A 54,705-nucleotide genomic window follows, 5' to 3' on the forward strand; every position below is an offset into this window, starting at 1 on the left:
GCGCCGCCAATGCGCTGCAGGCGCTCAAGCGCGAGCACCAGCAGCTGCAGCAGGCGTTGCGCACCATCGAGCGCATGGCGCATGTCGACGAACTGACCCAGCTGCCCAACCGCCGTGCGGCGATGGCGGAGTTGAAGCGGCTGGTGGAGGGCGATCTGGCGGCGACGCTGGTGTTACTGGATGTCGATCACTTCAAGCAGGTCAACGACACTTACGGCCATCATGCCGGCGACGTGGTACTGCGCGGCGTGGCCGAGCGCCTGCTGTCCTGTCTGCGCCAGGAAGACCTGCTGGCGCGTTTTGGTGGCGAGGAGTTCGTGCTGATCCTGCCGGATACCGGGCCGGCCGATGCGCAGGCGCTGGCGCAGCGGCTGTGTGACACGTTGGCCGCACAGGCCTTGCCGGTAGAGGGCGCCAGCCTGATGGTGACCGCCTCGTTCGGCGTCACGCCGCATCATGCCGGCGAGGCGCTGCACAGCTGGCTGGCGCGCGCCGACGAGGCGATGTACCAGTCCAAGCATGCCGGCCGCAACCGGGTGACGCTATTGCCGTGACAGCCAGGCCGCAGGCCGCCAGCGCGTGGCCGATTTGCCACGCGATTAAAATAATTAACGTTTTTGTTCTGCATGGCGGAATGCGGTGCCTTTCTGCGAAACGACTGGCGCATAATCATGGCATAGGGCGCCAGCCGTGCGCCGTGAACCCGACCAGGAGAACAGTCTGATGCAGCATCCCGTTCCCAGCGCCGAGCAGGCGCAGTGGCTGAGCGCCAACGACGTGCGCGATGTCGAGCTGGCGTTTGCCGACGTCACCGGCTTTGCCCGCGGCAAAACCCTGCCGGCCAAGGCTTTCGTCAAGGGACAGCAGCTGCGCATCGCGCGCGCCGTGGCCATCCAGTCCTGTGTCGGCGAGTTTCCGGATTACCGCTTCTACGGCGAGAACGATCCGGACGTGACCCTGCTGCCGGACATGGCCACGCTGCGCCCGGTGCCGTGGGCCGACACCCCGCGCGCGCTGGTGCTGTGCGACAACATCGATCACGACGGCAGCCTCAGCCCACTGGCGCCGCGCAGCGCGCTGAAGGCAGTGCTGGCGCGCTATGCCGCGCGCGGCTGGACGCCGGTGGTGGCACCGGAACTGGAGTTCTACCTGTTTGCGCCGGATGCCGATGCCGACGCGCCATTCCAGAGCCCTGCGCTGCGTGGCGCGCGGCGCGAGCGCGGCTTCGATTCCTTCAGCTTTAGTACGCTCAACGATCACGAAGCCTTCTTCGACGACATCTACCGCGGCTGCGAGCAGCTGGGCATCCACACCGATACCTGGGTGCACGAGATGGGCCCCAGCCAGTTCGAGATCAACCTGATGCACGGCGATGCGCTGGCGCTGGCCGATCAGACCTTCCTGTTCAAGACCCTGCTGAAGGAAACCGCGCTGCGCCACGGCCTGCGCGCGGTATGCATGGCCAAGCCGCTGGCCGGCGAGCCCGGTAGCTCGATGCACATCCACCAGAGCCTGGTGGATGCCGCCGGCCGCAACGTGTTCAGCCTGCCGGGCGGCGAGGCCAGTCCGGCGTTCCATCACTACATCGCCGGCCTGCAGCGCTATCTGGCCGAGCTGATGCCGCTGTATTGCCCCAGCCCCAACTCCTACCGCCGCTTCGTCAAGAACCTGGCGGCGCCGGTGAACCTGAGCTGGGGTATCGACAACCGCTCGGTCGGGCTGCGGGTGCCGGTGTCCGGCCCCGAGGCGCGACGGGTGGAAAACCGCCTGCCCGGCTGTGATGCCAACCCCTATCTGGCGTTGGCCGCCAGCCTGGGCGCCGGCCTGCTGGGGCTGGAGCAGGAACTGCAGCCGTCGGCGCCGGCGGTCGGCAATGTGTTCACCAGCGGCGATGACAGCAGCGAACTTTCTACCACTCACTCACTGTACCCTTCCTTATCTTGCTCTGCTTTCCCTTTGCTAATCTTATCTTTGTTTCTTTTTTGTCTCCCTCTTCTTCCTTCCTCTTCTTTTGTTTTTTTTTTTTTTTTTTTTTAATGACCGGCCCCCCCCCGACTTCTCCACCCTGCATATCGTCGGCGGCGTCAGTTGTTTATAAGAGCCGGGTCATGAAGCCATCAGCTCGCTGATGGCTTCATGACCGCCGGCAACCGCTTCCTGACAGTCCTGGATAAAACGATCCTTGTTGAACATGCTGCCATACCCTCCCGCGCCGGTTCATCCCGCCAAGGAAGACAGCTCGCAACAGGCTGCTTCTTTGGCCTCTGACCAAGGTATAGCCCAATCCTGTCCTTCGGGTTATGGCATCTATCTCGTTGATTATTAGCTAGAAGCTGCGCAAGTTGTCTTGTTGCGCACCGCTGCATGCCGGGGGTGAGCCAAATCGAGTCCTTGCCCAGCAACCGGCACCGTTGCGCGGCGTGGCAGGGTTATTTCAGGTACGAGCGCAGGATGACGGTGATCTGCTCCAGCTCCTCGCCACGCTGCTGCGGATCGGTAACTGCCGGCCCCAGATGTTCGCGCATATGTCCTTCCAGCACCTCCACCATCAGGCCGTTCACGGCGCCGCGGATGGCGGCAATCTGCTGCAGGATTGCGCTGCAATCGGCCTCGCTTTCCAGCGCTTTTTCCAGACCTTCGGCCTGGCCCTTGATGCGGCGAATCCGCGTCAACAGTTGCTTCTTGCCTTTGACGGTATGTGCCATGGTTCTCTCCCCAGTTTTGTCTATTTAGTATAGTGGGGTATAGTATATTGAAAGACGCCGGCGGTCATGCCGGCCGCTACGATTTTCTGTCCAAATTACCGAAGGGCTGCCATGCCGCCGATTGCCGACCTGATCCAGCAGGGCTCCACCAACCTGTGGCTGTTCATTCCCAGCGCCATCCTGCTGGGCGCGCTGCATGGCCTGGAGCCGGGTCACTCCAAGACGATGATGGCATCGTTCATCATCGCCATCCGCGGCACCATCGCGCAGGCGGTCCTGCTCGGGCTGTGTGCCGCGCTGTCCCACTCCCTGGTGGTCTGGGTGCTGGCGGCGGCCGCGCTGAAGTTTGGCAACCAGTTCATCGCCGAGCAGGCCGAGCCCTATTTCATGCTGTTGTCCGGCGTCATCGTGATCGGCGTCGCCATCTGGATGTTCATCCGGGTGCGTTACGACGATCTGGCAGCGCGGGCGCAGCGTCATGCGCCGCATGGCGGCCGCGTGATCAATACCGGTCACGGCGTGGTCGAGCTGCAGGTATTCGAAGACGGCGTGCCGCCGCGCTTCCGTCTCTATGCGTACAACCACCACATGCAGCCGCAGGCGTTCGACACCGGCGACAGCATCACGCTGGAAACGCTGCGCCCGGACGGCGAGCGGCAGTGTTTCCAGCTGGAAGCCTGTGGCGATTATCTGCAGTCGCGCGAGGAGATTCCGGAGCCGCATCAGTTCGAGGCCGTGCTCAGCATCGGCCATGGCGATCACGCCCACCGTTTCGAGGTGTCGTTCCGCGAACATGACCATGCGGAAGGTTGGCCGCAGGCCACTGGCCACCATCACGGCCACCACCATCACGGCCATGATCATGCGCATCACCACGATCACGATCATCACCACGATCACGCGCACGCTCCGGCGGCAGGCGGCGAGTATCAGGATGCCCACGAGCGCGCGCATGCCGAGGATATCCAGCGCCGCTTTGCCGGGCGTCAGGTCACTACCGCGCAAATCGCCATGTTCGGCCTCAGCGGCGGCCTGATGCCGTGTCCGGCCTCGGTCACCATCCTGATGATCTGCCTGCATCTGAAGCGCTTTACGCTTGGCGCGGCGATGGTGGCATCGTTCAGCCTCGGGCTGGCGATTGCGCTGGTCAGCGTCGGGGTGATTGCGGCGTGGGGCACGCGCCAGGTCGGCAAGCGCTTTGGCAATCTGGGCGATCTCGCGCGCAAGATGCCGTATCTGTCCAGCTTGCTGATGATGGTGGTCGGTGCGGTAATGGGCATCCAGGGGCTGCTGCACATCGCCGCCTGACCACGCGAGGCAGCAAACAGAAACCGGCCGTCACGGCCGGTTTTTTCATGCCGTCGCCGCTGACGATGGCGGGGTCAGTCCAGCGTCTTGCGGAAGGTTTTCACCCCCACCGCCAGCACCGCCAGCATGAACAGCACAATCGGCCAGACGTGGGGCCACAGCAGGGTGATAGCGTTGCCCTTCAGCAGAATGCCGCGTACCAGAATCAGGAAGTGGGTCAGCGGCAGCAGGCTGCCGACATCCTGCGCCCACGCCGGCATGCCGCGGAACGGGAACATGAAGCCGGATAGCAGCATCGATGGCAGAAAGAAAAAGAAGGTCATCTGCATGGCCTGCAGTTGGTTGCGCGCCAGCGAACTGAAGGTGATGCCCAGCACCAGGTTGGCACAGATGAACAGCAGCACCACGCCATACAGCAGCACCAGGCTGCCCAGCATCGGCACCCCGAATACCCAGCGTGCGGCCAACAGGATCAGCGTGACCTGCAGCAGGCCGATCAGGATGTAGGGCACGATCTTGCCGGTCATCACCTCGAAGGCGGTGGCGGGGGTGGCCAGCAGGTTTTCGAAAGTGCCGCGCTCGCGCTCGCGCGTCATCGCCAGCCCGGTCATCAGCACCATGGTCATGGTCAGGATCACCCCCAGCAGGCCCGGCACCACGTTATAGGCGGTTATGCCTTCCGGGTTATAGCGCTTCTGGATGCGCAGCTCGACTGCCGGTGTCGCCGGCACGCTCCGCCCCGGCAAATCCGCGGCGAATACTTCCCGCCCCAGATGGTTGAGTACCGAGATGGCGCCGCCCAGCGCCATCGGGTCGGTGGCGTCGGCCTGCACCAGCAGCACCGGCGGCGGGCCGCGCAGCAGATCGCGCTGGAAGCCCGGCGGGAAGGTCACCACAAACTGCACCTCGCCCATGTCCAGCAGGCGCTCGGCCTGCCGCTCATCGACACTGCCGGCGATGTCGAAATAGCCGCTGTTCTGCATCGCTGCCAGGTAGTCGCGGGCAAACGGGCCCGGCTCGGCCATCACCACCGCGGTGGGCATGTGCTTGGGGTCGGAGTTGATGGCAAAGCCGAACAGCATCAGCTGCACGACGGGAATGCCGACGATCATGCCGAAGGTCAGGCGGTCGCGCCGCAGCTGGGTGAACTCCTTGATCATGATGCCCAGCCAGCGTTGCCAGGAAAAACGCGTCATGGCGTGGCTCCCGGCTGCCGGCGGCGGTAGTGCATCAGGTGGATGAAGGCGTCTTCCAGCGACGGCTCCAGCTGTTGCATGGCCAGCTCACTGCCGGCCAGCGCCTGGCTCAGGCTGTGTTGCAGCAGCGTGCTGTCCTGGCCGCTGACATGCAGCGCGGTGCCGAAGCTGGCCACCAGCTCCACGCCCGGCAGCTGGCCGAGACGTTCGGCCAACCCCTGTAGCAACGGGCCGGTAATGCGCCAGGTGAACAGCTGTTGCGCCGCCACTACCTCGCTGGCGGTGCCGGACGCCAGCAGCTCGCCGTCGGCGATATAGGCCAGCCGGTGGCAGCGCTCGGCCTCGTCCATGTAGTGGGTGGAAACCAGCACCGTGATGCCGGCGGCGGACAGGCGGTGGATTTCTTCCCAGAAGTCGCGACGCGCCTTGGGGTCGACGCCGGCGGTCGGCTCGTCCAGCAGCAGCAGGCGCGGGCGGTGCAGCAGGCAGGAGGCCAGCGCCAGCCGCTGCTTCCAGCCGCCGGACAGCGTGCCGGCCAGCTGCTGCTGGCGCTCGAGCAGCCCCAGCTCGCGCAAGGTATTGTCCACCGCCTGGCGGCGGTCGGCCATGCCGAACATGCGGCCAACGAAGTCCAGATTCTCGCGGATGGTCAGGTCTTCCCACAGCGAAAAACGCTGCGTCATATAGCCGACCTGGCGCTTGATGGCGCTGCTGTCTTGCAGCACATCCAGTCCCAGGCATTGCCCCGCGCCGCTGTCCGGGGTCAGCAGCCCGCACAGCATGCGGATGGAGGTGGTCTTGCCGCTGCCGTTGGGGCCGAGAAAGCCGAAGATTTCGCCGCGGCGTACCTGCAGCGCCAGATCGCGCACCACGTGCTTGTCGCCGAAATGCTTGTTCAGGCCGCGCACGTCGATCACCAGATCTTCTTCGCTCATGGCTGCACCAGACGGATATCCAGCGGCAGCCCCGGCCGCAGCCGGCCGGCATCGGCGGCATCCGGCACCGCCTCGACGCGGAACAGCAGTTTTTCGCGGCTGCCCTGGCTGTAGATCACCGGCGGGGTGTATTCCGCCTGCGCGGCGATGAAGTCGACCGTGCCGTGCAGCGTCGTGCGGCAACCGTCACAGCGTGCCTCGATGCGTTGCCGCGGCTTGATGGCGGCCAACATGCCTTCCGGCACAAAGAAGCGGATGCGGCGGCGCGCATCCGGCAGCAGGCTGGCTACCGGCGCGCCGGCCGGCACCCATTCGCCCGGCTGGTAGTAGGTGTCGGTGATTTCGCCGCTGTCCGGCGCCAGCACCTGCTTGTGCTGCAGCAGCCAGCGCTTCTGCGCGGTGAGGGCGTTGGCCGCGGCGTGGTCGGCGGCGGCCGCCTGCAGTTCGCCATTGCGACCGAGCGCCGCCTGATAAGTGTCGATCTGCTGTCGTAGCGCGTCCACTTGCGCCGCCGCCTGGTCGCGCGCGGCGCGGGCGGCATCCACCGCCGCCTGCGACACAAACTGCTGGCGATACAGCGCCTGCTGTTGCTGCAACTGGGTGGCGGCCAATTGCAGGCTGGCCTGCGCCGCGCGCAGATTGGCCTGCAGGGTGGCGATCTCGCTGTCGCGGCGCGGCTGCTGCAGGTTGTGCAGCCGTGCCGCCGCGGCATCGGCCTGGGCCTGGGCTTGCGCCAGGGCCTGGCCGTCCGGGTCGGCGGCAATGGCAAACACCGGCTGGCGGGCGTTGACCCGCTTGCCGCGGGCGATGTCCAGCGATTGCAGGTAGCCGGCCTGCGGAGACGCCAGGTACAGGTACTCGCCCTCGGCATAACCGTGGATTTCGGCACCGCCCTGGAGGGTACAGGCGCTAAACAGCAGTGCCAGCAGCGGCAGCAGGCGTTTCATGGCAGTTCCCCCAATGACAATGCCGTCAAGCATACCGCGACTGCCGGCACGGCTGAACCGCCAATTTGCCGCCGGTTTGATCCGCCGCAGCCTCCGCGCCCGCCGCGGCCGCGCGCTGTGACAGCAACGTTGGCCGCAGGTATGCTAGTTCTCCCTGATGCGCAGTGTGGTCCACCATGGCTTTCAACCCCATTCTCAATACCGACTCCTACAAGCTCAGCCACTGGAAGCAGTATCCGCCGGGCACCGACGGCATGTACTCCTATGTGGCGGCCCGTGGCGGTACCGCTTCGCACGTGCTGTTCTTCGGCTTGCAGGCACTGCTCAAGGACTACCTGAGCCAGCCGCTGAGCGCGGCGCACATCGACGAGGCCGAGACGCTGGCCGGCCTGCACGGCCTGCCGTTCAACCGCGCCGGCTTCGAGCGCATCCTGACGCTGCATGGCGGCTACTGGCCGGTGCGCATCCGCGCGGTGGCCGAAGGCGAGCTGGTGCCGACCGGCATCCCGATGATCACCATCGAATCCACCGACCCGGAACTGTTCTGGGTGGTGTCGTTCCTGGAAACCGCGCTGCTGCGCGCCTGGTACCCGATCAGCGTCGCCACGCGCAGCTTCCGCGCCAAGGAAATCATCCGCCGTTACCTGGCGCAGACTGCCGACAGCCTGGACGGCCTGCCGTTCAAGCTGCACGACTTCGGCGCGCGCGGGGTCTCCAGTTACGAAAGCGCCGAGATCGGCGGCATGGCGCATCTGGTCAACTTCATGGGTAGCGACACGTTGGCCGCGGTGGCCGCGGCGCGGCGCTACTACCACGAGCCGTGCGCCGGCTATTCGATTCCGGCGGCCGAGCATTCCACCATCACCGCCTGGGGCCGCCAGCACGAGGGCGATGCCTTCGCCAATATGCTGACGCAGTTCGCCAAGCCGGGCGCCATCCTGGCGGTGGTCAGCGACAGCTACGACGTGTTCCATGCGGTCAGCGAGCTGTGGGGCGAGCGCCTGCGCCAGCAGGTGATCGACAGCGGCGCCACGGTGGTGATCCGCCCGGATTCCGGCGAACCGGTACAGGTGGTGGCCGAGGTGATCGACAGGTTGGCCGCGGCCTTCGGCACCACGCTCAACAGCAAGGGCTACCGCGTGCTCAACCACGTGCGGGTGATCCAGGGCGACGGCGTCAATCTCGCTAGCATCGAGGCCATCCTGTCGCGCCTGGCCAAGCTCGGTTACAGCGCCGACAACGTCGCCTTCGGCATGGGCGCCGAGCTGCTGCAGAAACTGGACCGCGACACCCACAAGATGGCGCTGAAATGCTCGGCGGTGCGCATCGCCGGCGAGTGGCGCGACGTGTTCAAGGACCCGGTCACCGACCCGGGCAAGCGTTCGCTGGGCGGGCGGGTGGTGGCGGCGCGCGACAGCCGCTCGGCCTGGGGGGTGAACACGCTGGAACGGGTCAGCGACGCCGATCTGCAGATGCGCGTGGTGTGGGAGAACGGCCGGCTGCTGCTGGACGAGGACTTCGCCACCATCCGCGCCCGCGCCGCATCCCATCTGGAGCACTGACATGACGCCGGAACAAGTGATCCAGGCGCAGCTGGACGCCTACAACCGCAAGGACCTCGACGCGCTGCTGGCCTGCTACGCCGACGATGCCTGCATGTATCTGTATCCGGCCACGCTGGTGGCGCAAGGCCATGCCGCCATCCGCGAGCGCATGGCGCTGCGCTTTGCCGAGCCGGACCTGCATGCCCGGCTGTTGCAGCGCGTGGTGCTGGGGTCGGTGGTGATCGATGACGAAATCGTGACCCGCACCTTCCCGGAGGGGCGCGGCACGGTGACGATGACCATGATCTACCGCGTGGAGCATGGCCGCATCAAGGACGCCTCCACCATTCTGGGCGCGCCGGTACTGGATTAAGCCGTCGCCGGCAGGCGTGGCAGGACAAAAGGTTGGCCGCGGCCAACCTTTGCTGTTTGCTAGCCGGCAACGCCGCCCGGTGCCAGCAATTGCCGCCGCAAGCGCCGGCGCCACAGCCAGGTGGTCGCCGCCAGCAGCGCCATGATGCCGTAGCTGAGCCACGGGGCGATGGCGACCACGCGCGCCACCGGCCAGTGAAACGCCAGCCAGATGCGGCTGGCGCATTCTGCCAGCAGGCCGCCGCCCCACAGCACGGTCATGCCGCGCAGCACGCCTTGCAGTGCCGGCAGCGCCAGTCGCGCCTGCAGCTCGGCCCGTTGTTGCGGCGACTGCCGCGCCGCCGCCGCCAGTGCCAGGCGGGCGAGCAGCGGCTGGCGCCACAGCAGGCTGAGCACAAAGACCAGCCCCACCGCACCGGTGACCAGCGATTCGCGCACCAGCAGCCAGCGGCTGTCGCCATCGCCCAGCATCGCCAGCAGCGACAGCGCGATGCCGGCCAGCACCAGTACGCTCATCGCATCCAGCCGACGATAGCGGTACAGCTCCCACAGGCTCCACAGCGTCGGCGGCAGCGCAGACCACAGCAGCGCGCCACGCTCGCCCCAGCCGGCCACGGTCTGGTCGTAGACCAGCCACGGCAGCAGCAGGTTGACGATCAGATCCGCCACTAGCGGCAGGTGGCGGCGCCAGTCAGTCTGCATCGGCGCCGCTTTGCAATGCGGCCAGCGGCCGCACGCGGATCGGGTTGCCCGGCACGTCCATATTGGCCCACAGCCAGTTGAGGTGCGCCACCAGCGTTTCGCCGCTGGCATGCGGGCGGTCCTTGCAGGTATGGGCATCGGCCACCACGGTGACGGCATAGCCCAGCGAGGCGGCGCGGCGCACGGTGGTGTCGACGCAGAAGTCGCTGGCGTAGCCGCCCACCCACAGCTGTTCGATTTCCTCGCTGTCCAGGTACTGGCGCAGGCTGGTGTCGAGGAAGCTGTCGCAGGCGGTTTTCTCGATCACCGGGTCATCCGGCTGGCGGTGCAGGCCGGGGTGCAGCTGCCATGCCTCGCTGCCGCGTGGCAGATCGTCGGCGTGATGCTGGATGAACACCACGCGGTGGCCGCAGTCGCGGGCGTGGTCGATCAGCCGGTTGAGGCTGGCGAGGGTTTCAGCACCGCGCGTGGCGCGCGGTTCCATGTCGATCAGGCCGTACTGGAAATCGATGACAAGCAGGGCGGTATGGCTCATGGCAGTCTCCGGTAGTACCGGCCGGCGGTAACCGGCCAGCAGCAGCGCATGCTAACAGCAAAGCCGCCGGCGGCAACAGCGCCGATCCGGTCAGGCACCGGACGCTGGCGGCCAACCGTTGGCGGCAGCTTGGTCGGCTTTGTCGTGCCAGGCCAGGATCAGGCTGCGCCACTCGGCCAGCATGGCGTCGTAGCCGGCGGCAAACTCGCGGATGGCGGCATTGCCGGCCGCGCTGAGCCCGGTCAGGGTGTAGCTGACCTGCACACGGGTGTTGGCCGCATCCAGCGGCTGGCAAACCACCGCCACCTGCACGCAGCGTGAGCCCGGCGTGACGCGGAGGTAACGGTAGCGATAGTTGGCCGGATCGTAATCCGCCAGCGTCCACAGCGTGGTCTCGCCGCCGTGGTCGGTACTGAACACCATGCCCTGCGCGGTGTGGCCATCGGCCGGATGGAAATACTGCGGTTGCCAGTCTGGCACCCACAGCGTTTCACCAAGCGGGGTGAACAGCGGGTAGGCGCTGTCGATGGCCAGCGGCAGGGTGAACTCGCCGCTGAGGTGTTGGTGTGATGCCTGGAACATGGTTGCCTCTCCTGAAAATGAAAAACCGCGCAGCCTCCTGGCGCGCGGCATGGCATGTCACCGGCAAACAACGGGTTCACTCTCCCTTGCGGTCTTGCAGGCGGTGGCTGGCGTCGGCATCCAGATCGAGACCGTAAATGGCCTTGAGCTGGGCGATGGTGGCCAGGGTTTCCGGCGAGAACGGCTGCTTGCCGTCGAAGGCGTGCAGCACGATGCCTTCCAGCAGGTCACCCAGTGTCATGTCCTTGTGCTCGGCCAGGGCTTTGAGCACCTTGACCAGCCGTTTCTCCAGCCGCACCCCAGTCTGGATGCGTTCCACTGCAATCGGTGCTTGTTCGGGCATGGTGAACCCCGTCATTTCATGTGGTACATATGTACCAAGATAACTTGGTTGCACTGGCGGCGCAAGCAAAAAAATGGGCCGCAAGTCTGCGGCCAACAGGCAGGTGACGGTTGCGGCTCAGGCGTCGTCGTCGGTGGCGTCCATGTTCACCGGGATGTACAGCTCGACCACGCTGTCCGGGTGCTCCGGCCCAAGGAAGCGGGCGTCCACCAGCTCGAATTCGATGCCGGGCACCGCCACCAGCCCGGCCTCCGGCAGCCACTCGGTATAGGCGGCGCTGAAGGTATCCGGTAGCCCCTGTACCGGGCCGTGGTGTTCCACTACCGCGTAGTGCTGTGCCGGGATGTCGATGGCCACCATGCCGGCCGGTACCGGCGCATCGGCGCTGACTTCCAGCCCGGCGATGTAACGCCAGCTGCCATCCGGATGCGCATCGCACACGCCATAGCTGTTGGCCGACTGCACGCCCTGGATTTCCGGGATGCGCGGTACGAAGCGGGTCCACAGCTGGGCGATGGTGCCACCGTCGCTCTGCTGCCATTGCATGCCGATGACGCGGAAGGCGGGGCGGGTAACCAGGGAAGGGGTTTGCATGGCGGGGCTCCGTTTGAAGTTGGTGCAGCAGGGTAGGCTGCTATGAGGGTAGTGTCGAGCCTGCCGTTCCGGCAAGCTGCCGGCTGGTTTGGCTTTTCGTGAAAGTATATGTCTGTGTCATCATTCGGGTGGCGGTAGCGACACACGGGGGGCGAACATGCTCAAGCTTTATCAGTTCCGGTTTTCTCATTTTTGCGAAAAAGCGCGCTGGGCACTGGATTACAAAACACTGCCTTATCAGGTGGTAAATCTGTTGCCCGGTTTTCACGTGCGGGTGACCAGCAAGCTTGCGCCGGCATCTTCGGTGCCCATCGTGGTGGCAGCAGGCAGAGTAATACAGGGCTCGAACGCTATCATCGACTGGCTGGATGACACTTGGGCTCCACAGCCATTGACGCCTGGCGACCAGGTTGTGGCGACCCAGGCGAGGGAGTGGGAGCACTGGCTGGTGGAGGAGGTTGGCGTGACCTTGCGGCAATGGTTTTACCACCATGCCTTGCAGGAGCGGGACAAGGCACTGGCTTTTTTGTTGCCTGGCACCAGTTGGCTGCAGCAGCTGCAGTTCCGGCTCGCGTTTCCGGTCATTCGCGATAGGATGCGGCAGTTCATGCATATCAATGCGCCGAATGCACGACAGGCAGAGCGTCGGCTGTTGCAGGCACTGGATCGGCTGGATGCAGAGTTGGCGACGCGAGCTTTTCTGGCAGGCGACGGTTTCAGCAGGGCAGACCTGAGCATGGCGGCGTTGCTGGCACCACTGTGGGCACAGGAGCTGACCGCTGAGGAAATGAGCCAGCGTTTGCCCGAGCCTGTGCTCCGTCTGCGCGAGAGCTTGCTTGCACGGCCGGTATTGCGACGTGTGGCGGCGCTGTATCGTGATTATCGCTAGGGGCATTGCCGGGTAGGCATAAAAATGGCCGCAAGCCCGTTGCCAGGCGTGCGGCCAACCTTGTTCACATGGCGTGACGATTTACAGCAGCACGCGTTCGATGCCGCCGTTGCGCGCCTTCTCCACGTAGTCCTTCATCCAGTTGTCGCCCAGGATGTGTTTGGCCATTTCCACCACGATGTAGTCGGCCTGGGTGCCGGTGTCGTCGCTGTAGCGGGAGAGACCCTGCAGGCAGGACGGGCAGGAGGTGAGGATCTTCACCGGCTGCTCGGACTCGCCGAGCTTGGCCAGATCCTTGTTGATCTCCTCTTCCTTGCGGAAGCGTACCTGGGTGGCGATGTCCGGACGGCTGGCGGCAAAGGTGCCGGATTCGCCGCAGCAGCGGTCGTTCTGCACCACGCCGCCGCCCATCAGCTCGTTGACCACCTTGATCGGCTGGTAAGCCTTCATCGGGGTGTGGCACGGGTCGTGGTACATGTACTTCTGCCCGCCGATACCGTCCAGCTTCAGGCCCTTCTCCATCAGGTACTCGTGGATGTCGATGATGCGGCAGCCCGGGAAGATGTCCTCGAAGCGGTAGTTGGCCAGCTGGTCGTAGCAGGTGCCACAGCTCACCACCACGGTCTTGATGTCGAGGTAGTTCAGCGTGTTGGCCATGCGGTGGAACAGCACGCGGTTCTCGGTGGTGATGGCGTCGCCCTTGTCCTGGTAGCCGGCGCTGGTCTGCGGGTAGCCGCAGCACAGGTAGCCCGGCGGCAGCACGGTCTGGGTGCCGACATGCCACAGCATCGCCTGGGTGGCGAGGCCAACCTGGCTGAACAGCCGCTCCGAGCCGCAGCCCGGGAAGTAGAACACTGCCTCGGCTTCCTCGCTCAGTTGCGGGTTGCGGATCACCGGGATCACGTTGCCGTCTTCCACGTCCAGCAGCGCGCGCGCGGTTTTCTTCGGCAGCCCGCCCGGCATCGGCTTGTTGATGAAGTGGATCACCTGCGCCTTGATCGGCGGCTTGCCCAGCGTGGCCGGCGGTTGCGCGGTTTGCGCGGCCGTCACGCCCAGCTTCTTGCCGATGCTGTTGCCCAGCCGCTGCGCCTTGTAGGCGAGGCCGACCAGGCCGCCGCGGATGGGTTTGATGGTGGCCGGGTCCTTGGCGGTGAGGAAGGCCATGCCCAGCGCGGTGCCCGGGTTGAACTTCTTGTTGCCGGTCTTGCGCAGGAAGTTGCGCATCGCCACCGACACATCGCCGAAGTCGATCTTCACCGGGCACGGCTTCACGCAGCGGTGGCACACCGTGCAGTGATCGGCCACGTCCGACAGCTCCTCGAAGTGCTTCAGGCTGACGCCGCGGCGGGTCTGCTCTTCGTACAGGAACGCTTCGGTCAGCAGGCCGACGCCGAGGATCTTGTTGCGCGGGCTGTACAACAGGTTGGCGCGCGGCACGTGGGTAGAACACACCGGCTTGCACTTGCCGCAGCGCAGGCAGTCTTTCACCGAGTCGGAAATCTGGCCGATGTCGGACTGTTCCAGAATCAGCGATTCGGCGCCCAAGAGCTCGAACGACGGGGTGTAGGCCATGCTGAGGTCGGCGCCCGGCAGCAGCTTGCCCTTGTTGAAGTGGCCGTTGGGGTCGACACGCGCCTTGTAGTCGCGGAACGGCTGGATCTCGTCCTCGGTGAGGAACTCCAGCTTGGTGATGCCGATGCCGTGTTCGCCGGAGATCACGCCGTTCAGGCCGCGCGCCAGCGCCATGATGCGTTCCACCGCGCGGTGCGCGGTCTGCAGCATCTCGTAGTCGTCGGAGTTCACCGGCAGGTTGGTGTGCACGTTACCGTCGCCGGCGTGCATGTGCAGTGCCACGAAGGCGCGGCCGCGCAGCACTTTCTGCTGGATGACGCGGATGGCGTCCATCACCGGCGCGTCGGCCTTGCCGGCGAACAGGCTTTCCAGCTCGGCCAGCAGTTCGCGCTTCCAGCTGACGCGCAGCTTGAAGTCGCGCATGGCGATGAACACGCTGCTTTCCAGGTTGGCCGCGGCGTCTTCCAGCGGCGCTTGCGGCCAACGTCCGGTATAGCTGCCCAGCGGCAGGTCCAGGTTGTCCAGCAGCCACTGCCAGCGCTCGCGCACCTTGCCGATCAGCTCCAGCGCGGTTTCGCGGCGGTCGCCGATCAGCTCGTCGGCGGACAGGGGTTCCTCGCTGTCCACCGGCAGGCGGCCGTGGGAGTAGTCGGTGAGACGGGCCAAGAGCTTGATCTTGCTGGCGATGGACAGCTCGATGTTGATGCGCTCGATGCCGTCGCTGTAGTCGCCGAGGCGATCCAGCGGAATCACCACGTCTTCGTTGATCTTGAAGGCGTTGGTGTGGCGGGCGATGGCGGCAGTGCGCGAACGGTCGAGCCAGAATTTCTTGCGCGCGTCCGGGGTCACGGCGATGAAACCTTCGCCGTGGCGGGCGTTGGCGTAGCGCACCACCTGGCTGGCGGCCTCGGCCACCGCGTTTTCATCGTCGGAGACGATGTCGGCGATCAGCACCATCTTCGGGCGGCCCTTGGACTTGGCCTTGGTGGCATAGCCAACGGCGCGCACATAGCGCCAGTCCAGGTGTTCCAGACCGGCCAGCTGCACGCCGGCTTTCAGCCCGGCGCCGTTCGGCTTGAAGTAGTCGGTAATCTCGACGATGGCCGGGGTGGCCTCGGCCACGGTGCCGAAGAATTCCAGGCACACGGTGCGGATGTGGCTGGGCATGCGGTGCAGCACGAAGCGCGCGCTGGTGATGATGCCGTCGGTGCCTTCCTTCTGCACGCCGGGCAGGCCGGCCAAAAACTTGTCGGTCACGTCCTTGCCGAGGCCAACCTTGCGGAAGGTGCGGCCCGGAATGTCCAGCTGCTCGCTGGAAATCACCGTCTTGCCATCGTCCTGCAGGCGGCTGACGCGGAAGCTGGCCACGTCCACATCGTGGATCTTGCCGTAGTTGTGGCCCAGGCGTTCCACGAACAGCCAGTTGCCGTTCGGGTCCACCATCTTCCAGCTGGCGAGGTTGTCCAGCGCGGTGCCCCACAGCACGGCCTTCTTGCCGCCGGCGTTCATCGCCACGTTACCGCCGATACAGGAGGCTTCGGCCGAGGTCGGGTCCACGGCGAACACCAGGCCGGCAGCGCTGGCGGCTTCCGATACGCGGGCGGTGACTACGCCGGCGCCGCACTGGATGGTGGCATGCTTGCCTTCCAGCCCCGGCAGTTCGATGTATTCCACGCCGATGTGGCGGTCGAGTTTTTCGGTGTTGATCACCGCGCTGCGGCGATCCAGCGGCACGGCGCCGCCAGTGTAGCCGGTACCACCGCCACGCGGGATGATGGTCAGCTCCAGCTCGATACAGGCCTTCACCAGCGGCGCGATCTCGGCCTCGGTATCCGGGCACAGCACCACGAACGGGTATTCCACGCGCCAGTCGGTGGCATCGGTGACGTGCGACACGCGGGCCAGACCATCGAACAGGATGTTGTCGCGGCGGGTGATCTTGGCCAGGCGCTTGAGGATGGCGGCGCGCAGCTCGCGGGTTTCGCCGAACTGCTGCTCGAAAGTGTCTACCGCCACATGGGCGGCGGCAATCATGCGGCCAACCTTGTCATTGCCTTCGCGCCGTTTTTCCACCTCGGTCAGGCGGTGACGCATGGCGCCCACCAGCGCGGTGAGACGCTGCGGGTTGTCCAGCAGGTCATCGACCAGATAGGGGTTGCGATCGACTACCCAGATGTCGCCCAGGACTTCGAAAAGCATACGGGCAGAGCGGCCTGTTTTCCGCTCTGCCCGTAGTTCTTCCAGTAAAAGCCACATCGGCTCGCCCAATAACCGGATGATGATTTCCCGATCCGAATACGAGGTGTAGTTGTACGGAATTTCCCGTACCCGCTGCTGGGTGGTGGTGCTCATATGCCCCTGAACTTCGTCAAGTTTTCAAAAAATTGGGGTCAATAGTAGCTGAAATGCTGCGTCGCGAAAATTGACGCTCACGGAAGGGTTATATGTAGATTGTTGATTGCATGCAATGTTCGACTGCTGCCATGCCGGAAATGTCGTCGGCACACTACAAAAACCGGTCGCAAAGGCAGTAGCTGCCAAGTTGTGACCCTGCTAGTGCCGCGCTGCCGGCGGCAGTGGCCGCCGCCATGCGGTGCCGGCAATGCGGTTGTTTTCCATCGCTGTTGGTGCACTGCAGTAGCGGCGGTCAGCGCTCAAGTGCGGCGGCTTACCGCCAGCGTCAATGCCAGCTGCGTGGCCTCGAACAGGCTGCCGGGGTCGGCGCGGCCGCTGCCGGCCAGATCCAGCGCGGTGCCGTGATCCACCGAGGTGCGGATGATGGGCAGGCCGAGGGTGATGTTGATGCCGGCGCCAAAACTGGCGTGCTTGAGTACCGGCAGGCCCTGGTCGTGATACATCGCCAGTACCGCGTCGGCGGTGGCGAGCTTATCCGGGTTGAACAGCGTGTCGGCCGGCAGCGGGCCGATCAGCTGCATGCCTTCCGCGCGCAATGAGGCCAACACCGGTTCGATGACGTCGATTTCCTCGCGCCCCATGTGGCCACTCTCGCCGGCATGCGGGTTGAGGCCGGCCACCAGCACACGCGGCTTGGCGATGCCGAACTTGTGTACCAGATCGGCGTGCAGGATGCGGAGCACCGCGCTCAGACTCTCTTGTGTGATGGCATCCGGTACCGCGCGCAGCGGCAGGTGGGTGGTGGCCAGCGCCACGCGCATGCCGCCGCCGGCCAGCATCATCACCACCAGCGGGGTGCCGGTGCGTTCGGCCAGGTATTCGGTATGACCGGAAAACGGTACGCCGGCTTCGTTGATCACGCCCTTGTGTACCGGCGCGGTGACCATGGCGGCAAACTCGCCGCGCACGCAGCCGTCGATGGCGGCATCCAGCGTCGCCAGCACGTAGCGACCGTTGGCCGCATCCAGCTGCCCGGCTACGGCCGGTACGGCCAACGGTACGTGCAGCACTTCCAGCGCGCCGGCAGCCGGCGTCGCGTCCGGGTGGTAGTCCTGCAGGTTGACCTCGAGTTGCAGTTGCGCGGCGCGCTGCTGCAGCAAGCTCTTGTCGGCGATCAGCACCAGCCGTGCCGGCAGGGCCAGTTCGGCCAGGCGCAATACGATGTCGGGACCGATGCCGGCAGGCTCGCCGGCGGTGATGGCCAGTACGGGGAGGGACGGGGTCATGGGTGGGCACCGGGAACAAACAGCGCCGGTCCGGGCCGGCAAAATCAAGAGGACGGAACCAGCAAACGTTGGCCGCATCAGCAAAACAATCAGGGCCGGCCTCGGCCGGCCCTGCAGGGGCTTACTGCTCGATCAGGCGATCGTCGATAAAGGCGGCGGAGCGTAACTGCTCTAGCCAGTCGGTGTAGCTCTGCTCCATCTTGCGCTGGCGCAGCTGCTGTTTCAGCGCCAGACGCTCGCGCTCGCCGCTGACGTTCTGGCTGCGGATCTCGTCGACACGGATCAGATGCCAGCCGAACGGGGATTTCACCGGTTCGCTGACCTGCCCCGCGGACAGGGCGAGGTAGGCGCGCTGGAAGTCCGGCACCATGTCGCCTTCCGATACCCAGCCCAGATCGCCACCCAGTGCGGCGCTGCCGTCCTCGGAGAATTGCTTGGCGAGGTCCTCGAACTTGGCGCCGCGCTTCAGGCGGTCCTGCACTTGCAGGATGCGGGTGTAGGCTTCCGCCTCGGAGGTGGCTTCGTTGGTCTTGATCAGGATATGGCGCACCCGGTATTGCTGGATGAACTGCGGGGCGCTGTCATTGCGTTTTTCCACCAGCTTGAACAGGTACAGGCTGCCGCTGGCACGCACGATGTCGGTGACTTCGCCCACCGGCAGCTTGTCCAGCATCTGGGTGAAGTCGGCCGGCAGCGCGGTGGCGTTACGCCAGCCCAGGTCGCCGCCTTGCAGTGCGTTGGGGGCTTCGGAGTAGCTGGCAGCGACCTGGGCAAACGGCTTGCCGGCCTTCAGTTCGGCGGCGGCCTTGAGCAGTTTCTGGCGGCGCTGTTCGATCTGGGCAACATCGGCACGCTCCGGCACGTTTACCTGGATTACCGCCAGATGGTATTCGGTGTGCTTGCTGCCGATCGCGCTTTTCAGTACCTGCTCGACTTCCTGGTCACTGACATTGACGCGGCTGGCAATCTCGCGCTCGCGCACGCGTTGCAGCAGCATGTCCTTGCGGACCTGTTCGCGCAACTGCTCCAGCGTGAGGCCATCCTTGGCCAGCTGCGCGCGCAGCCCCGCCAGGTCGGTCTTGTTCTGGGTTGCGACATTCTGCATGGCGCTGTCCAGCTCCAGTTCGCCGACGCGGATGCCGTTATTGCTGGCGAACTGCAGTTGCAGTTGTTCGTTGATCATCTGGTCCAGCACCTGGCGCGACAGCAGCTCGGCCGGCGGCAGGCCGATATTCTGGTGCTGCAGGTTGGCCGTTACTTCCTGCTGGCGTTTTTCCAGATCGGAACGGGTAATCACGCTATTGTTGACCACCGCCACGATGCGGTCGGCGGTACTGATGGCAAACGCCGGCGTGGCCAGGCCGGCCATCAGGCCGGCAGCGAGAAGAAGCTTTTTCATTCGGTATCCGCGATGTTGTTGATATTGCTGTAGCCCGGAATGGCCAGGCGCAGCGTTTCCATTGGGTTGCTGCCGAGACTGCTGAGGTCCTTCAGTTCCAGTTGCAGGTACACCGCATTCTTGTACTGGTTGACGTTGGTCAGGTAGCGTTCGCCGACTACCCGCACGATCCAGCAGCCCTGGTTGTATTCCACGCCGGCCAGCCGCTGCAAGACCTTGTTGTCCTGCAGCGAGTAGTTCTGGCGTGCTACGGCGTACCAGTTGCGGGCGATCGGCCACTGGCCGGCCAGGTCGATGGTGCGCAGCGGGCCGTAGTTGCCGTCGTTGTCCAGCAGCTCGTTGCGGCCAAAACGGTAACGTACGCTGAGCGCCTTGCCGGCCGCCGGGCTGTAGCGCAGCTGGCTGCTGAAACGTTCGGTCTTGTTCTGCGACTGGTTGTACTGGTAGGTGGCATCCAGACGCAATGCCTGGGTCAGATCGCCGCCAATGGTGGACAGCAGATCGGAGCTGTTCTCGGTACGGGTCGATTCCTCGCCACTGAGGGTGATGTCGTCGTCGCTCAGATAGAAGCGTTGACCGATGCCGACGCGCAGACGTTCCAGGCCGTTGCTGTTATCCAGCAGGCGGGTGGTCAGCGCGGTGGTGATGTTCTTGGCGGCGTTGATGCGGTCGTAACCGGAGAAGCGGTTCTCGCTGAACAGCTGGGCAAAGCTCAGGTCGTTTTCCGAGGTATCGAAGTTGGGCAGATTGCTCTGGTCCACCCGCGGGATCTGCACAAAATAGACCCGCGGCTCCAGCGTCTGGGTGAAGTCCTTGCCTTGCAGGCTGGTGTTGCGTTCGAACGTCAAGCCGCTGTCCACGGTGGTGATCGGCAGGGTGCGATCCAGCGAATTGGCAGCATTGCCGTTATACGCATCCAGCTGGTAGCGGGTGTGATGGATACCGAACTTGGCCTGGAAGAAGCCCCACGGCTTGTCTACGCCCCAGGTTACGCTGGGGTAAGCCACGGTACGCCAGCCGTCCTGCAGCGTACGGTGTTCGAAACGGGTGATCTCGCTTTCCAGGTTGGCGGTAAAGCCCCACAGCTCCTTGCTGCTGCTGATGGTCAACTTGGGAAGGCGGGCGTATTGCTCGGTGCCGCCGGCCAGGGTCTGGTAGCGCGAGGCGCTGAGATTGACGTTGGCCCAGCCCGGGTTGTAATTGATCCACGCTTCGCGCAGCAGGTTGCTGCTGGTGGCCGAGGTGCTGCTGTTGCCGAAGTCGTCGTAATAATCTTCGTCGGATACATGGCGACCATCGAGGCCGATGGTCACGCTCTCGCTAAGGGTCTGTTTGTGCTCAATGTCCCACAGCGAACGATTGCGGTTGGCTTTCTGGTCATCCGGCAACTGTTCGGTGTAGATCTTGCCGCTGTAGTCCGGCTGCAGGTAACGCCCTTCCAGTCCCAGCATGGTACCGCGCTGCTCGATATAGCGCGGGGTGATGGTGGCATCGTAATTGGGGGCGATATTCCAGTAGTAGGGCAGCGCGATTTCCAGACCATCGCTGCCGGTAGAGATGGTCGGGAACAGCAACCCGCTCTTGCGGTTGCCATCCAGCGGGAAGTCCATCCACGGGGTGTACAGGATCGGCACCCCTTCGAATTCCAGTCGCGCATTCTTGGCGACGCCGACGTTGCGGCCATAGTCCAGATCGATGGTGCCGGCTTTCAGGTACCAGGAGTCATCACCCGGCGCGCAGGTATTGGCGCGGGTGCTTTGTAGCTGGTAGGTGCCCTTGCCCTGCATCTCCAGGGCGGCGGCATGGCCGCGCAGCACGCGCTTGCCCTGCCCGAAGGAGAAATCGGCATTCTTGGCGCTACCGGTATCGGTGGCGAGATAGGCTTCCAGCGCATCCGCGTCTATGGTGCCATCCGGCTGGCGCATGCGGGCGCGATCGCCGGCGCGCACCAGTTGCTTGACGACATAGTATTCCAGCCAGTCGGCTTCGAACTGCTGCTGGTCACGGGTAGCCTTGACTGCACCGGTAGCACGCAAGCGGCTGTCCATCTGGCCGGAGATGGCCTCGGCTTCCACCTGCAAGGCGCCCGCCTTGATGGTCTCGGCCGGTGCGGCGGGAGTGAGGAACAGTGGCAGCAGGGCTGCAGTCAGCGGGGCGAGACGGAAGCGGGGGAGCATGGATGGCATCAGCCTGTCGGTTGAGTGTGGGGGCTGGTGAAAGCGGGTTACAATCGCGTCATTGTACCCAATTTGCCGATATACGCGACTATGCAGCGACTCGAAGCCCTCAAGGCGTGGCTGGCCACGCAATTTCCAGGTCAGGACATCGCGGTGGAGTTTGCCGCCGCCGATGCCGATTTCCGCCGTTACTTCCGTGCCATCTTCCCGGATGGCAGCAGCCGCATCGTGATGGATGCGCCGCCGGAGCAGATGAATACCGACCCCTACGTGGCGGTGCGCGACGTGCTGGCGCCGGCGGCCAACGTGCCGGCTATTCTGCTGCGCGACCGCGAGCAGGGCTTCATGCTGCTGCAGGATCTGGGCAAGGTCACCTTCCTCGCCGCCCTGCAGCACGACGAGCGCCCGCTGGTGCACAAGCACCTGCTGCTGGAAGCCATCGACACCCTGATCGCGATCCAGAAAATCAGCCAGCCGGCAGTGTTGCCGGAATACGACCATGCGCTGCTGTCGCGTGAAGTCAGCCTGTTCCCGGAGTGGTTTGCCGCCAAGGAGCTGGGCAAGCCGTTCACCTACGCCCAGCGCCAGCGCTGGGATGCCGCGCTGAAAGTGTTGCTGCCGCGCATCGAGGCGCAGGCCAAGGTGTATGTGCACCGCGATTTCATCGTGCGCAACCTGATGCTGACGCCGGAGCGCCCGGGCGTGCTGGACTTTCAGGACGCGGTATACGGCCCGATCAGCTATGACCTGGTGTCGCTATTGCGCGACGCTTTCATCGGCTGGGACGAGGAATTCGTGCTCGATCTGGTGGTGCGTTACTGGGAAAAGGCGCGTGCCGCCGGCCTGCCGGTGCCGGAGCAGATCGACGATTTCTACCGCGATTTCGAGTGGATGGGCGTGCAGCGTCACCTCAAGGTGGTCGGCATCTTCGCCCGCCTGTATCACCGCGACGGCAAGGAGAAATACCGTGGCGAGATTCCGCGCTTCATCAAGTACCTGAAGAAGACCACCCGCCGCTACCAGGAGCTTGCGCCGCTGTACCAGCTGATCGTGGAACTGGTCGGGCTGGACGAGGACGACAACGACGACAGCATCCAGTCGGTGTTCAGCGCCACCAAGCTATCGTCGGACCAGTAAGCGCATGCAAGCGATGATTCTCGCCGCCGGCCGAGGCGAACGCATGCGGCCGCTGACCGACCACACTCCCAAGCCGCTGCTGGACGTCGGCGGCCAACCGCTGATCGTGTGGCATATCCGCAGGTTGGCCGCCGCCGGTTTTCGCGACATCGTCATCAACCACGCCTGGCTGGGCGAACAGATCGAAGCCGCGCTGGGCGACGGTAGCCGCTACGGCGTGCGCCTCGCCTACTCGCGCGAAGGCACCGCGCTGGAAACCGCCGGCGGCATCGCTACCGCCTTACCGCTGCTGGGCGCGGCGCCATTTCTGGTGGTGAACGGCGACGTGCTCACCGATGTCGACTTTGCCGCCCTGCGGCCAACGTTGGCCGCACTGGATGGCGAGCGTCACCTGGCCCATCTGCTGCTGGTGGCCAATCCGCCGCATCATCCCGGCGGTGACTTCGGCCTGCTGACCGATGGCCGTCTGTCGGCCAATGCCGCCGACGGCATCGGTCTGACCTTCTCCGGTATCGGCCTGTACCACCCGGCTTTGTTTGCCGCTACCCCGGCGCACCAGCCGGCCAAGCTGGCGCCGCTGCTGCGTGTGGCGATGGCGCGCGGCCAGGTCAGCGGCGCGCGTCACGACGGGCTGTGGCTGGATGTCGGCACCGTGGAGCGACTGGCAGAAGCCGATGCCATCGCCAAGGGTTGGCCGCCAGCGTGAAGCGTCGCATCCTCGGCATCGATCCGGGCAGCCGCATCACCGGCTTCGGGGTCATCGACATCGTCGGTAACCAGCGCCACTACGTCGCCTCCGGTGCCATCCGCACCCCGGAAGGGGCCAGCCTCGCCGAGCGCGTCAAGGTACTGGTAACCGGTATCCACCAGGTGATCGACACCTACCAGCCCACCGAGTCGGCGCTGGAACAGGTGTTCGTCAACGTCAACCCGGCGGCCACGCTGATGCTGGGTCAGGCGCGCGGCGCCTGCATGACCGCGCTGGTGCTGCGCGACCTGCCGGTGGCGGAGTACACCGCGCTGCAGGTCAAGCAATCGGTGGTGGGGCAGGGCAAGGCACCGAAGGAGCAGGTGCAGTACATGGTGGTGCACATGCTCAACCTGTCCGGCACGCCGCAGGCCGATGCCGCCGACGCGCTGGCGGTGGCGCTGACCCACGCCAACCACAGCGGCGGTGCCATTGGCAAACTGGCGCTGCAGGGGCTGAAGGTACGCGGCGGGCGGCTGGTGTAACCCGCCGGATTGAGCGGCAATGGGCGAGGACTCTGCTTTGAGCAATAGCGCCGCCGGCAAAGTGGTTGCCGTGCTGACGCCGCCCGTCATGGCGAATCCGGTGTCGCGCGGGTAGCCGTAGCGGCTAGCGTCATGCAACGCTTTCTTGTCCATAGCCAAGGTTGGCCGCAGCGCCTGAACGCACACTGCTGTATCGAGACTCAACGGAGCCAGCCATGTGGAACGACTATGCGATTGCCCGCGCCCTGCACGTGCTGGCCATCCTGCTGTGGGTGGGCGGCGTGGCCTTTGTCACCGTGGTGCTGATCCCGGCCATCCGCCGCCATATTCCGGAGCAGCAGCAATACACGCTGTTCGAGACCGTGGAGCACCGCTTCGGCGCTCAGGCGCGGCTGTGGGTGCTGCTGACGCTGGGCAGCGGGCTGTGGATGCTGCACGCCACCGCCGGCTGGGCGCGGCTGCTGGATACCGGCTGGCTGCAGCTGATGCTGGCCGCCTGGCTGCCGTTCTTCCTGATGCTGTTCCTGCTGGAGCCGCTGTTCATCCACCGCTGGTTGCGCAACAAAGCGGTGCGCGACCCGGCCGGCAGCATGCGCTTGCTGCAGTGGTTGCATGTCGGCTTGCTGCTGTTGACGTTGGCCGCATTGTTGGCCGGCGTGGTCGGTGCCCACGGCGGCTGGCGATTCTAGCGGCTGCGTGCCGGATGCATGACGTTCTGCTTTGCGGTATACCGTAGCCATGAAATCTTCCTCCCTGCACCCCGGCGAGCCGGCTTATGCCGCCCTGGCCGTCCACCCCTCGCGCTGGCTACTGGCCACCCGCCCGGCCTTTCTGACGCTCACCCTGGGCGGTGTAGTGCTTGGCTTTGCCGCCAGCGGCGCTGCCTGGCAGCAAGGTTGGCCGCAAGCGCTGCTGGCCCTGTTGCTGGCGCTGCTGTGCCACGCGGCGGTGAACGTGATCAATGACGTGGCCGACCACGACAACGGCAGCGATGCGGCCAACGTGGCGCGGCAGTTTCCGTTTACCGGCGGCAGCCGCTTCATCCAGAACGCGGTGCTCAGCCGCCACGACATGGCGCGGCTGGCGCTGGGCCTGTTCGCGCTGGTGATTGCCGGCGGCCTGCTGCTGGTGTGGCTGCGCGGGCCGTGGTTGCTGGCCATCGGCTTTGTCGGCGTGGTGCTGGGTTGGGGCTATTCGGCGCCGCCGCTGCGGCTGAACAGCCGGGGCTGGGGCGAGGTCTGTGTGCTGCTGTGCTTCACCCTGCTGCCGCTGGGCGCGCAGGTGCTGCTCACCGGCTCGCCATCGCTGCCGCTGCTGCTGGCGGCCTTGCCCTACGGCCTGCTGGCCGCCGCGCTGCTGTACATCAACCAGTTTCCGGATCGCGACGCCGATGCGCTGGCCGGCAAGCGCCACTGGGTGGTGCGGTTGCCACCGGCGCAGGCGCGCTGGGGCTATCTGCTGTTGACCGGCACGGCGGCCTTGCTGCTGCCTGCTGGCGTGCTGGCCGGCCAGCTGCCGTGGCCGGTATGGCTGTTGCTGCCGCTGTGGGCGCTGTCGGCGCGGGCGGCCAGCACGCTGTGGCACAATGCGGCGCAACCGGCCCGGCTGCGCCCGGCCATCATCCAGACCATTGTTGCGGCCAACCTGTACCCGCTGGCAATGGCGCTGATCCTGTTCCTGTATTCCTGAGTGCCGCGCTGCGGCCAACCTTTTGAAAGCACCCGCATGATCGGACGACTCACCGGCAACCTGATCGAAAAACTGCCGCCGCAAATCACCGTCGACGTGAACGGCGTCGGCTACGACGTGGATGTGACCATGACCACCTTCTACCAGCTGCCGGCGCTGGGGCAGAAGGTGACGCTGTTCACCCATCTGGTGGTGCGCGAGGATGCGCACCTGCTGTTCGGCTTCGGCAGCCGCGACGAGCGCGAAACCTTCCGCCAGCTGATCAAGGTCACCGGCATCGGTGCCAAGATCGCGCTGGCGATTTTGTCCGGCATGACCGCCGACGAGCTGGCTATCGCCATTGCCAGCGAGGACATCAAGAGGCTTTCCAGCGTGCCGGGCATTGGCAAGAAAACCGCCGAGCGGCTGGTGCTGGAGCTGCGCGGCAAGCTGGCTACCGGCGGCAACCTCACCGTGCCGGGCGGGCTGCCGTTTGCCGCCACGCCGGATGAAAAGAGCGACATCGTCAATGCGCTGCTGGCGCTGGGCTACAACGAAAAAGAAGCCGCCGCGGCCACCAAGGGTCTGCCGGCGGATGTGACCGTCAGCGACGGCGTGCGGCTGGCGCTGAAGAACCTGATGAAGGGCTGAACATGAGCAAGGTGCTGCTGATCACCGGCGCCAGCCGCGGCATCGGCGCTGCCACCGCAAGGTTGGCCGCGCAGCAGGGCTACGCGGTAGCGGTGAACTACCACCGTAACCACGCGGCGGCAGAAGCGGTGGTGGCAGATATCCGCGCCAGCGGCGGCCAGGCGGTGGCGATTGCGGCCAACGTGGCGGACGAGGTGGACGTGCTGCGCATGTTCGCCGAGTGCGAAGCGGCACTGGGGCCGCTGTCGGCGCTGGTCAACAACGCCGGCGTGCTGGAGCAGCAGATGCGGCTGGACGAAATGAGCATGGCGCGCTGGCAGCGGGTGCTGGCCACCAATGTGCTGGGGCCGCTGCTGTGCTGCCGCGAGGCGGTGAAGCGGCTGTCCACCCGCCACGGCGGGCAGGGTGGCGCCATCGTCAATGTTTCCTCCGCCGCGGCGCGCATCGGCTCGCCGAATGAGTACGTCGACTACGCCGCCAGCAAGGGCGCGCTGGATACGCTGACCATGGGGCTGGCCAAGGAAGTGGCGGGCGAGGGCATCCGCGTCAACGGCGTGCGCCCCGGTTTCATCTACACCGACATGCACGCCGACGGCGGCGAGCCGGACCGTGTCGAGCGGGTGAAAAGCGCGGTACCGATGCAGCGCGGCGGCCAGCCGGAAGAAGTAGCGGCCGCCATTCTGTGGCTGCTGTCGGATGAGGCGTCGTTTACCACCGGGCATCTGCTGGATGTGGCCGGCGGGCGCTAAATAACAAGGAGCCGATATGGCCAACGTAGCGGTACTGATCGACGCGGACAACGTGTCGCCGGCCTGGATCGAGGATGTGCTGGAAGAGGCCGGCAAGCTGGGGGTGCTGGCGCTCAAGCGCGTCTACGGCGACTTCAGCCGTCACGACAAGGCGTGGCGCGATTTGTGCGCGCGCTTCGCCATCCACCCCATCCAGCAGTTCCCCAACACCAAGGGCAAGAACGCCTCCGACATCACGCTGGTGATCGACGCCATGGACATGCTGCACTCCGGCCGTTATCACAGCTTCTGCCTGGTCTCCAGCGACAGCGATTTCTCGCGGCTGGCGACGCGGCTGCGCGAGGACGGACTGGAGGTGTGGGGCTTCGGCGAGGAGAAAACGCCGGGTGCCTTCGTCAATGCCTGCAGCAAGTTCGTGTACGTGGAAGTGCTGGCGCTGGCCGACGTGGCCGGCAAGGCGGAAGAGCCCGGCAGCAAGGACGGCATGCCCGACAGCGGCCGGCAGCCGCCGGCGGCGCGGGTACTGCGACCGCTGGATAAAAAGCTGCGCGCGCAGTTCCAGAAGGGCATCGAGAGCATGGACGACGACGAGGGCTGGGCCGACCTGGGCGGCGTCGGCAGCCTGCTCGGCCAGTGGATGCCGGACTTCGACCCGCGCAATTACGGCTTTGCCAAGTTGTCCGACCTGGTGGTGAAGTCCGGCTGGTTCGAGGTATACAAGGCGCCAGGCGGACGCGGCGGGGTGTCGATCCGCCTCAAGCCGGGTAATGGTGGCGGCCGCAAGGCGAAGTAGCCTTGCCGGGTATGAAACGTTGGCCGCAAGCCGTTGCCGGTTTGCGGCCAACGTTCTTTGGTGGCGTGGAGTCCGCTACGCGGATGATGGTTGCAGTCGCCGGTTCCACCCGGCGGACGGGTTAAGGGGGCGACCGCCGCCCCCTTAACAATCCCCGGCTCCCCGACGGCTGCTCGAAACCCCGGGCAAAAAGGCACGCCCCGGCGCCGCCGAACTCGCCGCGCGCTAACGTCGCGCGGCTCAAACAAAGCGGCGGCTTAACACCTGGGGCGCACCATTTTGCCCGGCTCGCGCCAACGGGAGTGGGGCGCGCCGGTTCGGTGCTGATTCTTGTGTAGTGCGTAGGTTGGGTTGAGCGCAGCGAGGCCCAACGTTTACCGCGTAAGGCAAAGGTTGGCCGCAAATCTTCGTCCCGGATGCGCTGCGCTTGTCCGGGCTGCGTGCGGCCCAGCTAGCTCAATGCGCGTTGCGCTCCAGCCATTCCACCAGCTCGGCCACCGTCAGTTGCGGCAGGCCGTGGCGCTCGGCGTAAGCGTCCAGTTCGGCGCCGCGCATCATGCTGCCATCCGGGTTCATCAGCTCGCACAGCACGCCGGCCGGGCTGAAACCGGCCAGGCGCGCCAGCTCCACAGCCGATTCGGTATGGCCGCGGCGTTCGCGCACACCCCCGGCGCGGGCAATCAGCGGGTAGACGTGGCCGGGGCGGGCCAAGTCGGCAGGTACAGCCTGCGGGTGGATGGCGGCGCGGATGGTAGTGGTGCGGTCGGCGGCGGAAACGCCGGTGCTCACGCCCTCGGCGGCTTCGATGCTGACGGTGAAGGCGGTACCGTAGCGGCTGCCGTTGTTGGGCACCATCGGCGGCAGTTCCAGCCGCGCGGCGTGTTCCGGGGTCAGGCACAGGCAGACGATGCCACTGCAGTCGCGGATCATGCGCGCCATTTCCGGCACGGTCAGGGCGTCGGCAGCCAGGATCAGGTCGGCTTCGTTTTCACGGTCGTGGTCGTCGGCGACGATTACTGGCAGGCCGCGGCGCAGCGCGTCGAGTGCGGCGTGGATGCGCAGGGAAAGGATATCGGTGTTGGCATTCATGGGAACGGTCCTCAAGTACGGCGTTTGAGAAACACGTCACCGGGCAGGAAGCGGCGGCCTTGCGGCCAACCTTGCGCTACGCGGATTGCGCGCGCAGACACAGCGCCGCGCATGGCGCGGTACTGGCGTCATCTTCTTTCATCCGGACTGTTACCGTCGGCTCTGGATTCGCACCAGATCTGCTGTCCCTTCAGGTGAAGGCGCTCGCGGGCTTGGCCTTGCGGCCTTACCACCGGTGGGGAGTTGCACCCCGCCCCGAAGACGTACGTGCCATCCGGTATCGGAAGGCAAGGGCGAGTATAGCGGTGGTAACATCGCGCAATCTATTGCGAGCGACTGTTACATGATCCAGACCGACAACCTGATGGGCGGCGCGCCGGAGCGCCGCATCGTCACCCAGCAAAGCCTGTCGCAGCAGGAAGAGGCGATGGAGCGCGCGCTGCGCCCGAAAGTGCTGGACGAGTACGTGGGCCAGAAGAAGGCGCGCGAGCAGCTGGAAATTTTCATCGAAGCGGCGAAAAAGCGCGGCGAGGCGCTGGACCACGTGCTGCTGTTCGGCCCGCCGGGTCTTGGCAAGACCACGCTGGCGCACATCGTGGCGCGCGAGATGGGCGTCAACCTGCGGCAGACCTCCGGCCCGGTGCTGGAGCGCGCCGGCGACCTGGCGGCGCTGCTCACCAACCTCGAACCGCACGATGTGCTGTTCATCGACGAGATCCACCGTCTGAGCCCGGTGGTGGAGGAAATCCTCTACCCGGCGCTGGAGGATTACCAGATCGACATCATGATCGGCGAAGGCCCGGCGGCGCGCTCGGTGAAGATCGACCTGCCACCGTTCACGCTGGTGGGCGCTACCACCCGCGCCGGCATGCTCACCAACCCGCTGCGCGACCGTTTCGGCATCGTGGCGCGGCTGGAGTTCTACACCGCCGAGGAGCTGACGCGCATCGTCAGCCGCTCCGCCGGGCTGCTGAATGTGCAGTTGGCCGACGATGGTGCCTTCGAGGTGGCGCGTCGCTCGCGCGGCACGCCGCGTATCGCCAACCGCCTGCTGCGTCGGGTGCGCGACTATGCCGAGGTGAAGGCCGACGGTGTGGTCAGCGCCCAGGTGGCCGATGCGGCGCTGGCGATGCTGGACGTTGACCCGGCCGGGCTGGACGTGATGGACCGCAAGCTGCTGCAGGCGATCCTCGACAAGTTCGGCGGCGGACCGGTGGGGCTGGACAACGTGGCGGCCGCCATCGGCGAATCCACCGATACCATCGAGGACGTGATCGAACCGTTCCTGATCCAGCAGGGCTACCTGCAACGCACGCCGCGCGGCCGCATGGCCACCGCGCTGGCCTACACCCACTTCGGTTTACCCATCGAATCATGAAACAGCGACTGATCATCAAGACCGGAGAACCGCACGCGGCGGTACAGGCCGAGCACGGCAATTTCGAACACTGGATTGTCCGCGAGCTGGGTAGCGATGCCGCGGCGTGGCGCGTGGTGGACGTCACCGGCGGCGAAGCGCTGCCGGCGGTGGCCGAGGTGGCCGGCGCCATCATCACCGGTTCGCCGGCGATGGTCAGCGACCGCGCCGACTGGAGCGAGGAAGCGGCGGCCTGGCTGCGCGAGGCACATGCGGCCAACGTGCCGCTGCTGGGCATCTGCTTTGGCCACCAGTTGCTGGCGCACGCGCTGGGTGGCGAGGTGGGCTACCATCCGGGCGGACCGGAGGTGGGCACCGTGCAGGTACAGCGCCAGCCGGCGGCGGCCGGCGATGCGCTGTTCGACGCCATGCCGCCACAGTTTGCCGCCCAGGCGCTGCACTGGCAGAGCGTGCTGCGCCTGCCACCGGGCGCGACGGTGTTGGCGGCCAATGCCTTCGAGCCGCATCACGCCTTTCGCGTTGGCCGCAGCTGGGGCGTGCAGTTCCATCCGGAATTCGACACCGCTGCGAGTGTGAGCCTGATCGATGTGCTGACCCCGGCACTGGAAAAGGAACAGCAGCCGGTTGTCGCGCTGCGTGCGGGGGTGGCGCCGACGCCGGAGGCCGCCACGCTGTTGCCGCGCTTCGCCGCCTTGCTGGCGCACGCCGGATAAGGCCAAAGCGGCGTACAATGCCGGACACTATCAAGCTCGGAGAGCAAACATGTTTTACGCCTTGTTGGTCGTGACGCTGGCGGTGGCGCTGGCTACCTCGCTACTGGTGGCGCGGTTTTTCAGTGATGCCATCACCAAGATTCTCAACCGCATCATCGGTCCGGAGCTGACCGATGCCTGGCGCAAGTACATGAGCTTCGCCATCGTGGTGGTCGGGGTGTCCGGCGGCGTGAACATGTGGGAAATCCAGAAATACCTGCAGAACGGCCGCGAACAGACCATGGAGCTGAATGGCCCGCGCTGGGTGGTGGAAATCTACCGTACCGCCATCGATACCCTGTCGCAGATTTCCTGGGTGATGCTGCTGTTCTTCCTGTGCGCCATGGTGGCTTACGTGATCATGCGCGTGGCGGAGAGCAATCGCAGCAGCCGCCAGCAGCAGGCAAGCAACAACGACGACAGTAATCGCGACGCTTCCTGATCCGCACTGGCAAAAATGGCCCGTTACCTGCCGGTACGGGCCGTTTTTATTGCTGCCTGAACATGAATAATGCGGCCAACGTTGGCCGCATTGCTGTTTGCGAATCGGGGCTTACAGCGTGACCATATTGTCACGGTGGATCAGCTCGGGCTCCACCAGATAGCCCAGCACGCCTTCAATGTCGCGGGTGGCCTTTTTCATGATCAGCCGCGCTTCTTCCGAACTGTAGTTCACCAGGCCGCGGGCGACTTCGGCACCCTGCTCGTCGACACAGGCGACGGCATCGCCACGCAGGAAACTGCCTTCCACCGCAATAACGCCGATCGGCAGCAGGCTGGTGCCTTTGGCGCGTACCGCCAATGCTGCGCCGGCATCCAGCACCAGCTTGCCCGACAGTTGCAGGTGGTCGGCCAGCCACTGCTTGCGGGCGGCCAGGCGGGTGGTCGGCGCATTCAGCTGGGTACCGATGCTTTCGCCGTCCGCCAGACGCGACAGCACGTTCATTTCGCGACCGCTGGCAATCACGGTATCGGCCCCGCTGCGCGCCGCGCGCTTGGCGGCGATGATCTTGGTGTACATGCCGCCGGTGCCAACACTGGAGCCGGCGCCGCCGGCCATGGCTTCCAGCTCGGGGGTGCCGGCTTCGGCTTCGTGCACGAACTGGGCATCCGGCTGTTTGCGCGGGTCGGCGGTGTACAGGCCTTTCTGGTCGGTGAGGATGACCAGCGCGTCGGCCTCGATCAGGTTGGTGACCAGCGCGCCGAGGGTGTCGTTGTCGCCAAAGCGGATCTCGCTGGTGACCACGGTATCGTTCTCGTTGATGATCGGCACCACGCCCAGGGTGAGCAGGGTGGCGATGGTGGTACGGGCGTTGAGGTAGCGCAGGCGGTCGGACAGGTCTTCGTGGGTCAGTAGTACCTGCGCGGTCTTGAGGCCGTATTCGCGGAAGGCGCTCTCATAGGCCTGGCACAAGCCCATCTGGCCGACCGCGGCGGCGGCTTGCAGTTCGTGTACCGCTTTCGGGCGCTTGCTCCAGCCCAGACGCTGGCAGCCTTCGGCGATGGCGCCGCTGGAAACCAGCACCACCTGTTTGCCACGGCGGCGCAATTCGGCGATTTCCGCAGCCCAGCGGGCAAGTGCGGCATGGTCCAGACCCTTGCCATCATTGGTAACCAGACTGGAGCCGACCTTGACCACGATGCGCGTGGCCGTGTGTATCACCGATTGCATCCGCACTGCTTCCTGTTACTTGAGAAACGGAGGGCCAGTTTACCCGATTCGCGACGGATGGTGCGTTGCGGCAGACAGTGCGCTGGGGCGGTATTCGACAAACTGGTGGCTGGCGGTCTGCAGCGATAGCGAAGTGGTGCAGATGACCTGGCGGCCGTGGCGATCCAGCAGGTAAAACTCGCGCTGGCGCTGGTACTGGCGATCCGGAATCACCAGCAGCGGCTGTTTGCCCGGCCGAGGCATGGCCGGCAGGCGCAGGGCCATGTGGTAGTGATCGTTGGGATGGGTCAACAGCGGCAGCAGCATGACGGCTTCCGGCTGCGGTCCCAGGATCTCGACGCCGCATTCGGTTTCCATCTGCTCGCCGCACAGGTTGACCCAGCGCGCCACCGCCAGTTGCCACGGCTGGCCCGGATGGCGCAGCAGCAGCAGCTCGCCGGCGCGCAGCGGGTGGTATTGCGCCTCGCCGCGCAGCAGCATGCCGGATGCACTGGTGTTGACCACCTTGAGCTTGACCGGCAGCGGGGGCAGGCGCGGCTGTTTGCCGTACATGGTATTGGCCGGCAGCAGTTCGGTGGGGAGTGCCTCGCCATTGGGGAAGGTCCAGGCGGCGCCATTGCTGATGAACCAGATGGTGGACAGGCTGCTGACCAGCTCGACTTCTTCCGTGCTGGGCAGGCGTTCATGGCGGCGCTGGATCGAACTTTGCCATTCCATGGTGAGATACAGCACGTGCTGGACTTCTTCTTCCAGCTCGAACGGATTGTCCTGATGCCGTGCCAGGTACTGCAGTTTCTGCAGCTTGCTCTTCAGTGCCGCTTCCAGCGCGTGGGTATCGAGCACCCAGATGCCTTGTGCCGCCGGCGTGTCGGGTGCCTCGCTGATGTAGCGGGGTGGCAGGTCGGCGCCCGGCTGGAAGGCAAAGCTGCCGTGGCCGCTGGTGAGGTGGCCAAGATGCAGCAGATCAAGCAGGTCGGCATGCTTGCGGATCAGCAGCAGGGTGTAGTCGATCAGTGCCGGTGCCATGCGGTTGCTGGCGGTCATGCCCAGCAGCAATAGCTGACGGTAGTAGTGTGCCGGGCTCTTGGTCTGCCCGGGCAGCGGGGTGTTTTCCCAGCCTTTTTCCAGCGCGAAGAAAAACAGGCGGTGGCAGTCGTGCCAGAAACCTTCCGGCAGGGTGGTGTAGGTGCGGGCATACAGAAATGCCATTTGCCGCGCGCTGCGCATTGCCAGGCACAGGGCTTCGGTCTTGTACTTGTCCAGTACCAGCAAGCCGTGTTCCTCGCTGCGTTCCATGGCCAGCAGCTTGTAGCCGGTGTGCAGCGCCGTGCTCAGCTGCTGTGCCAGCCGCGCGGCATGGCGGGCCTTGTGCTGGGTGGTCAGCTCGCCATTTGCGGCCAACCTTTCCAGCAATGGCAATAGCAGCTTGTGCTCCTGATGATGCCGCTCCAGCAGTTTGGCCCGCTGAGCCGGCGCCAGCCGCACGCGGTTGAGCTGCTCCAGAGCCTGGCGCAATTGCTCGGCACATTCCAGTGGCTGCCCCAGCGGTTGTTGCCGTAACCAGACATCCAGCTGCGACAGGTCGGACATCGCCAGCGATGAGTCCAGATAGGTGGGGGCAACGGACAATTTCAGCATGCTCGACCTGCCGGTTACGTTTATCGGAACGACATAGTTTACTGTTGTTTATGCATTTGGCAAAACCGCGCTAGGGTAGCGGGGTGTCCTGACTGCGGCCTGGCGCGCCGTTATCCTGTGCCAGCAGGGCAAGCACTTCCTGCGTGCATTCCGACAACTGCCGCATATGGCTGTCTTCCAGTACATACGGCGGCATGAAGTACACGGTATTACCGATCGGCCGCGTCAGGCAGCCGCGATCCAGCATGGCGCGGAAGAATGCCAGGCTGAAGTCGCTGCGCGAGGTATCGACATCAAAAGCCCAGATCATGCCGCGCTGCCGGATGTGGCGGATACCCGGCGTGGTTTGCAGCCAGGCAAGATGCTGGTTGAACAGGCTGGCTTTTTCCGCGTTACGGGTCAGGACATCCTCTTCCTCGAAAATGGCCAGCACTTCCAGCGCGGCACGGCATGCCAGCGCATTACCGGTATAGCTATGCGAATGTAGAAAGCCACGGCTTACATCATCATCGTAGAACGCGTTATAGATATCGTCGCTGGTCAAAACGCAGGATAGCGGCAGATAACCGCCGGTAATGCCCTTGGACAGGCACAGAAAGTCGGGCTTGATCCCTGCCTGCTCGCAGGCAAACAGGGTGCCGGTACGGCCAAAACCGACAGCGATCTCGTCGGCGATCAAATGTACGTGATAGCGGTCGCACAGCGCTCGCAGCCGGGTGAGATAAACCGGGTCATACATCAGCATGCCGGCGGCACCCTGCACGAGCGGCTCGACGATGATGGCGGCAATCTGGCCGGCTTCGCGGCGGAACAGCTTCTCTACATCCGCAATCGCCCGCAGGGCGACATCGGCAGCGTTCTCTCCCGGTTGTGCCTGCCGCGCATCGGGCGAGGCGACGCGCAAATTGCTTTGCAGCAGCGGCGCATAAGTAGCGGAAAACAGCGGAACGTCGGTGACCGCCAGCGCCCCGGCGGTTTCGCCGTGGTAGCTATGCTGCAGGCTGACGAAGCGGTGCTTGTCCGGTTGGCCGCAGTTGCGCCAATAATGGAAGCTCATCTTCAGTGCAATTTCGGTGGCACTGGCGCCATCAGAAGCATAGAACGCGTGGCCTAGTCCGCTTAATTCATGCAGCTTTTCAGACAACTCGACTACCGGACGATGGGTAAAACCGGCCAGAATCACGTGCTCCAGCGAATCCAGTTGATCCTTGATCGCATTTTTGATGCGCGCATGATTATGGCCAAACAAATTGACCCACCATGAGCTGATACTGTCGAGGTAACGTTTGCCATCGAAATCCTCCAGCCAGACCCCGTCACCACGGGCAATCGGGATGATGGGGAGCTGCTCGTGGCGTTTCATTTGGGTGCAGGGGTGCCAGACGGCGTCGCGGCTGCGTTGCAGCCAGTGGCTGGAGGAGGCGGTCATGCGGTATTCCACAGAAAGGTTTTGCGGCATGCTAGCAGAGCTGAAGATCGGCAAGGCTGACAAAAATTGTCACCTGCTGTCATTGTCTGACAATGTTTAATGGATTGAATTACCTATCATTGACAAAAGAACATTGTCGTATATGGTGGCTGGAAAGCGCTTTGCGGAATGCCCGGCCAGTCTGGAGAGATAAGTTACGTCGCCGGGTTCGGTTCTTGCTGTGTAACTGGCACCGTCAGATGGCTGCCTCGGGAGTGTGGTGAATGTGGCGAAAGCAGGCAGGGTTTACTCTGATCGAACTGATGGTGGTTGTGGCCATTATTGGCATTCTTGCAGCGATAGCGCTGCCGGCCTATATGGATTACACCAAGCGTGCCTACATTGCAGAGGCATTCGGTATTGCGGGGGCGGCGAAAACCTCTATCGAGGAATATCACGCGGCCAACAATGCCTGGCCCAGTTCGAATGCCAGTGCCGGCCTGTTTCCGGCGGGGAATTATACCGGGCAGGCATTTACCGAAATGCGGGTAATGATCTCGGGCACGGTATCGATCATCCGCATCCAGTTGAATGAAAAAGTTGCCAGCGGGGCACATGTCTGGTTGGCACCGGATGCGAACGTGTCGGGCTCCTACCGCTGGCAATGTGCCGGTGACAATGATTTGACTTCGCTATTGCCCTCCAACTGCCGGGGCTAATGGTTTGATTTTTAGGGCAGTAACTCAGGAGGAAGCTCAATGAAACGAGTTCAGCAAGGTTTTACCCTTATCGAACTGATGATTGTGGTAGCGATCATCGGTATTCTGGCTGCGATCGCGATTCCGGCGTATCAGGATTACACCAAGCGTGCACACGTCTCGGAAGGTTTGCAGTTGGCTGGAGCTGCGAAGACTGGGGTGGCTGAGTATTATTCTTCCAATGGAGTGTGGCCAACCACTAATGCGTCTGCCGGTCTGGCTGACTCTCCATCGGGTAATGCCGTTAGTTCTGTAATAGTAGGTACCAGCGGTGTGATTACCATTACTTACAATCAGAAAGTTTCTGCGGGTGTCACTGTTAGCTTGGCGCCGACTGCAGCTTCGGGTTCGATTACTTGGAAGTGCACTGGCTCCAATGGTATGGAAACCAACTGGTTGCCGTCTAACTGTCGCCCCTAATATTCTATATCTCTAAAAAAGGGTGCTGCGGCACCCTTTTTTATCATAATCACCCCTATGTCACGATTATCACACGCGATTTTAATGGTGCTATTGCTATCTTTGGCAGTAGCGCTACCGTTTTTTAACTTTGTACGCACAGTACCCTCCGCCGACTGGTGGACTCATGCCTTGACGCTAGGCTTATTGGCAACGGCGCTGTTAGTAGGGCTATTGAAGGAATCGCGGTCTGAGTGGCCTAGGTCAAATCTATGGTTGCTATTGTGGTGGCTAGTAGTTTTTGTTCCCGTTTTTTTATTGCAAAAGAACAACCTGTATTTTTTACCTCTGTCTCAGGCGGCTAGTTTGCTGGTGGTTATTTTTGCTGTAGGGCACATTGGCACGCTACAGCAAGAATTAGGGCGAGAAAAAATAGTTGTGATGTTAGCTGGTGTCATTTTGGTCGCAGCGCTTTTGCAAGCCATAATTGGCGGACTACAGCTAATGGGTATGGCATCTTTGGCGCATGGCTATCTTGTATATGCCCCGGGAGCCGAGCAGGTCAATATTGTTGGCAACATTGGTCAGCGTAATCAATTGGCGCAGTTCTTGGCTTGGGGGGTATTTGCTGCTGCATATTTGTTTGCGGTGGGTAAATTGCGTATCTGGCTGGTACTCCCATCCATGCTGGTGTTGACGCTAGTAATGGCTTGGACAGGTGGACGGCTTCCCTTGGCGTATGCGGCGACAGCAATCGTGCTAGCTGTGGTCTGGTTCGTGCGGACAGGTAACCGTCGACTGCTTGCCATCTTGGTGCTGGGTGCTTTGTTCATATTGTTGGCCCAGATGGGGGGGCATCTGATTGCCAAGTGGTTGGTTGGTGTGGATGCCGGTAGCGGACTGGATCGACTGAATGATGCTGGCTTTGGGGCGCGCCGCCGTATTGAGTGGCATAAAGTGTTTCAAGTAGTACAGACCTATCCTTGGTTGGGGGTCGGATTTGGCGGGTTTGCCTACCAGTCTGTCTGGCTGGAAGCATTTGCCGGGTTGGATAAAATACCGGAAAATGCATTGTTTACTCATAGTCATAATCTTATTACTCAGCTGCTGGCTGAAACGGGAGTTCCTGCCACATTATTAGCGGCAGTGGCTGTAACTGTGTGTCTTTTGCCATTCTTCAAGCGTGAGCAATCCACCCCTGAAAATGCTTTCCTGATATTAATCATGGCAGCAATTTTAGGTCACTCCATGTTTGAATATCCGCTGTGGTATCTGCCTTTTACTACTATGTTTTTTATGGTGCTGGCACTGTCGCCACAGCCTTTGGTAGTGATTCCAGTACGGTCTATGTTGCGAAAAACCGGGGCGCTATTTTTGGCGGTTGGTACATTTGCTTATTTATGGACCGGGGCGATTAATTTCTTTCAGTTACGAGAGGCTGTTTTCCCCGTTGCCAACGCAAAAGCCAATGAACGGAATGTAGATGCATTGGTGTCGATATCTTTAAATCCTTTTTGGTCGTATGAGGCAGAATTGGGACTGTCTAACTACCTGTATCCATCTCGTAAAGACATGGTACTCAAGCGGCAGCACTTTGAGCAGCTGGCAGCATATGCACCTTATCCCCTGGTACTAACCAATCTTGCGATATTGAGACATTGGAACGGGGAGCAGAGTGGCGCGCATGATGCGGTGGTAATGGCGCTTGCAACCTATCCAGGAAGCGCATCAGCAATACTATTCAGGCTTCAGTCAGTACATGATGCATCATTGCAGCCTTTGATCACGATGGTCAGCAATGTAGTACAGACACGTAACCAGTATGGCGACAAAGCTGCCGCAGAAGCGGCGACACGGGGCTTACCTGTACGAGGCCCACAGCTTCCTGAACTAGCTCGCTTCCGCTAGGCATGGCCGTGGTTGGTTGCTTGGTGGTATCTTGTCGGCCTTGATGTTGTGGATGAAAACGGCATGAACAGATGGACATTACCGCTGCTGCTGACACTGTCGGCAGTAGCGCAGGCACAGGCGGCGGGGCCGACTACGGACCAGCAGTTGCTGTCGGCGCAGATGTCATTCCGCGCGGCGGACAGCAAGCAGCTGCAGGCACTGAAGCTGGAACAGGCGGCGGAGCTGGCAGTGAAGGAAGCTGAGCAGAAGCTGGCCAGCGCGCAGCAGCAGCTGCAACTGAGTCAGCAGCAGTTGCAGGATGCGCGTGCGGCGCGGCAGGCGGCGGATGCCGAGCTGTCGCAGGCTACGCAGCAGTTGCAGCAGGCCTGGAAGCTGAAGGAAGGCGCGCAATGACAAACCGGGGCAGCTGCCCCGGTTTTGTCGTCTGAGTACTGCTAAGACTGCTTAGCCCTGCACACCGTACTTGGCGCGGTAGGCGCTAACCGCCTCCAGGTTGGCCGCAAGCTCCGGGCTGCCAGCCAGGAAGCCAAGCAGGTCGTTGAGGTTGGCGATGGCTACCACCGGCAGGTTGTAGTCGCGTGCCACTTCCTGCACCGCCGACAGCTCGCCGGTGCCGCGTTCCATGCGGTCCAGCGCGATGGCCACGCCGGCCGGTTCGGCGCCGGCAGCGCGGATCAGCTGTACCGATTCGCGCACCGAGGTGCCGGCGGAGATCACGTCGTCGATGATCAGTACCTTGCCCTTGAGCGGCGCGCCCACCAGGGTACCGCCTTCGCCGTGGTCCTTGGCTTCCTTGCGGTTGTAGGCGAACGGTACATTGCGGCCCTGCTCGGCCAGCGCCATCGATGCGGCTGCTGCCAGGATGATGCCCTTGTAGGCCGGGCCGAAGATCATGTCGAAGCCGATGCCGCTGGCGCTGATCGATTGCGCGTAGAAGCGCGACAGCTGCAGTACGCTGTCGCCGTCATAGAACAGGCCGGCGTTGAAGAAGTAGGGCGAGGTCCGTCCTGCCTTGGTGACAAACTCGCCGAAGCGCAATACCTGCTTGTCCAGCGCAAAACGAATAAAATCCTGACGGAAATCGCTCATTACAAACCCTCTTTCACTTAAGTCTTTGTTGCTGCTTGAAAATGGCGGCAAGGATACCACGGGAGACCCCATGCTTCGAATCGTTTCGGCCAACCTCAACGGTATCCGCTCGGCGGACAAGAAAGGTTTCTTCGACTGGCTGGCAGGCCACAACGCCGATTTCGTCTGCGTGCAGGAGTTGAAGGCGCAGGCCGGCGACCTGTCCGAGCGCATGCGTGCGCCGGATGGCTACACGGGTTACTTCCACTACGCCGAGAAGAAGGGTTACAGCGGCGTGGGCATCTACAGCCGGCACCAGCCGGATGCGGTGGTGGAAGGTCTGGGCGTGGACTGGATCGATGCCGAAGGCCGTTACCTGCAGCTGGATTTCGGTAACTTGTCGGTGGTGTCGCTGTATCTGCCGTCCGGCTCCAGCAGCGATGAGCGCCAGCAGGTGAAATTCCAGTTTCTGGACGTGTTCATGCCGCACCTGGACAGCCTGCGCGAAAGCGGCCGCGACGTGGTGATCTGCGGCGACTGGAACATCGCCCACAACGAGATCGACCTCAAGAACTGGAAAGGCAACCTGAAGAACTCCGGCTTCCTGCCGGAAGAGCGCGCCTGGATGACCGACCTGCTGTCGCGCGGCTGGTGCGATACCTGGCGCCGTTTGTACCCGGAGGCGCCGGGCTACAGCTGGTGGAGCAACCGTGGCCAGGCCTATGCCAAGGACGTGGGCTGGCGTATCGACTACCACATCGTGTCGCCGGGCATGATGGAGGCCGCACGCGCAGCCAGCGTGTACAAGGACGAGAAGTTCTCCGACCACGCACCACTGACGGTGGACTACGACAGGGCTCTGTGATGTGGGACGATGATGATGTGTTCCTGGTGACCGTGCCGGGCTGGGGCAACTCCGGCCCGCAGCACTGGCAGAGCTACTGGGAAGTGCTGTACCCGCTGGCGCGGCGCGTGGAACAGGACAACTGGCTGTACCCGACGCGCGCGGAATGGGTGGAACGGCTGGCGGCCACGGTGGACGATTGTGCCGGCAAGGTGGTGCTGGCGGCACACAGCCTGGGCTGCCACACCGTGGTGGCGTGGCTGGCGCAGGCCAGCCTGATGCAGCAGCGCAAGGTGCTGGGCGTGCTGCTGGTGGCGCCGCCGGCGTTGCCGATCACGCCAGAGCGGGCGCTGGCCAGCGGCGAATTGCCGCAAGGTGCCGCGTTGCCGGATTTTGCCGGCTTCGAGCAGGCACAGGTGCTGCAGCTGCCGGTACCGGTGCGGCTGGTAGCCAGCCGTGACGATCTGTTCTGCGACTGGGCCGAGGCCGAGGCGATGGCGGCGGGCTGGGGAGCGAAGTTGCTGGATGCCGGCAACGCCGGCCACATGGGCAGCAACAGCGCGCTGGGTGACTGGAAGGCCGGCCAGAAGCTGATCCAGCAATTGATGCTGGGCTGATTCGTTATCGGCAGAAACATAAAAGGTTGGCCACATGCGGCCAACCTTTTCGTTTTTGCGGACGCTAAGTCAGGCGAAGGCGTGCTGGCCGGCATCGGCCTGGCGCAATACCTGCAGCGCGTGTGCCACGTAGCTTTCCTTCTCGCCGACCGGGGCCATGTAGTGCAGCGCGGCTTCCGCCGCCGGCTCGCCGACCAGGCGGGAGATCAGCCAGGCCGCCAGATAGGCGGAGGCCAGGCAGCCGCCGGCGGTGGCGACGCTGCCGTTGACGTGCAGCGGCGTCTGCAGCGGACGCACCCCCAGTTCCTGCAGCCACGGCGCGGTGGTCAGATCGGTACAGGCCACGCCGTCCTGCAGCAGTCCGAGTCGCGCCAGGATCAGCGCGCCGGAGCACTGCGCCGCGATCAGCTGCCGCGAGCGGTCCAGCTGCAGCCGCGCCAGCATCGCCTCATCCTGGATGATGTGGCGGGTCTGCATGCCACTGCCCACCAGCACCGCATCGGCGCCGGCGGCCTCCTCCAGCGTGATGTGGCCATGCAGCGTCACGCCGTTCATCGAGGTGACCTGCGGGGTGGGCGTCGCCAGCGACACGCGCAGCTTCGGGCTTACGCGGTTGAGGATGCCCAGCGCGATCAGCGAGTCCAGTTCGTTGAAGCCTTCAAAAGTCAGGATAGCGACGTGCATGGGGTGCCCTCGTCAAGTATGGGCCGTCAGCGCGAACCTTCGCGTCATGGCCGGTTGTCAGTTGTGTTCAGCTGCCGGTAGCAACCGGACGGCTGTCATCGCTGCACCACTCGCTCCACGAGCCGGTGTACAGCCGCGCACCGGCGAGGCCGGCGTGTTCCAGCGCCAGCTTGTTGTGGCAGGCGGTGACGCCGCTGCCGCAATACAGCACCACCTCGCTGGCCGGCGTGTCGCCGAGCACGGCCTGCCATTCTGCGGCCAACGTTGCTGCCGGCTTGAAGCGGCCATCCTGCAGGTTGTGCTGGAAGAAGCGGTTGCGTGCGCCCGGAATATGGCCGCCCACCGGGTCCAGCGTCTCGTTCTGGCCGGCAAAGCGGTCCGGCGCGCGGGCGTCCACCAGCTGGAACGCCTGCTTTTCGAGGTTGGCCGCAACCTCGTCCACTTCCAGTACTTCTTCCAACGCCGGGCGCATCACGAAGCGGGTGCTGCGTTTCTCCGGTGCTTCGGTATTGATGGTGCCGCCGGCTGCCTGCCAAGCCTGAAAGCCGCCATCCAGCACCGCGACCGCTTCGTGGCCCAGCCAGCGCAGCAGCCACCAGGCGCGCGCGGCGTACATGCCGCCGGCGTCATCGTAGGCTACCACCTGGCTATCCGGGCCGATGCCCAGCGCGCCGAAGTTCACAGCTAAGCGCTGGCCATCCGGCAGCGGGTGGCGGCCATTGCTGCCGTTCTTGGCGCCGGACAGGTGGTAGTCCAGATGCAGGTACTGGGCGCCCGGCAGATGACCGGCTTCGTACACGGTGGGGCCGTAGGCCGGATCGGCCAGCTGGAAACGGCAGTCCAGAATCACCAGATTGGCGGGGTCGAGTTGTTGCAGTTCGCTGGCGGAAATCAGGGTACGGTACATGGCGTTCTCCTTGCTCGGGACGCTGCGGGCACCTTGCGAAGCCAGCCGGCAGGCCGGCTTCGCAAGGCGTCCTGACCGCCGGTTGGCGGTCAAGCGTTGTTTGAAATATTAAACGTTTATTACCTTAACACGCGGCCCGCTTAGGCGGCCAGCTTGGCGCGCAGCACTGCGGCCAACTGTGGCAGGCCGTGTGCCACACCGTCGCGCTGTGCGGCGCCCCACAGCGGATTGGGGAAATGCTTGTCGTCGGCAAAGCGCGGGATCACGTGCCAGTGCAGGTGCGGCACCATATTGCCGAAGCTGGCGAGGTTGATCTTGTCCGGATGCAGCACGTCGCGCAGCGCCTGCTCGGTGCGCAGCACCCAGTCCAGCACGTGGGCGCGGTCGGCGGCGGACAGGTCGGTCATTTCCTTGACGTGCGCGTGCCAGATCACGCGGCAGAACGCCGGATAGTCGGCATCGGCCACCAGAATCACCCGCAGTTTGTCGTCACGGTACAGGATGTCGCCACCGTCCTGGTGGCACAGTTCGCATTGCATGGTTTGCTCTTTCAAGGTTGGCCGCCGCTGTCAGATCCAGTCGCGCGGCGGCAGGAAGTCGCTGTACAGCGCCGCTTCCGGGCTGCCCGCTTGCGGCTGGTAGCCGTATTCCCAGCGCACCAGCGGCGGCATCGACATCAGGATGGATTCGGTGCGGCCGCCGGTCTGTAATCCGAACAGCGTGCCACGATCCCATACCAGGTTGAACTCCACGTAGCGGCCGCGGCGATAGAGCTGGAACTGGCGCTCGCGCTCGCCCCACGGCGTGGCCTTGCGGCGCGCGACGATGGGCAGGTAGGCATCGAGGAAACCGTTGCCCACCGCCTGCATGAAGGCGAAGCTGGTATCGAAATCCGGCTGGTTAAGATCGTCGAAGAACAGCCCGCCGACGCCGCGCGCCTCGTCGCGGTGTTTAAGATAAAAGTACTCGTCGCACCATTGCTTGTACTTCGGGTAGGTGTCGGCACCGAATGGTGCGCACAGGTCGCGGGCCACCGTGTGCCAGTGCACCACATCTTCCACATTGCCGTAGTAGGGGGTGAGGTCGAAGCCGCCACCAAACCACCATACCGGCGTTTCGCCATCCTTCTCGGCAATGAAGAAGCGCACATTGGCGTGGCTGGTGGGGATGTAGGGGTTCTCCGGATGGATCACCAGCGACACGCCCATGGCTTCGAAGCGGCGGCCGGCCAGCTCCGGCCGGTGCGCGGTGGCACTGGCCGGCAAGGCCGTGCCGCTGACATGCGAGAAGTTGACCCCGGCCTGCTCGAATACCGCGCCACCGGTCAGCACCCGGCTTTTGCCACCGCCGCCGGCCGGGCGCTCCCAGCTGTCTTCACGAAAACGGGCGCCGCCATCGGCGGCTTCCAGTCCGGCGCAGATGTGCTGCTGCAGCTGCAACAGGAAGGCTTTGACTTGATTGGCGTGCGGGTGACTCATTCACGTATCCTGCATTTTTGGGCTGATGACCGATTGTAACCCGTTCACTCGCGCCGGCACCGGCTGTGGTAGCGACGCATACGCAAGGAGCTTGCATGATCGATCTGTACACCTGGGGGACCCCCAACGGCAAGAAAGTTTCCATCGCGCTGGAAGAGCTGGGGCTGGCGTACCGGGTGATTCCGGTAGATATCCACCATAACCAGCAGTTTGCGCCGGATTTTCTCAAGATCAGCCCCAATAACAAGATTCCGGCCATCGTCGATCATGACGGTCCGGGTGGCGCGCCGTTGGCGTTGTTCGAATCCGGCGCGATTCTGATCTACCTGGCGGAAAAGTGCGGCCAACTGTTGGCCGCAGACGGCGCCGCGCGCTACCAGACGCTGCAGTGGCTGATGTTCCAGATGGGCGGCTTCGGGCCGATGCTGGGGCAGGCGCATCACTTCTTGCGCTACGCGCCGGAGCCGGTGCCGTACGCGCAGAAGCGCTACCACGACGAAACGCTGCGGCTGTACCGCGTGCTGGACACGCAACTGGCCGGCAACCGCTTCGTTACCGGCAACGATTACAGCATTGCCGATATCGCCATCTACCCGTGGGCGGCGCGCCACGAATGGCATCACGTCGATCTGGCAGCCTTCCCCAACGTGGCGCGCTGGTATGCCGAGCTGGGCGCGCGGCCGGCGGTGCAGCGCGGCATGGCGGTACCCGGCTGAGAGCGGCGGCCAAGGTTGGCCGCAAGCTGGCAGGCGGACAAAAAAAATGCCCGTCCGGCGGGACGGGCAAAGCAACGCACTTCAACACACTTCAAACCAAAAAGATGCCCGCCGCAGCGGCGGGCAAAGGTTTACACGAGGAGGGAGAACAACAGGAAACGCTTAGAACAGGTAGGACACGCCCACTTTCAGCGCGGCAGCCGGCGCGGTGTCGGTGATGTCCTTGTGTTCGATATTGCCGATGCCTTCGTATTCGGCACGCAGGCTGACTTGCTTGTTCAGTTTGTAGGCGGCGCCGACGCCCAGGCCGAGGCCAACGCTGGTGTCCTTGCTGCTTTCCAGCGCGGCATTGCTGCTGGTGAATTTGCTGCGGATGTAGTTGGCGGAGACCTTGCCGTACACCTCGAACTGGTCATTCACGGGAATGATGCCAAGTGCAGCTGCACGAAAAGTGTCGTAGTCGAGCTTGCCGGCGCCGTTGAGCTTGATGCCGTCACCCTGGCGCAGGTAGCTGCCTTCCACGGCGAAATTGTCGTTGATGCGCTTGCCGACCCCCAGCTCTGCCAGGCCGGCGCTGGAGTCATCGTCGTTTACCTTGGTGCTGCCGACACCGGCGCGGCTGGCGGCGCCGTCTTTCAAGGTCCACTGGTTGCTGGATACGCCCAGGTTGCCGAACACGTAGTTGCCGGTATCGGCGGCGTAGGCGGAACTACCGGCGGCGATCAGTACGGAAGCGATAAGCAGTTTCTTCATGAGGCACTCCTGTTGAGTCATCAGTGAACTAAGTTGATGGGCTCATTGTGCTAGGGGTACCCGGTTAACACTATGTCGCTTGCGTAGGCGGAATGTGCTGGCGGCGTGGCGTTGTGTGACGCTGTGTGACTGCGGGGGCGGAACTGTAGCGCTCAGGCTGCCGGCGGCTGCTGCGGTATCAGCAGGGACATGCGGGCGCCGCCCAGCGCATCGGCGGCAGCGGCGCGCGCCTCGCCGCCGTGGTGCAGGGCGATCAGCCGCACGAACGACAGTCCCAGACCGTGGCCGCCGGTGGCACGGTCGCGCGAGCGGTCTAGCCGCTGGAACGGCTCGAACACGCGGTCGCGCTCGGCGGCCGGAATGCCCGGCCCGTCATCGTCCACATCCACATGCAGCAGGCCGGCTTGCTGCCACACCCGCATGTGTACGCGGCCGGTGGCGTACTTGAAGGCATTCAGCAGCAGGTTGCGGGTGGCGACATACATCAGCTTGCGGTCGAAGGTGGTGCTGCCGCTGGCGCAATCCAGCGTCAGCGTGATGTGGGCCGGCTTGAGCGGCTGCAGCAGGGCGATCAGGTCATCGAACCATTCGCGCAGATCGACGGTTTCGTACTGCAGCGCCACCTCGCCGCGGTCCAGCCGCGCGTAGCTGAGGCTGACGTTGAGCAGCTCGTCCAGCTCGGCCAGGTCGCGCTCCATGCCTTCGCGGAACTGGTGGCGCTCGTGTTCGTCTTCGGCCTCGTCCAGCATGGTGAGGCCAAAGCGCAGCCGCGCCACCGGGGTGCGCAGTTCATGCGCCACCGCGTGTGCCAGCGCCTGGCGGGTCTCCATCTGCCGTTCCAGCCGTGCTGCCATGTCGTTGATCAGCTCGGCCAGCGGGCCGAACAGCGGACTCTTGAGGTTGGCCGCACGGGCGGACAGGTCGCCTTCGGCCAGCTGGGTGGCGGTGGTGCGCAGCGATTTGAGCGCCTGCCAGTGCGGCCGCAGGTTGAAATAGATCATCAGCGCCAGCGGCGCACCGAAAAAGCCGAACCACAGCAGGAACAGGCCGCTTTCGCTTTGCAGCCAGCCCTGGCTGTCCGGATCTTCCAGCGGCCCCAGCATCAGCACCTGGCGGGTGCCAGGCAGCGGCGCGTACAGCAGTTTGCGGTCGCTATCCAGCCAGTTGTTGCCGCTGGCCAGCCAGGCGCGGGCATCGTCGCTCAGGCCGGTCGGGGCGTCCGGCAGCAGCTCTAGCGGGTAGGCAAACAGTTCGCCGATGGTGGCCAGCTCGCGCTCGCGCAGCTCCGGCGGACGGGCCAGCAGCTGGCGCTGGATCATGCGCACCGGGCCGGCCATCTGCTGCTCGATGCGGTCGCGCTCGGCACCGGAGGTGAGCAGGATCAGCAGGCCGACAAAGCCCAGCAACAGCACGAATTGCACCACCATGGTCTGCACGAAGTAGCGTGCAAACAGTGCGGCCAACCCGGGTAGCGGTTTCACTCCCAGTCGCTCCGCGAGAACAGATAGCCTTTGCCGCGCACGGTCTTGATGCGGGTGGGGGTGTCCGGGTTGTCGCCCAGTTTCTTGCGCAGCCGCGAGATGCGGGCGTCGATGGAGCGGTCCAGACCGTCAAAACCGATGCCGCGCAGTTCGTTCATGATGTCGTCGCGCGACAGGATTTCGCCGGCGTGGCTGGCCAGCAGCCACAGCAGGTCGAATTCGGCGGTGGTCAGCTCCATTGCTTCGCCTGCCAGCGTCGCCTCGCGCGTGGCCTGGCTGATGCTGAACTGGCCGAAGTGCAGGCTGCCGTCGGCGGCCGGCGCCGCATCGTTGTCACTACGGCGCAGCAGCGCGCGGATGCGCGCCAGCAGGCGGCGCGGTTCCACCGGCTTGGACAGGTAATCGTCGGCGCCCAGTTCCAGCCCCAGGATTTCGTCGATCTCCTCGTCGCGGGCGGTCATCATCAGGATGCGGCCGTGGTAGCGCGGGCGGATGTCGCGGCACACCTCGAAGCCGTCCTTGCCCGGCAGCATCACGTCGAGAATCACCAGCTCGGGGTTGGCCGCCAGAATGGCGTCGCCGGCGGTGTCGCCGCGCGGGTGGTGGGCGACCTCGTAGCCGTGTTTGGCCAGGTACTGTATGACCAGATCGGCCAGGCGCTGGTCGTCTTCGACCAGCATCAGTCGGGTAGACATGAGACTCTCCGGTGGGTAGCTGTCATCGTCGGCTTTATACCGCAGTCACGGCAAGCAAAACAGCCCGCTGTGCGGGCTGTCGGTAGCGGACGGGGTGTTACGGACTACAGCCAGAACTGCTGGCGCTGGCGATGGGCCAGCAGCAGGCGCTGGAAGACGCCCGGATCCTTGGTAAAGGTCAGCTCGCCGCTGGCCGGACGGTAGAAGTCCAGCAGGCGCGAAGTCCAGAAGCGGATGGCCGCGGCGCGCAACATCAGCGGCCAGGCCTGTACTTCGGCTGCGGTCAGCGGCCGTACCGACTGGTAACCCGCCAGCAGCGCACTGGCCAGTGCATCGTCGATGCTGCCGTCCTCGCGCTGCGCCCAGTCGTTCAGCGCGATGGCGACGTCGTACAGCAGGATGTCGTTGCAGGCGTAGTAGAAGTCGATGAAGCCGGCGATCTTGTCGCCGTCCATCAACACATTGTCCTTGAACAGGTCGGCGTGGATCACGCCATGCGGCAGATCGTCAAAGCGGTGACCGGCCTGATGCGCCAGTTCGTCACGCAACAGCGCGGCTTCGTCGGCCGGCATGTGCGGATACAGCTCGGCCGCAGTGCGGTTCCACCACGCCGGACCGCGCGGGTTGTCCATGCGCATCGGGAAGGTCTGGCCGGCGGTATGCATCTGCGCCAGCATTTCGCCCACGGCAAAACATTGCGTGGCATTGGGCTGGCGGATGTCCTGGCCGGACAGGCAGCTCACCAGACAGGCCGGCTTGCCGGCCAGCATGGAGGCAAAGCTGTCGGTGTGGTCGGCGATCGGTGCCGGGCAGGCCACGCCGTGGCGCGACAGGTGGCTCTTGAGCTTGAGGAAGTACGGTACTTCGGCAAGCGTCAGCACCTCGAACAGCGTCAGCACATAGCGGCCGTGGGTAGTGGTGACAAAATAATTGGTGTTGGTGACGCCGGCGGCGATGCCTTTCAGTTCGACCAGTTCGCCCAGAGCATAACGCTGCAGCCAGGCACGCATCTCGTCCTGGCTGACGGTGGTGTAAACGGACATGCGGGCTCCTAGAACGTCAGCAGCGGCCAGCTGGGCGTCAGCGTCGGACGCTCGGTAGAGCCGGTACTCTGCTGCTTCAGGCCGTGGTCCTCATCCAGCAGCATGTAGCTGGGCGCGCCTTGCGGGTTGACCTTGATCTGGTACACCTGGCCGTTGCGACGGTATTCCTCCACCGTGCTGCTGCCGTGGTCGGTAATCTGGCGTTCCGGCTCTACACCTGCCGGTGCCAGCGCCGGCGCTGCGTGCGCCGCGAACGTGGCCAGCAGCAGGCTGGCCAGCAAAATGCGTTGCATGAGGATTTCCTTGTCCTGGATTCTTGGAGTGGGCGAACGGTTCGGTCACCGTCTCTATCCCGCCGATTCTAACATTGCCGTGCTGGCGGCAGTTGCCGCTGTGCCACTGCCAAGGCTTAGAGGTTCAGCAGCTGTTCGTGTTCTTCCGGCAGTACTTCGAAACCGCGGGTTTCGTAGAAGCGGAAGATGGTTTCCACAATTTCCTGCGGCTCGTCGATCAGTTGCAGCAGGTTGATGTCCTCCGGGTTGATCATGCCTTCGCTGACCAGCCGGTTGCTTACCCACTCGAACAGCCCGCTCCAGAACTCGCGACCGCACAGGATGATCGGCATCTTGCGGCTCTTGCCGGTCTGGATCAGCGTCAGCGCCTCGAACATTTCATCCAGGGTGCCGAAGCCGCCAGGCATCACCACATAGGCCAGTGCGTGCTTGACGAACATCACCTTGCGGCTGAAAAAGTGGTCGAACTTCAGGCTCAGGTCCTGGTATTCGTTGGGGCGCTGCTCGTGTGGCAGCACGATGTTCAGCCCCACCGACGGGCTCTTGCCGTAGAAGGCTCCCTTGTTGGCCGCTTCCATGATGCCGGGGCCGCCGCCGGAGATGACCGAGAAGCCGGCATCGGAAAGCAGGCGGGCAATGTGTTCAGTCTGCTTATAATACGGATGGTCGCGCGGGGTGCGAGCGCTGCCGAAAATGCTCACTGCCGGCGTAACCTGCTGCAGTTCCTCCGCCGATTCCACGAATTCCGACAGAATTTTCATCACGTGCCAGGCTTCGCGGGCCCGGAAACGTTGCATCATCGCGTAACGGTCGCTGGTTTGCGGCAATTTATCGGACAAGCTCATTTTTTATCGCCTTTATGAAAACGTTGTTATTGATTGACGGCTCTTCTTATTTGTACCGCGCCTTTCACGCGATGCCCGACTTGCGCTCGCCGCAGGGCGAGCCGACCGGGGCGATCTACGGCATGGTCAATATGCTGGCCCGGCTGAGTAAGGAAGTACGGTTCGATTATAGTGCCTGCATATTCGACGCTAAAGGCAAGACCTTCCGCGACGAGCTGTATCCGGACTACAAGGCCAATCGTCCGTCCATGCCGACCGACCTCGCGGCACAGATCGTCACCGTGCACGAAGTGGTGCGCGCCAGCGGCTGGCCGCTGCTGATGGTGGACGGCGTGGAAGCTGACGACGTGATCGGCACCCTGGCGCGCACCGCTGCCGCCGCCGGCATGCAGGTGATCATCTCCACCGGCGACAAGGACATGGCGCAGCTGGTGACGCCGCAGGTGTCGCTGGTCAACACCATGACCAACGAAAACCTCGACGAAGCCGGGGTGCTGGAAAAATTCGGCGTGCCGCCGAACCGCATCATCGACTACCTGACGCTGATCGGCGACAAGGTGGACAACGTGCCGGGCGTCGACAAGTGCGGCCCCAAGACCGCGGTGAAGTGGCTGCAGGAGTACGACAGCCTGGACGGCGTGATCGCCCATGCGGCCAACGTTGGCGGCAAGGTCGGCGACAACCTGCGCGCGGCGCTGGACTGGCTGCCGCGCGGCCGCGAGCTGATCACCATCAAGTGCGACGTGGACCTGAGCGCCGAGTTGCCGGCCGGTCTGGATAACCTGCTGCATGGCGAGCGCAATCTACCGCGGCTGGCCGAGCTGTTCAGCGACTGCGGCTTCCGCACCTTCCTGCGCGAAGTGCAACAGGCGATGGGTGGCACGGCGGAGGTGGCTATCAGCGCGCCGGCTGTTCAGCCTGCTCGTGGCAGCGATCTGTTTGGTGCGACGTCTGACATGTTCGGCGATGACACGCCTGCGGCCAACGTCGCCGTGCCGGTTGCCGCTGCACCGCTGGCGCGCCACTACGACACCATCCTCAGCGACGCGCAGCTGGATGACTGGCTGCACCGCTTGGCCGCCGCCGACATCGTGTCGGTCGATACCGAAACCACCAGTCTCGACCCGCTGCAGGCACAAATCGTCGGCCTCAGTTTTGCTATCGAGCCGGGGCACGCAGCCTACCTGCCGCTGGCGCACCGCGGGCCGGATGCGCCGCAGCAGCTGGATCGCGACGCCACGCTGGCCAAGCTCAAGCCGTGGCTGGAAGACGCCGGCAAGAAAAAGCTGGGGCAGAACCTGAAGTACGACCGCCACGTGCTGGCCAATCACGGCATCACCCTGCGCGGTGTGGCCGATGACACCCTGCTGGCGTCCTACGTGATCGAAAGTCACCTGCGCCACAATATGGACGACCTGGCGCGCCGTCATCTGAACGAAACCACCGTCAGCTACGAGGACATCTGCGGCAAGGGCGCCAAGCAGATCGGCTTCGACGAAGTGGCGGTGGAGGTGGCGGCCAACTATGCCGCCGAAGACGCCGACATCACCTTGCGGCTGAACCAACACTTTGCGCCGCTGCTCAGCGGCAGGCTGCAAAGCGTATACCGCGACATCGAGCTGCCGGTGGCCGAGGTACTGTTCAAGATGGAACGCCACGGTGTGCTGATCGATCGCGACATTCTGGCGGCGCAAAGCCATCAGCTGGGCAGCGAGATGCTGCGCCTGGAGCAGGAGGCCTACGCGCTGGCCGGCCAGCCGTTCAACCTCAACTCGCCCAAGCAGTTGCAGGAGATCCTGTTCGGCCGGCTGGGCATCCCCACCAAGGGCGTGCGCAAGACCGCCAGCGGCGGCTTCTCCACCGACGAGGAAGTGCTGGAAAAACTGGCGCTGGATTTTCCGCTGCCCAAGCTGATCCTGCAGTACCGCGGGCTGGCCAAACTGAAGTCCACCTACACCGACAAGCTGCCAACGCTGATCAACCCGCACACCGGCCGCGTGCATACCAATTACGCGCAGGCGGTGGCGATTACCGGCCGCCTGTCCAGCAACGATCCCAACCTGCAGAACATCCCGGTGCGCACCGCCGAGGGCCGCCGCGTACGCGAGGCGTTCGTGGCGCCGGCCGGGCAGGTGATCGTCAGCGCCGACTACTCGCAGATCGAGCTGCGCATCATGGCGCACCTGTCCGGCGATGCCGGCATGTTGGCCGCGTTTGCCAGCGGCGAGGATATCCACAAGGCCACCGCCGCCGAGGTGTTCGGCGTGGCGCTGGCCGAGGTCAGCAGCGAGCAGCGCCGTGCCGCCAAGGCCATCAACTTCGGCCTGATCTACGGCATGGGCAAGTATGGCCTCGCCTCGCAGCTGGGCATCAGCAACGACGCGGCGCAGCAGTACATCGACAGCTACTTCCGCAAGTACCCGGGGGTGGCCGATTACATGCAGCGCACCCGTGCCGAGGCGGCAGAGCAGGGCTATGTGGAGACGGTGTTCGGCCGCCGCCTGTACCTGCCGGAGATCCGTGCGGCCAACCAGGCGCGCCGTGCCGGTGCCGAACGCGCGGCAATCAATGCGCCGATGCAGGGCACCGCCGCCGACCTGATCAAGCTGGCGATGCTGGCGGTGCAGGGCTGGCTGGAGGCCGAGCAGTTGCAGAGCAAGCTGATCATGCAGGTACACGATGAACTGGTGCTGCAGGTGGTGGATGCCGAGCTGGCGCTGGTGCGCGAGAGACTGCCGCAGCTGATGGCCGGCGTGGCGGCGCTGAAAGTGCCGCTGCTGGCGGAAGTCGGCGTGGGGCCAAGCTGGGAGGCGGCGCACTAGCGCCTAGCGACCCAGGACTGGAAAGGAATGCGGCCAACCTGTTAGCAGGTTGGCCGCATTTTTTATGCCGGCTTGGCGCCGGTGTGGCTTGCCACGCACACGCGGTTGCGGCCTTCATGTTTGGCCTGATACAGCGCCTTGTCGGCCTTGCGGATCAGTTCGCCGAGGGTCTGGGTGTGTTCGTCCAGGCTGCAGAGGCCGGCACTGACGGTCAGCTCGATGGTGTTGCCGTTGCTGACCATGCTGCGGCCGGCCACGGCCTTGCACAGCCGCTGGGCGGCAATCAGTGCTTCGTCGTGACCGGAACCGATCAGCAGCGCGGCGAACTCCTCGCCGCCCATGCGGCAGACCAGGTCGCTGTTGCGCAGACCGTCGTGAAACAGCCGCGCCACATGGGTCAGCACGTCGTCGCCGGCTTCGTGGCCGAAGCGGTCGTTGACGGATTTGAAGTGGTCCAGATCCAGCATCAGCAGACTGAGCGGCCGTTTGTGCCGGCGTGCGTCCTGGAAGGCCTTGCCGGCTTGTTCCATGAAGTGGCGGCGGTTGGCCAGCCCGGTCAGCGCATCCTGGGTGGCCAGCTGGAACAGCTGGTTGGCGCGCTGCTCCTGCTGGATGGCAATCGCCATCAGGTGCGCGGTGCGCTGGATGATGGCCAGCGCATGCGGGTCCGGCTGGCGCGGTTCGGCAAAGTAGGTGGCAAAGGTGCCCAGCAGCAGGCCGTCGTGTGCCACGATGGGGTGCGACCAGCAGGCGCGCAGCGGGTAGGGTTTGACCAGCTCGAGATAGGGCGCCCACAACGGGTCGGCGAGGATGTCGCTGACGATGACACTCTGGCCGCGGGCGATGGCGGTGCCGCAGGAGCCGACGCCTTCGCCGATGGCGATGCCGTCGATCCGCGCCTTGTACTCATCCGGCAATGCCGGGCCGGCGGCCACGCGCAGGTGCTGGCCGTCCGGCTGCAATTGCATGATGGAGCTCATCCCGCCGCTGAGCTGGTTGTCCATCATGCGGCAGGTCCACTCCATTACCTCCGGCAGTGGCCGGTCGTTGGCCAGCATTTCCAGCAGCCGGTTTTCATCTGCCTGCCACAGGCGGTTGGCGTGCTGCTCGGAGATGTCGCGCTCGATGCACAGCAGGCTCTGGATCGTGCCGCCGGCGTCGGTTTCCGGCAGTAGGCGGGCTTCGAATACCAGGTGGCGATCCGCATGGTTGACTTCGATCTCAAAGGTGTAAGCCTGGCCGCTGCTCAGCACTTGTCTGGCGGCATAGTGCAAGGCATCGCGCACGCCCAGCGGCAGCCCGCGCTCTTCGAGATCGAGACCGATGTGATACAGCGGCGGCAGCGGCGAATATCGCGCCAGGGCGCTGTTGACATACAGGCAGACCAGCGCGGTGTCGTAGCGGCTGATGATATCCGGCGAGTTTTCCACCAGGGTACGGAAGGCCTGACGATCCTCGCGCACGCTAAGCAGCAGGCTGTCTTCCAGCGGCAGCAGCTGCCAGTCCAGCAGCAACCCCTGGTACAGATGCTGGAACGACCAGGTTTGCGGCGGCTGTTGCAGCTGCTGCATCACCGCCGGCGGCAGCAATTGGGGCGGCAGTGCTTGCCCTGCGGCCAACGGCGGGCATTGCAAGAGCCGGCCGAAGCGGGGGGCAAACCGCCCGGCCTGCAAATTCCGGGCCCCCAGCAGGGAGGCGCCCGGCGGCGAGGTGAGGGCGGGTTCCAGCGCGGGGGGGTCCCGGGGAGTCCCCGTTTGTTTGCTGTGTCTAGCCGGGGGGGGG

At 64.2% G+C, this 54,705-nt stretch carries 54 protein-coding genes and 1 riboswitch (1 of these 55 only partly in view); of the genes, 25 read left to right on the forward strand and 29 right to left on the reverse strand.

Annotated features, from left to right (window positions below; all coding sequences use genetic code 11):
* Together HU218_RS03300 and HU218_RS03305 are read left to right on the forward strand one after the other, a co-directional pair.
* Positions 1–554 carry the final stretch of a GGDEF domain-containing protein gene (locus tag HU218_RS03300; protein WP_174873528.1) on the forward strand. Its footprint begins 652 nt before the window's first position, so only the last 554 of its 1,206 coding nucleotides appear in the window; its start codon lies beyond the left edge, outside the window; the stop codon is at positions 552–554.
* Positions 555–723: 169 nt separating this feature from the next.
* The gene (locus tag HU218_RS03305; RefSeq protein ID WP_174873529.1) at positions 724–2,037 is read left to right on the forward strand and encodes a glutamine synthetase family protein; all 1,314 of its coding nucleotides are present in this window, start codon (positions 724–726) and stop codon (positions 2,035–2,037) included.
* A gap of 392 nt (positions 2,038–2,429) precedes the next feature.
* Here HU218_RS03305 and HU218_RS03310 read toward each other — a convergent pair whose 3' ends face one another.
* Positions 2,430–2,705: a metal/formaldehyde-sensitive transcriptional repressor gene (locus HU218_RS03310; RefSeq protein WP_174873530.1), complete on the reverse strand. Its 276-nt coding sequence runs from the start codon at positions 2,703–2,705 to the stop codon at positions 2,430–2,432.
* A gap of 111 nt (positions 2,706–2,816) precedes the next feature.
* Here HU218_RS03310 and HU218_RS03315 point away from each other — a divergent pair, with 111 nt between their 5' ends.
* On the forward strand, positions 2,817–4,013 hold the full coding sequence (locus tag HU218_RS03315) for a nickel/cobalt efflux transporter (RefSeq protein ID WP_174873531.1): 1,197 nt from the start codon (positions 2,817–2,819) through the stop codon (positions 4,011–4,013).
* A 74-nt stretch (positions 4,014–4,087) separates the two neighbouring features.
* Here HU218_RS03315 and HU218_RS03320 read toward each other — a convergent pair whose 3' ends face one another.
* From HU218_RS03320 to HU218_RS03330, 3 genes are read right to left on the reverse strand one after another with little or no spacing between them, the layout of a single operon-like run.
* On the reverse strand, positions 4,088–5,209 hold the full coding sequence (locus HU218_RS03320) for an ABC transporter permease (protein WP_174873532.1): 1,122 nt from the start codon (positions 5,207–5,209) through the stop codon (positions 4,088–4,090).
* Entirely contained in the window at positions 5,206–6,144 is a 939-nt protein-coding gene (locus HU218_RS03325) for an ABC transporter ATP-binding protein (RefSeq protein WP_174873533.1), read from the reverse strand. The genes HU218_RS03320 and HU218_RS03325 overlap by 4 nt, the downstream gene beginning before the upstream one ends.
* A complete protein-coding gene (locus HU218_RS03330) occupies positions 6,141–7,091 on the reverse strand; it encodes an HlyD family secretion protein (RefSeq protein WP_174873534.1) in 951 nt (316 codons plus the stop codon). Before HU218_RS03330 ends, HU218_RS03325 begins: the two co-directional genes overlap by 4 nt.
* Before the next feature lie 176 nt (positions 7,092–7,267).
* Here HU218_RS03330 and HU218_RS03335 point away from each other — a divergent pair, with 176 nt between their 5' ends.
* Both HU218_RS03335 and HU218_RS03340 read left to right on the forward strand, forming a co-directional pair.
* Complete coding sequence (locus HU218_RS03335; RefSeq protein WP_174873535.1) at positions 7,268–8,653, forward strand: nicotinate phosphoribosyltransferase; 1,386 nt, start codon at positions 7,268–7,270, stop codon at positions 8,651–8,653.
* 1 nt (position 8,654) lies between these two features.
* Positions 8,655–9,008 (forward strand): nuclear transport factor 2 family protein, encoded by a 354-nt coding sequence (locus HU218_RS03340; protein WP_174873536.1) that lies wholly within the window; start codon positions 8,655–8,657, stop codon positions 9,006–9,008.
* 59 nt (positions 9,009–9,067) lie between these two features.
* Here HU218_RS03340 and HU218_RS03345 read toward each other — a convergent pair whose 3' ends face one another.
* From HU218_RS03345 to HU218_RS03365, 5 genes are all read right to left on the reverse strand, one after another.
* Positions 9,068–9,709 carry a VC0807 family protein gene (locus HU218_RS03345; protein WP_174873537.1) on the reverse strand — a complete coding sequence of 214 codons (642 nt, stop codon included), beginning with the start codon at positions 9,707–9,709 and terminating at the stop codon, positions 9,068–9,070.
* Positions 9,699–10,244: a cysteine hydrolase family protein gene (locus tag HU218_RS03350; RefSeq protein WP_174873538.1), complete on the reverse strand. Its 546-nt coding sequence runs from the start codon at positions 10,242–10,244 to the stop codon at positions 9,699–9,701. The genes HU218_RS03345 and HU218_RS03350 overlap by 11 nt, the downstream gene beginning before the upstream one ends.
* A gap of 90 nt (positions 10,245–10,334) precedes the next feature.
* Positions 10,335–10,826 (reverse strand): SRPBCC family protein, encoded by a 492-nt coding sequence (locus HU218_RS03355; protein ID WP_174873539.1) that lies wholly within the window; start codon positions 10,824–10,826, stop codon positions 10,335–10,337.
* Positions 10,827–10,902: 76 nt separating this feature from the next.
* Positions 10,903–11,169 (reverse strand): hypothetical protein, encoded by a 267-nt coding sequence (locus tag HU218_RS03360; protein ID WP_088968417.1) that lies wholly within the window; start codon positions 11,167–11,169, stop codon positions 10,903–10,905.
* 117 nt (positions 11,170–11,286) lie between these two features.
* Entirely contained in the window at positions 11,287–11,763 is a 477-nt protein-coding gene (locus HU218_RS03365) for a GyrI-like domain-containing protein (RefSeq protein WP_174873540.1), read from the reverse strand.
* Between the two features lie 157 nt (positions 11,764–11,920).
* Here HU218_RS03365 and HU218_RS03370 point away from each other — a divergent pair, with 157 nt between their 5' ends.
* Complete coding sequence (locus HU218_RS03370) at positions 11,921–12,652, forward strand: glutathione S-transferase family protein (protein WP_174873541.1); 732 nt, start codon at positions 11,921–11,923, stop codon at positions 12,650–12,652.
* Between the two features lie 81 nt (positions 12,653–12,733).
* On the opposite strand, the gene HU218_RS03375 is transcribed toward HU218_RS03370, so the two are convergent.
* From HU218_RS03375 to HU218_RS03390, 4 genes are all read right to left on the reverse strand, one after another.
* Positions 12,734–16,576, reverse strand: a complete 3,843-nt coding sequence (locus tag HU218_RS03375) for a DUF3683 domain-containing protein (RefSeq protein ID WP_174873542.1) — start codon at positions 16,574–16,576, stop codon at positions 12,734–12,736.
* A 302-nt stretch (positions 16,577–16,878) separates the two neighbouring features.
* Entirely contained in the window at positions 16,879–17,865 is a 987-nt protein-coding gene (pdxA, locus tag HU218_RS03380) for a 4-hydroxythreonine-4-phosphate dehydrogenase PdxA (protein ID WP_174873543.1), read from the reverse strand.
* A gap of 121 nt (positions 17,866–17,986) precedes the next feature.
* A complete protein-coding gene (locus HU218_RS03385) occupies positions 17,987–19,264 on the reverse strand; it encodes a peptidylprolyl isomerase (protein WP_174873544.1) in 1,278 nt (425 codons plus the stop codon).
* Positions 19,261–21,450, reverse strand: coding sequence for an LPS-assembly protein LptD (locus tag HU218_RS03390; protein ID WP_217450697.1), 2,190 nt, complete (start codon positions 21,448–21,450; stop codon positions 19,261–19,263). Before HU218_RS03390 ends, HU218_RS03385 begins: the two co-directional genes overlap by 4 nt.
* Before the next feature lie 81 nt (positions 21,451–21,531).
* Here HU218_RS03390 and amgK point away from each other — a divergent pair, with 81 nt between their 5' ends.
* The 8 genes from amgK to HU218_RS03430 all read left to right on the forward strand — a co-directional run bounded on the left by amgK (position 21,532) and on the right by HU218_RS03430 (position 27,672).
* Entirely contained in the window at positions 21,532–22,578 is a 1,047-nt protein-coding gene (amgK, locus tag HU218_RS03395; protein ID WP_174873545.1) for an N-acetylmuramate/N-acetylglucosamine kinase AmgK, read from the forward strand.
* 4 nt (positions 22,579–22,582) lie between these two features.
* Positions 22,583–23,284, forward strand: coding sequence for an N-acetylmuramate alpha-1-phosphate uridylyltransferase MurU (gene murU, locus HU218_RS03400; RefSeq protein WP_174873546.1), 702 nt, complete (start codon positions 22,583–22,585; stop codon positions 23,282–23,284).
* Positions 23,281–23,811, forward strand: a complete 531-nt coding sequence (gene ruvC, locus HU218_RS03405) for a crossover junction endodeoxyribonuclease RuvC (protein WP_174873547.1) — start codon at positions 23,281–23,283, stop codon at positions 23,809–23,811. Before murU ends, ruvC begins: the two co-directional genes overlap by 4 nt.
* Positions 23,812–24,026: 215 nt before the next feature.
* Complete coding sequence (locus HU218_RS03410) at positions 24,027–24,500, forward strand: hypothetical protein (protein WP_174873548.1); 474 nt, start codon at positions 24,027–24,029, stop codon at positions 24,498–24,500.
* Positions 24,501–24,549: 49 nt separating this feature from the next.
* Positions 24,550–25,500, forward strand: a complete 951-nt coding sequence (locus tag HU218_RS03415; RefSeq protein WP_174873549.1) for a prenyltransferase — start codon at positions 24,550–24,552, stop codon at positions 25,498–25,500.
* Positions 25,501–25,536: 36 nt separating this feature from the next.
* The gene (gene ruvA / locus HU218_RS03420; protein ID WP_174873550.1) at positions 25,537–26,130 is read left to right on the forward strand and encodes a Holliday junction branch migration protein RuvA; all 594 of its coding nucleotides are present in this window, start codon (positions 25,537–25,539) and stop codon (positions 26,128–26,130) included.
* Between the two features lie 2 nt (positions 26,131–26,132).
* Positions 26,133–26,879 carry an SDR family oxidoreductase gene (locus HU218_RS03425; RefSeq protein ID WP_174873551.1) on the forward strand — a complete coding sequence of 249 codons (747 nt, stop codon included), beginning with the start codon at positions 26,133–26,135 and terminating at the stop codon, positions 26,877–26,879.
* A 16-nt stretch (positions 26,880–26,895) separates the two neighbouring features.
* On the forward strand, positions 26,896–27,672 hold the full coding sequence (locus tag HU218_RS03430; RefSeq protein WP_174873552.1) for an NYN domain-containing protein: 777 nt from the start codon (positions 26,896–26,898) through the stop codon (positions 27,670–27,672).
* A gap of 456 nt (positions 27,673–28,128) precedes the next feature.
* On the opposite strand, the gene ribB is transcribed toward HU218_RS03430, so the two are convergent.
* Positions 28,129–28,761: a 3,4-dihydroxy-2-butanone-4-phosphate synthase gene (gene ribB / locus HU218_RS03435; protein WP_174873553.1), complete on the reverse strand. Its 633-nt coding sequence runs from the start codon at positions 28,759–28,761 to the stop codon at positions 28,129–28,131.
* A gap of 126 nt (positions 28,762–28,887) precedes the next feature.
* Positions 28,888–29,028: riboswitch (FMN riboswitch) on the reverse strand.
* A gap of 76 nt (positions 29,029–29,104) precedes the next feature.
* On the opposite strand from ribB, the gene ruvB reads away from it, so the two are divergent.
* From ruvB to HU218_RS03450, 3 genes are read left to right on the forward strand one after another with little or no spacing between them, the layout of a single operon-like run.
* Positions 29,105–30,139, forward strand: a complete 1,035-nt coding sequence (ruvB, locus tag HU218_RS03440) for a Holliday junction branch migration DNA helicase RuvB (protein WP_174873554.1) — start codon at positions 29,105–29,107, stop codon at positions 30,137–30,139.
* Positions 30,136–30,852, forward strand: coding sequence for a glutamine amidotransferase (locus HU218_RS03445; RefSeq protein ID WP_174873555.1), 717 nt, complete (start codon positions 30,136–30,138; stop codon positions 30,850–30,852). The genes ruvB and HU218_RS03445 overlap by 4 nt, the downstream gene beginning before the upstream one ends.
* Before the next feature lie 49 nt (positions 30,853–30,901).
* Complete coding sequence (locus HU218_RS03450; RefSeq protein ID WP_174873556.1) at positions 30,902–31,333, forward strand: hypothetical protein; 432 nt, start codon at positions 30,902–30,904, stop codon at positions 31,331–31,333.
* A 111-nt stretch (positions 31,334–31,444) separates the two neighbouring features.
* Here HU218_RS03450 and proB read toward each other — a convergent pair whose 3' ends face one another.
* The 3 genes from proB to bioA form a co-directional block, all read right to left on the reverse strand.
* Entirely contained in the window at positions 31,445–32,563 is a 1,119-nt protein-coding gene (gene proB / locus HU218_RS03455) for a glutamate 5-kinase (RefSeq protein WP_217450698.1), read from the reverse strand.
* 39 nt (positions 32,564–32,602) lie between these two features.
* Complete coding sequence (locus HU218_RS03460) at positions 32,603–34,201, reverse strand: hypothetical protein (protein ID WP_174873558.1); 1,599 nt, start codon at positions 34,199–34,201, stop codon at positions 32,603–32,605.
* A 70-nt stretch (positions 34,202–34,271) separates the two neighbouring features.
* Positions 34,272–35,630 (reverse strand): adenosylmethionine--8-amino-7-oxononanoate transaminase, encoded by a 1,359-nt coding sequence (gene bioA, locus HU218_RS03465; RefSeq protein ID WP_174873559.1) that lies wholly within the window; start codon positions 35,628–35,630, stop codon positions 34,272–34,274.
* 263 nt (positions 35,631–35,893) lie between these two features.
* On the opposite strand from bioA, the gene HU218_RS03470 reads away from it, so the two are divergent.
* The 4 genes from HU218_RS03470 (at position 35,894) to HU218_RS03485 (ending at position 39,070) form a co-directional block, all read left to right on the forward strand.
* Positions 35,894–36,328, forward strand: coding sequence for a pilin (locus tag HU218_RS03470; RefSeq protein WP_174873560.1), 435 nt, complete (start codon positions 35,894–35,896; stop codon positions 36,326–36,328).
* A 39-nt stretch (positions 36,329–36,367) separates the two neighbouring features.
* Positions 36,368–36,787: a pilin gene (locus HU218_RS03475; protein ID WP_174873561.1), complete on the forward strand. Its 420-nt coding sequence runs from the start codon at positions 36,368–36,370 to the stop codon at positions 36,785–36,787.
* Positions 36,788–36,958: 171 nt separating this feature from the next.
* Positions 36,959–38,674, forward strand: a complete 1,716-nt coding sequence (locus tag HU218_RS03480) for a PglL family O-oligosaccharyltransferase (RefSeq protein ID WP_174873562.1) — start codon at positions 36,959–36,961, stop codon at positions 38,672–38,674.
* 63 nt (positions 38,675–38,737) lie between these two features.
* Complete coding sequence (locus tag HU218_RS03485) at positions 38,738–39,070, forward strand: hypothetical protein (protein WP_174873563.1); 333 nt, start codon at positions 38,738–38,740, stop codon at positions 39,068–39,070.
* A gap of 51 nt (positions 39,071–39,121) precedes the next feature.
* Here the strand turns inward: HU218_RS03485 and pyrE are convergent, their stop codons facing one another.
* Complete coding sequence (pyrE, locus tag HU218_RS03490) at positions 39,122–39,766, reverse strand: orotate phosphoribosyltransferase (RefSeq protein WP_174873564.1); 645 nt, start codon at positions 39,764–39,766, stop codon at positions 39,122–39,124.
* Between the two features lie 70 nt (positions 39,767–39,836).
* Here pyrE and HU218_RS03495 point away from each other — a divergent pair, with 70 nt between their 5' ends.
* Positions 39,837–40,610 (forward strand): exodeoxyribonuclease III, encoded by a 774-nt coding sequence (locus HU218_RS03495; protein ID WP_174873565.1) that lies wholly within the window; start codon positions 39,837–39,839, stop codon positions 40,608–40,610.
* Entirely contained in the window at positions 40,610–41,206 is a 597-nt protein-coding gene (locus HU218_RS03500; protein ID WP_174873566.1) for an RBBP9/YdeN family alpha/beta hydrolase, read from the forward strand. The genes HU218_RS03495 and HU218_RS03500 overlap by 1 nt, the downstream gene beginning before the upstream one ends.
* A 69-nt stretch (positions 41,207–41,275) precedes the next feature.
* On the opposite strand, the gene HU218_RS03505 is transcribed toward HU218_RS03500, so the two are convergent.
* The 4 genes from HU218_RS03505 to hemF form a co-directional block, all read right to left on the reverse strand.
* Positions 41,276–41,890 carry a DJ-1/PfpI family protein gene (locus tag HU218_RS03505; protein ID WP_174873567.1) on the reverse strand — a complete coding sequence of 205 codons (615 nt, stop codon included), beginning with the start codon at positions 41,888–41,890 and terminating at the stop codon, positions 41,276–41,278.
* Positions 41,891–41,957: 67 nt separating this feature from the next.
* Entirely contained in the window at positions 41,958–42,797 is an 840-nt protein-coding gene (locus tag HU218_RS03510) for a sulfurtransferase (RefSeq protein WP_174873568.1), read from the reverse strand.
* Between the two features lie 140 nt (positions 42,798–42,937).
* Positions 42,938–43,336: an HIT family protein gene (locus tag HU218_RS03515; protein ID WP_174873569.1), complete on the reverse strand. Its 399-nt coding sequence runs from the start codon at positions 43,334–43,336 to the stop codon at positions 42,938–42,940.
* Positions 43,337–43,366: 30 nt separating this feature from the next.
* Positions 43,367–44,275, reverse strand: coding sequence for an oxygen-dependent coproporphyrinogen oxidase (gene hemF, locus HU218_RS03520; RefSeq protein WP_174873570.1), 909 nt, complete (start codon positions 44,273–44,275; stop codon positions 43,367–43,369).
* A 95-nt stretch (positions 44,276–44,370) separates the two neighbouring features.
* On the opposite strand from hemF, the gene HU218_RS03525 reads away from it, so the two are divergent.
* Positions 44,371–44,991 carry a glutathione S-transferase family protein gene (locus HU218_RS03525; RefSeq protein ID WP_174873571.1) on the forward strand — a complete coding sequence of 207 codons (621 nt, stop codon included), beginning with the start codon at positions 44,371–44,373 and terminating at the stop codon, positions 44,989–44,991.
* A gap of 162 nt (positions 44,992–45,153) precedes the next feature.
* On the opposite strand, the gene HU218_RS03530 is transcribed toward HU218_RS03525, so the two are convergent.
* From HU218_RS03530 to HU218_RS03555, 6 genes are all read right to left on the reverse strand, one after another.
* A complete protein-coding gene (locus HU218_RS03530) occupies positions 45,154–45,744 on the reverse strand; it encodes a porin family protein (protein ID WP_174873572.1) in 591 nt (196 codons plus the stop codon).
* A 152-nt stretch (positions 45,745–45,896) separates the two neighbouring features.
* Positions 45,897–47,225 carry an ATP-binding protein gene (locus HU218_RS03535; RefSeq protein WP_174873573.1) on the reverse strand — a complete coding sequence of 443 codons (1,329 nt, stop codon included), beginning with the start codon at positions 47,223–47,225 and terminating at the stop codon, positions 45,897–45,899.
* The gene (locus HU218_RS03540) at positions 47,222–47,920 is read right to left on the reverse strand and encodes a winged helix-turn-helix domain-containing protein (protein ID WP_174873574.1); all 699 of its coding nucleotides are present in this window, start codon (positions 47,918–47,920) and stop codon (positions 47,222–47,224) included. Before HU218_RS03540 ends, HU218_RS03535 begins: the two co-directional genes overlap by 4 nt.
* A gap of 104 nt (positions 47,921–48,024) precedes the next feature.
* Positions 48,025–48,963, reverse strand: coding sequence for a homoserine kinase (locus tag HU218_RS03545; RefSeq protein ID WP_174873575.1), 939 nt, complete (start codon positions 48,961–48,963; stop codon positions 48,025–48,027).
* Between the two features lie 8 nt (positions 48,964–48,971).
* Entirely contained in the window at positions 48,972–49,256 is a 285-nt protein-coding gene (locus HU218_RS03550) for a DUF2782 domain-containing protein (RefSeq protein ID WP_174873576.1), read from the reverse strand.
* 116 nt (positions 49,257–49,372) lie between these two features.
* The gene (locus HU218_RS03555) at positions 49,373–50,101 is read right to left on the reverse strand and encodes an LOG family protein (protein WP_174873577.1); all 729 of its coding nucleotides are present in this window, start codon (positions 50,099–50,101) and stop codon (positions 49,373–49,375) included.
* A 14-nt stretch (positions 50,102–50,115) separates the two neighbouring features.
* Here HU218_RS03555 and polA point away from each other — a divergent pair, with 14 nt between their 5' ends.
* Positions 50,116–52,923, forward strand: coding sequence for a DNA polymerase I (gene polA / locus HU218_RS03560; RefSeq protein WP_174873578.1), 2,808 nt, complete (start codon positions 50,116–50,118; stop codon positions 52,921–52,923).
* A gap of 62 nt (positions 52,924–52,985) precedes the next feature.
* Here polA and HU218_RS03565 read toward each other — a convergent pair.
* Positions 52,986–54,705, reverse strand: a 1,720-nt coding sequence (locus HU218_RS03565; RefSeq protein WP_217450699.1) for a sensor domain-containing diguanylate cyclase, incomplete at its 5' end; no start/stop codon positions are given.

Origin of the sequence: Vogesella oryzae, assembly GCF_902829295.1 — a bacterium.
In the GTDB taxonomy this organism is placed as follows: Bacteria; Pseudomonadota; Gammaproteobacteria; order Burkholderiales; family Chromobacteriaceae; genus Vogesella; species Vogesella oryzae.

What these genes read in the sequence shown, in the direction of transcription:
- HU218_RS03425 (WP_174873551.1), top strand. Translation starts at nt 26,133, where the DNA reads ATGAGCAAGGTGCTGCTGATCACCGGCGCCAGCCGCGGCATCGGCGCT.
- hemF (WP_174873570.1), bottom strand. Translation starts at nt 44,275, where the DNA reads ATGAGTCACCCGCACGCCAATCAAGTCAAAGCCTTCCTGTTGCAGCTG.
- HU218_RS03430 (WP_174873552.1), top strand. Translation starts at nt 26,896, where the DNA reads ATGGCCAACGTAGCGGTACTGATCGACGCGGACAACGTGTCGCCGGCC.
- ruvB (WP_174873554.1), top strand. Translation starts at nt 29,105, where the DNA reads ATGATCCAGACCGACAACCTGATGGGCGGCGCGCCGGAGCGCCGCATC.
- HU218_RS03355 (WP_174873539.1), bottom strand. Translation starts at nt 10,826, where the DNA reads ATGTTCCAGGCATCACACCAACACCTCAGCGGCGAGTTCACCCTGCCG.
- HU218_RS03460 (WP_174873558.1), bottom strand. Translation starts at nt 34,201, where the DNA reads ATGCTGAAATTGTCCGTTGCCCCCACCTATCTGGACTCATCGCTGGCG.
- murU (WP_174873546.1), top strand. Translation starts at nt 22,583, where the DNA reads ATGCAAGCGATGATTCTCGCCGCCGGCCGAGGCGAACGCATGCGGCCG.
- HU218_RS03415 (WP_174873549.1), top strand. Translation starts at nt 24,550, where the DNA reads ATGAAATCTTCCTCCCTGCACCCCGGCGAGCCGGCTTATGCCGCCCTG.
- HU218_RS03360 (WP_088968417.1), bottom strand. Translation starts at nt 11,169, where the DNA reads ATGCCCGAACAAGCACCGATTGCAGTGGAACGCATCCAGACTGGGGTG.
- HU218_RS03305 (WP_174873529.1), top strand. Translation starts at nt 724, where the DNA reads ATGCAGCATCCCGTTCCCAGCGCCGAGCAGGCGCAGTGGCTGAGCGCC.
- HU218_RS03410 (WP_174873548.1), top strand. Translation starts at nt 24,027, where the DNA reads ATGTGGAACGACTATGCGATTGCCCGCGCCCTGCACGTGCTGGCCATC.
- HU218_RS03450 (WP_174873556.1), top strand. Translation starts at nt 30,902, where the DNA reads ATGTTTTACGCCTTGTTGGTCGTGACGCTGGCGGTGGCGCTGGCTACC.
- bioA (WP_174873559.1), bottom strand. Translation starts at nt 35,630, where the DNA reads ATGACCGCCTCCTCCAGCCACTGGCTGCAACGCAGCCGCGACGCCGTC.
- HU218_RS03510 (WP_174873568.1), bottom strand. Translation starts at nt 42,797, where the DNA reads ATGTACCGTACCCTGATTTCCGCCAGCGAACTGCAACAACTCGACCCC.
- proB (WP_217450698.1), bottom strand. Translation starts at nt 32,563, where the DNA reads ATGCAATCGGTGATACACACGGCCACGCGCATCGTGGTCAAGGTCGGC.
- ribB (WP_174873553.1), bottom strand. Translation starts at nt 28,761, where the DNA reads ATGAATGCCAACACCGATATCCTTTCCCTGCGCATCCACGCCGCACTC.
- pyrE (WP_174873564.1), bottom strand. Translation starts at nt 39,766, where the DNA reads ATGAGCGATTTCCGTCAGGATTTTATTCGTTTTGCGCTGGACAAGCAG.
- HU218_RS03445 (WP_174873555.1), top strand. Translation starts at nt 30,136, where the DNA reads ATGAAACAGCGACTGATCATCAAGACCGGAGAACCGCACGCGGCGGTA.
- HU218_RS03555 (WP_174873577.1), bottom strand. Translation starts at nt 50,101, where the DNA reads ATGAGCTTGTCCGATAAATTGCCGCAAACCAGCGACCGTTACGCGATG.
- HU218_RS03500 (WP_174873566.1), top strand. Translation starts at nt 40,610, where the DNA reads ATGTGGGACGATGATGATGTGTTCCTGGTGACCGTGCCGGGCTGGGGC.
- HU218_RS03540 (WP_174873574.1), bottom strand. Translation starts at nt 47,920, where the DNA reads ATGTCTACCCGACTGATGCTGGTCGAAGACGACCAGCGCCTGGCCGAT.
- HU218_RS03340 (WP_174873536.1), top strand. Translation starts at nt 8,655, where the DNA reads ATGACGCCGGAACAAGTGATCCAGGCGCAGCTGGACGCCTACAACCGC.
- HU218_RS03335 (WP_174873535.1), top strand. Translation starts at nt 7,268, where the DNA reads ATGGCTTTCAACCCCATTCTCAATACCGACTCCTACAAGCTCAGCCAC.
- HU218_RS03475 (WP_174873561.1), top strand. Translation starts at nt 36,368, where the DNA reads ATGAAACGAGTTCAGCAAGGTTTTACCCTTATCGAACTGATGATTGTG.
- HU218_RS03390 (WP_217450697.1), bottom strand. Translation starts at nt 21,450, where the DNA reads ATGCCATCCATGCTCCCCCGCTTCCGTCTCGCCCCGCTGACTGCAGCC.
- HU218_RS03375 (WP_174873542.1), bottom strand. Translation starts at nt 16,576, where the DNA reads ATGAGCACCACCACCCAGCAGCGGGTACGGGAAATTCCGTACAACTAC.
- HU218_RS03515 (WP_174873569.1), bottom strand. Translation starts at nt 43,336, where the DNA reads ATGCAATGCGAACTGTGCCACCAGGACGGTGGCGACATCCTGTACCGT.
- HU218_RS03345 (WP_174873537.1), bottom strand. Translation starts at nt 9,709, where the DNA reads ATGCAGACTGACTGGCGCCGCCACCTGCCGCTAGTGGCGGATCTGATC.
- HU218_RS03525 (WP_174873571.1), top strand. Translation starts at nt 44,371, where the DNA reads ATGATCGATCTGTACACCTGGGGGACCCCCAACGGCAAGAAAGTTTCC.
- HU218_RS03330 (WP_174873534.1), bottom strand. Translation starts at nt 7,091, where the DNA reads ATGAAACGCCTGCTGCCGCTGCTGGCACTGCTGTTTAGCGCCTGTACC.
- HU218_RS03530 (WP_174873572.1), bottom strand. Translation starts at nt 45,744, where the DNA reads ATGAAGAAACTGCTTATCGCTTCCGTACTGATCGCCGCCGGTAGTTCC.
- HU218_RS03485 (WP_174873563.1), top strand. Translation starts at nt 38,738, where the DNA reads ATGAACAGATGGACATTACCGCTGCTGCTGACACTGTCGGCAGTAGCG.
- amgK (WP_174873545.1), top strand. Translation starts at nt 21,532, where the DNA reads ATGCAGCGACTCGAAGCCCTCAAGGCGTGGCTGGCCACGCAATTTCCA.
- HU218_RS03470 (WP_174873560.1), top strand. Translation starts at nt 35,894, where the DNA reads ATGTGGCGAAAGCAGGCAGGGTTTACTCTGATCGAACTGATGGTGGTT.
- HU218_RS03325 (WP_174873533.1), bottom strand. Translation starts at nt 6,144, where the DNA reads ATGAGCGAAGAAGATCTGGTGATCGACGTGCGCGGCCTGAACAAGCAT.
- pdxA (WP_174873543.1), bottom strand. Translation starts at nt 17,865, where the DNA reads ATGACCCCGTCCCTCCCCGTACTGGCCATCACCGCCGGCGAGCCTGCC.
- HU218_RS03385 (WP_174873544.1), bottom strand. Translation starts at nt 19,264, where the DNA reads ATGAAAAAGCTTCTTCTCGCTGCCGGCCTGATGGCCGGCCTGGCCACG.
- HU218_RS03545 (WP_174873575.1), bottom strand. Translation starts at nt 48,963, where the DNA reads ATGTCCGTTTACACCACCGTCAGCCAGGACGAGATGCGTGCCTGGCTG.
- HU218_RS03495 (WP_174873565.1), top strand. Translation starts at nt 39,837, where the DNA reads ATGCTTCGAATCGTTTCGGCCAACCTCAACGGTATCCGCTCGGCGGAC.
- HU218_RS03315 (WP_174873531.1), top strand. Translation starts at nt 2,817, where the DNA reads ATGCCGCCGATTGCCGACCTGATCCAGCAGGGCTCCACCAACCTGTGG.
- HU218_RS03370 (WP_174873541.1), top strand. Translation starts at nt 11,921, where the DNA reads ATGCTCAAGCTTTATCAGTTCCGGTTTTCTCATTTTTGCGAAAAAGCG.
- ruvA (WP_174873550.1), top strand. Translation starts at nt 25,537, where the DNA reads ATGATCGGACGACTCACCGGCAACCTGATCGAAAAACTGCCGCCGCAA.
- HU218_RS03365 (WP_174873540.1), bottom strand. Translation starts at nt 11,763, where the DNA reads ATGCAAACCCCTTCCCTGGTTACCCGCCCCGCCTTCCGCGTCATCGGC.
- HU218_RS03320 (WP_174873532.1), bottom strand. Translation starts at nt 5,209, where the DNA reads ATGACGCGTTTTTCCTGGCAACGCTGGCTGGGCATCATGATCAAGGAG.
- HU218_RS03505 (WP_174873567.1), bottom strand. Translation starts at nt 41,890, where the DNA reads ATGCACGTCGCTATCCTGACTTTTGAAGGCTTCAACGAACTGGACTCG.
- HU218_RS03310 (WP_174873530.1), bottom strand. Translation starts at nt 2,705, where the DNA reads ATGGCACATACCGTCAAAGGCAAGAAGCAACTGTTGACGCGGATTCGC.
- polA (WP_174873578.1), top strand. Translation starts at nt 50,116, where the DNA reads ATGAAAACGTTGTTATTGATTGACGGCTCTTCTTATTTGTACCGCGCC.
- HU218_RS03350 (WP_174873538.1), bottom strand. Translation starts at nt 10,244, where the DNA reads ATGAGCCATACCGCCCTGCTTGTCATCGATTTCCAGTACGGCCTGATC.
- HU218_RS03550 (WP_174873576.1), bottom strand. Translation starts at nt 49,256, where the DNA reads ATGCAACGCATTTTGCTGGCCAGCCTGCTGCTGGCCACGTTCGCGGCG.